The sequence below is a fragment of the Mesorhizobium sp. M4B.F.Ca.ET.058.02.1.1 genome, from assembly GCF_003952505.1.
Taxonomy (GTDB): Bacteria; Pseudomonadota; Alphaproteobacteria; order Rhizobiales; family Rhizobiaceae; genus Mesorhizobium.
On sequence record NZ_CP034450.1, the window covers coordinates 5,637,623 to 5,694,896 of the forward strand.

General features: G+C 65.0%; 50 protein-coding genes and 3 pseudogenes (1 of these 53 only partly in view). 23 read left to right on the forward strand and 30 right to left on the reverse strand.

What is annotated here, in order from left to right; genetic code table 11:
- Positions 1-81 precede the first annotated feature (81 nt).
- Positions 82-1,554, forward strand: a complete 1,473-nt coding sequence (gene coaBC, locus EJ073_RS27460; protein ID WP_210211263.1) for a bifunctional phosphopantothenoylcysteine decarboxylase/phosphopantothenate--cysteine ligase CoaBC — start codon at positions 82-84, stop codon at positions 1,552-1,554.
- A gap of 21 nt (positions 1,555-1,575) precedes the next feature.
- On the opposite strand, the gene EJ073_RS27465 is transcribed toward coaBC, so the two are convergent.
- Positions 1,576-2,901 carry an aspartate aminotransferase family protein gene (locus EJ073_RS27465; protein ID WP_126058362.1) on the reverse strand — a complete coding sequence of 442 codons (1,326 nt, stop codon included), beginning with the start codon at positions 2,899-2,901 and terminating at the stop codon, positions 1,576-1,578.
- 96 nt (positions 2,902-2,997) lie between these two features.
- On the opposite strand from EJ073_RS27465, the gene EJ073_RS27470 reads away from it, so the two are divergent.
- A complete protein-coding gene (locus EJ073_RS27470) occupies positions 2,998-3,840 on the forward strand; it encodes a LysR family transcriptional regulator (RefSeq protein ID WP_126058363.1) in 843 nt (280 codons plus the stop codon).
- Between the two features lie 30 nt (positions 3,841-3,870).
- On the opposite strand, the gene EJ073_RS27475 is transcribed toward EJ073_RS27470, so the two are convergent.
- The 7 genes and pseudogenes from EJ073_RS27475 to EJ073_RS27505 all read right to left on the reverse strand — a co-directional run bounded on the left by EJ073_RS27475 (position 3,871) and on the right by EJ073_RS27505 (position 9,550).
- Entirely contained in the window at positions 3,871-5,337 is a 1,467-nt protein-coding gene (locus tag EJ073_RS27475) for an MFS transporter (RefSeq protein ID WP_245455390.1), read from the reverse strand.
- Between the two features lie 173 nt (positions 5,338-5,510).
- A complete protein-coding gene (locus tag EJ073_RS27480; RefSeq protein ID WP_126058364.1) occupies positions 5,511-5,993 on the reverse strand; it encodes a DUF992 domain-containing protein in 483 nt (160 codons plus the stop codon).
- A gap of 73 nt (positions 5,994-6,066) precedes the next feature.
- Positions 6,067-6,543, reverse strand: coding sequence for a DUF992 domain-containing protein (locus tag EJ073_RS27485; RefSeq protein WP_126058365.1), 477 nt, complete (start codon positions 6,541-6,543; stop codon positions 6,067-6,069).
- A gap of 234 nt (positions 6,544-6,777) precedes the next feature.
- A complete protein-coding gene (locus EJ073_RS27490; RefSeq protein WP_126058366.1) occupies positions 6,778-7,632 on the reverse strand; it encodes a tetratricopeptide repeat protein in 855 nt (284 codons plus the stop codon).
- A gap of 135 nt (positions 7,633-7,767) precedes the next feature.
- Positions 7,768-8,031 carry a 30S ribosomal protein S21 gene (gene rpsU / locus EJ073_RS27495; RefSeq protein WP_126058367.1) on the reverse strand — a complete coding sequence of 88 codons (264 nt, stop codon included), beginning with the start codon at positions 8,029-8,031 and terminating at the stop codon, positions 7,768-7,770.
- 178 nt (positions 8,032-8,209) lie between these two features.
- On the reverse strand, positions 8,210-8,596 hold the full coding sequence (locus tag EJ073_RS27500; protein WP_126058368.1) for an SET domain-containing protein-lysine N-methyltransferase: 387 nt from the start codon (positions 8,594-8,596) through the stop codon (positions 8,210-8,212).
- 110 nt (positions 8,597-8,706) lie between these two features.
- Positions 8,707-9,550 (reverse strand): annotated as a pseudogene (locus EJ073_RS27505) (SDR family oxidoreductase).
- A 177-nt stretch (positions 9,551-9,727) separates the two neighbouring features.
- Between EJ073_RS27505 and EJ073_RS27510 the strand changes: the two are divergent.
- The 5 genes from EJ073_RS27510 (at position 9,728) to EJ073_RS27530 (ending at position 15,184) form a co-directional block, all read left to right on the forward strand.
- Positions 9,728-10,981: a sarcosine oxidase subunit beta gene (locus tag EJ073_RS27510; protein ID WP_126059363.1), complete on the forward strand. Its 1,254-nt coding sequence runs from the start codon at positions 9,728-9,730 to the stop codon at positions 10,979-10,981.
- 63 nt (positions 10,982-11,044) lie between these two features.
- Positions 11,045-11,341 carry a sarcosine oxidase subunit delta gene (locus EJ073_RS27515; protein WP_126058369.1) on the forward strand — a complete coding sequence of 99 codons (297 nt, stop codon included), beginning with the start codon at positions 11,045-11,047 and terminating at the stop codon, positions 11,339-11,341.
- Entirely contained in the window at positions 11,338-14,331 is a 2,994-nt protein-coding gene (locus EJ073_RS27520) for a sarcosine oxidase subunit alpha (RefSeq protein WP_126058370.1), read from the forward strand. The genes EJ073_RS27515 and EJ073_RS27520 overlap by 4 nt, the downstream gene beginning before the upstream one ends.
- A complete protein-coding gene (locus tag EJ073_RS27525) occupies positions 14,324-14,902 on the forward strand; it encodes a sarcosine oxidase subunit gamma (protein ID WP_126058371.1) in 579 nt (192 codons plus the stop codon). Before EJ073_RS27520 ends, EJ073_RS27525 begins: the two co-directional genes overlap by 8 nt.
- 60 nt (positions 14,903-14,962) lie before the next feature.
- Positions 14,963-15,184 (forward strand): hypothetical protein, encoded by a 222-nt coding sequence (locus tag EJ073_RS27530; RefSeq protein ID WP_126058372.1) that lies wholly within the window; start codon positions 14,963-14,965, stop codon positions 15,182-15,184.
- Positions 15,185-15,254: 70 nt separating this feature from the next.
- Here the strand turns inward: EJ073_RS27530 and EJ073_RS27535 are convergent, their stop codons facing one another.
- From EJ073_RS27535 to EJ073_RS27560, 6 genes and pseudogenes are all read right to left on the reverse strand, one after another.
- Positions 15,255-15,500, reverse strand: a complete 246-nt coding sequence (locus tag EJ073_RS27535; protein ID WP_126058373.1) for a DUF680 domain-containing protein — start codon at positions 15,498-15,500, stop codon at positions 15,255-15,257.
- A gap of 219 nt (positions 15,501-15,719) precedes the next feature.
- Positions 15,720-16,364, reverse strand: coding sequence for a TetR/AcrR family transcriptional regulator (locus EJ073_RS27540; protein ID WP_126058374.1), 645 nt, complete (start codon positions 16,362-16,364; stop codon positions 15,720-15,722).
- Between the two features lie 147 nt (positions 16,365-16,511).
- Complete coding sequence (locus EJ073_RS27545) at positions 16,512-17,288, reverse strand: SDR family oxidoreductase (RefSeq protein ID WP_126058375.1); 777 nt, start codon at positions 17,286-17,288, stop codon at positions 16,512-16,514.
- Between the two features lie 18 nt (positions 17,289-17,306).
- Positions 17,307-18,341, reverse strand: coding sequence for a phosphotransferase (locus EJ073_RS27550; protein WP_126058376.1), 1,035 nt, complete (start codon positions 18,339-18,341; stop codon positions 17,307-17,309).
- A complete protein-coding gene (locus EJ073_RS27555; RefSeq protein ID WP_281033026.1) occupies positions 18,338-18,862 on the reverse strand; it encodes a MaoC family dehydratase in 525 nt (174 codons plus the stop codon). Before EJ073_RS27555 ends, EJ073_RS27550 begins: the two co-directional genes overlap by 4 nt.
- Positions 18,863-19,677: pseudogene (locus tag EJ073_RS27560) on the reverse strand (SDR family oxidoreductase).
- 130 nt (positions 19,678-19,807) lie between these two features.
- On the opposite strand from EJ073_RS27560, the gene EJ073_RS27565 reads away from it, so the two are divergent.
- Together EJ073_RS27565 and EJ073_RS27570 are read left to right on the forward strand one after the other, a co-directional pair.
- Complete coding sequence (locus tag EJ073_RS27565) at positions 19,808-21,049, forward strand: acyl-CoA dehydrogenase family protein (RefSeq protein WP_126058377.1); 1,242 nt, start codon at positions 19,808-19,810, stop codon at positions 21,047-21,049.
- Positions 21,050-21,099: 50 nt separating this feature from the next.
- A complete protein-coding gene (locus tag EJ073_RS27570) occupies positions 21,100-22,137 on the forward strand; it encodes a zinc-binding dehydrogenase (RefSeq protein WP_126058378.1) in 1,038 nt (345 codons plus the stop codon).
- Positions 22,138-22,322: 185 nt separating this feature from the next.
- Here the strand turns inward: EJ073_RS27570 and EJ073_RS27575 are convergent, their stop codons facing one another.
- The 3 genes from EJ073_RS27575 to EJ073_RS27585 all read right to left on the reverse strand — a co-directional run bounded on the left by EJ073_RS27575 (position 22,323) and on the right by EJ073_RS27585 (position 27,612).
- On the reverse strand, positions 22,323-25,454 hold the full coding sequence (locus EJ073_RS27575) for an efflux RND transporter permease subunit (protein ID WP_126058379.1): 3,132 nt from the start codon (positions 25,452-25,454) through the stop codon (positions 22,323-22,325).
- The gene (locus EJ073_RS27580) at positions 25,451-26,614 is read right to left on the reverse strand and encodes an efflux RND transporter periplasmic adaptor subunit (RefSeq protein ID WP_126058380.1); all 1,164 of its coding nucleotides are present in this window, start codon (positions 26,612-26,614) and stop codon (positions 25,451-25,453) included. Before EJ073_RS27580 ends, EJ073_RS27575 begins: the two co-directional genes overlap by 4 nt.
- A gap of 170 nt (positions 26,615-26,784) precedes the next feature.
- A complete protein-coding gene (locus EJ073_RS27585) occupies positions 26,785-27,612 on the reverse strand; it encodes a MurR/RpiR family transcriptional regulator (protein ID WP_126058381.1) in 828 nt (275 codons plus the stop codon).
- 148 nt (positions 27,613-27,760) lie between these two features.
- Here EJ073_RS27585 and EJ073_RS27590 point away from each other — a divergent pair, with 148 nt between their 5' ends.
- From EJ073_RS27590 to EJ073_RS27655, 14 genes are all read left to right on the forward strand, one after another.
- The gene (locus EJ073_RS27590) at positions 27,761-28,579 is read left to right on the forward strand and encodes an N-formylglutamate amidohydrolase (protein WP_126058382.1); all 819 of its coding nucleotides are present in this window, start codon (positions 27,761-27,763) and stop codon (positions 28,577-28,579) included.
- Positions 28,580-28,598: 19 nt separating this feature from the next.
- Positions 28,599-30,155 carry an amino acid permease gene (locus tag EJ073_RS27595; protein WP_126058383.1) on the forward strand — a complete coding sequence of 519 codons (1,557 nt, stop codon included), beginning with the start codon at positions 28,599-28,601 and terminating at the stop codon, positions 30,153-30,155.
- 87 nt (positions 30,156-30,242) lie between these two features.
- Positions 30,243-31,613, forward strand: a complete 1,371-nt coding sequence (locus EJ073_RS27600; RefSeq protein ID WP_126058384.1) for a glutamine synthetase family protein — start codon at positions 30,243-30,245, stop codon at positions 31,611-31,613.
- A gap of 68 nt (positions 31,614-31,681) precedes the next feature.
- Positions 31,682-32,194, forward strand: coding sequence for a hypothetical protein (locus EJ073_RS27605; protein ID WP_126058385.1), 513 nt, complete (start codon positions 31,682-31,684; stop codon positions 32,192-32,194).
- Positions 32,184-32,603 carry a type II toxin-antitoxin system VapC family toxin gene (locus EJ073_RS27610; protein ID WP_126058386.1) on the forward strand — a complete coding sequence of 140 codons (420 nt, stop codon included), beginning with the start codon at positions 32,184-32,186 and terminating at the stop codon, positions 32,601-32,603. The genes EJ073_RS27605 and EJ073_RS27610 overlap by 11 nt, the downstream gene beginning before the upstream one ends.
- Positions 32,566-34,005 (forward strand): aldehyde dehydrogenase family protein, encoded by a 1,440-nt coding sequence (locus EJ073_RS27615; protein ID WP_126058387.1) that lies wholly within the window; start codon positions 32,566-32,568, stop codon positions 34,003-34,005. Before EJ073_RS27610 ends, EJ073_RS27615 begins: the two co-directional genes overlap by 38 nt.
- Before the next feature lie 20 nt (positions 34,006-34,025).
- Positions 34,026-35,198, forward strand: coding sequence for an iron-containing alcohol dehydrogenase (locus EJ073_RS27620; protein WP_126058388.1), 1,173 nt, complete (start codon positions 34,026-34,028; stop codon positions 35,196-35,198).
- Positions 35,199-35,442: 244 nt separating this feature from the next.
- On the forward strand, positions 35,443-36,549 hold the full coding sequence (locus EJ073_RS27625; RefSeq protein WP_126058389.1) for an ABC transporter substrate-binding protein: 1,107 nt from the start codon (positions 35,443-35,445) through the stop codon (positions 36,547-36,549).
- Positions 36,550-36,610: 61 nt separating this feature from the next.
- Complete coding sequence (locus EJ073_RS27630) at positions 36,611-37,525, forward strand: ABC transporter permease subunit (RefSeq protein WP_126058390.1); 915 nt, start codon at positions 36,611-36,613, stop codon at positions 37,523-37,525.
- Positions 37,522-38,313, forward strand: coding sequence for an ABC transporter permease (locus EJ073_RS27635; RefSeq protein WP_126058391.1), 792 nt, complete (start codon positions 37,522-37,524; stop codon positions 38,311-38,313). The genes EJ073_RS27630 and EJ073_RS27635 overlap by 4 nt, the downstream gene beginning before the upstream one ends.
- A gap of 25 nt (positions 38,314-38,338) precedes the next feature.
- Positions 38,339-39,403 carry an ABC transporter ATP-binding protein gene (locus EJ073_RS27640; protein ID WP_126058392.1) on the forward strand — a complete coding sequence of 355 codons (1,065 nt, stop codon included), beginning with the start codon at positions 38,339-38,341 and terminating at the stop codon, positions 39,401-39,403.
- 154 nt (positions 39,404-39,557) lie between these two features.
- Positions 39,558-41,108 (forward strand): sodium:proton antiporter, encoded by a 1,551-nt coding sequence (locus tag EJ073_RS27645; RefSeq protein ID WP_126058393.1) that lies wholly within the window; start codon positions 39,558-39,560, stop codon positions 41,106-41,108.
- A 98-nt stretch (positions 41,109-41,206) separates the two neighbouring features.
- Complete coding sequence (locus EJ073_RS27650; protein WP_126058394.1) at positions 41,207-42,124, forward strand: endonuclease/exonuclease/phosphatase family protein; 918 nt, start codon at positions 41,207-41,209, stop codon at positions 42,122-42,124.
- 7 nt (positions 42,125-42,131) lie between these two features.
- The gene (locus EJ073_RS27655; protein ID WP_126058395.1) at positions 42,132-42,977 is read left to right on the forward strand and encodes an EamA family transporter; all 846 of its coding nucleotides are present in this window, start codon (positions 42,132-42,134) and stop codon (positions 42,975-42,977) included.
- 12 nt (positions 42,978-42,989) lie between these two features.
- Here the strand turns inward: EJ073_RS27655 and EJ073_RS27660 are convergent, their stop codons facing one another.
- From EJ073_RS27660 to EJ073_RS27720, 13 genes and pseudogenes are all read right to left on the reverse strand, one after another.
- Complete coding sequence (locus EJ073_RS27660) at positions 42,990-43,304, reverse strand: Dabb family protein (RefSeq protein ID WP_126058396.1); 315 nt, start codon at positions 43,302-43,304, stop codon at positions 42,990-42,992.
- A gap of 10 nt (positions 43,305-43,314) precedes the next feature.
- Positions 43,315-44,942 (reverse strand): annotated as a pseudogene (locus EJ073_RS27665) (GMC family oxidoreductase N-terminal domain-containing protein).
- A gap of 12 nt (positions 44,943-44,954) precedes the next feature.
- Positions 44,955-45,716 carry a 3-ketoacyl-ACP reductase gene (locus EJ073_RS27670; protein WP_126058397.1) on the reverse strand — a complete coding sequence of 254 codons (762 nt, stop codon included), beginning with the start codon at positions 45,714-45,716 and terminating at the stop codon, positions 44,955-44,957.
- On the reverse strand, positions 45,713-47,215 hold the full coding sequence (locus EJ073_RS27675; protein WP_126058398.1) for a GMC family oxidoreductase: 1,503 nt from the start codon (positions 47,213-47,215) through the stop codon (positions 45,713-45,715). The genes EJ073_RS27670 and EJ073_RS27675 overlap by 4 nt, the downstream gene beginning before the upstream one ends.
- 68 nt (positions 47,216-47,283) lie before the next feature.
- Entirely contained in the window at positions 47,284-48,399 is a 1,116-nt protein-coding gene (locus EJ073_RS27680) for an ABC transporter ATP-binding protein (RefSeq protein ID WP_126058399.1), read from the reverse strand.
- A 4-nt stretch (positions 48,400-48,403) separates the two neighbouring features.
- Complete coding sequence (locus tag EJ073_RS27685) at positions 48,404-49,348, reverse strand: carbohydrate ABC transporter permease (protein WP_126058400.1); 945 nt, start codon at positions 49,346-49,348, stop codon at positions 48,404-48,406.
- Positions 49,345-50,304, reverse strand: a complete 960-nt coding sequence (locus EJ073_RS27690) for a sugar ABC transporter permease (RefSeq protein WP_126058401.1) — start codon at positions 50,302-50,304, stop codon at positions 49,345-49,347. The genes EJ073_RS27685 and EJ073_RS27690 overlap by 4 nt, the downstream gene beginning before the upstream one ends.
- A gap of 121 nt (positions 50,305-50,425) precedes the next feature.
- Positions 50,426-51,679, reverse strand: coding sequence for an ABC transporter substrate-binding protein (locus tag EJ073_RS27695; RefSeq protein WP_126058402.1), 1,254 nt, complete (start codon positions 51,677-51,679; stop codon positions 50,426-50,428).
- A gap of 60 nt (positions 51,680-51,739) precedes the next feature.
- Positions 51,740-53,251 (reverse strand): aldehyde dehydrogenase family protein, encoded by a 1,512-nt coding sequence (locus EJ073_RS27700; protein ID WP_126058403.1) that lies wholly within the window; start codon positions 53,249-53,251, stop codon positions 51,740-51,742.
- 9 nt (positions 53,252-53,260) lie between these two features.
- Positions 53,261-54,037 (reverse strand): enoyl-CoA hydratase/isomerase family protein, encoded by a 777-nt coding sequence (locus EJ073_RS27705; RefSeq protein WP_126058404.1) that lies wholly within the window; start codon positions 54,035-54,037, stop codon positions 53,261-53,263.
- Positions 54,030-55,631, reverse strand: coding sequence for an acyl CoA:acetate/3-ketoacid CoA transferase (locus tag EJ073_RS27710; protein WP_126058405.1), 1,602 nt, complete (start codon positions 55,629-55,631; stop codon positions 54,030-54,032). The genes EJ073_RS27705 and EJ073_RS27710 overlap by 8 nt, the downstream gene beginning before the upstream one ends.
- Complete coding sequence (locus EJ073_RS27715; RefSeq protein ID WP_126058406.1) at positions 55,628-56,644, reverse strand: Gfo/Idh/MocA family oxidoreductase; 1,017 nt, start codon at positions 56,642-56,644, stop codon at positions 55,628-55,630. Before EJ073_RS27715 ends, EJ073_RS27710 begins: the two co-directional genes overlap by 4 nt.
- Positions 56,641-57,274 carry the 3' portion of a LacI family DNA-binding transcriptional regulator gene (locus tag EJ073_RS27720; protein WP_126058407.1) on the reverse strand. The gene runs 407 nt beyond the window's last position, so the window shows 634 of its 1,041 coding nt (coding positions 408-1,041); its start codon lies off the right edge, out of view; the stop codon is at positions 56,641-56,643. The genes EJ073_RS27715 and EJ073_RS27720 overlap by 4 nt, the downstream gene beginning before the upstream one ends.

Sequence of the window (57,274 nt, forward strand, 5' to 3'; positions counted from 1 at the left end):
CCATCGTTTTGCGGTCACGCTTGCTCACAATTGATTGCATTGCTATCATTGCACTCGTGACGACGTGACGAGTGCAATCACATGGCCAGCATCACCATCCGCAACCTCGACGATGATGTGAAGGACCTGCTGCGGCAGCTCGCGGCGGAGAATGGCTGCTCGATGGAAGAGCAGGCGCGGCTGATGATCCGGGCGGCGGTCGAGGGTCGGGCAGGGCAGGCCGACCGCATCGAGCAGATCGAGAACACGCTGCGCACCCTGGCTGGTTCAAACCAGCAGGTGACTTCGGCTGTCGCTGTTTCCAGCAAGCCATCGCCGCGTGGCTCGTTGTCGGGCAAACGCATCCTGCTCATCATCGGCGGCGGCATCGCCGCCTACAAGGCGCTCGACCTGATCCGTCGGTTGCGCGAGCGCGGTGCGGCGGTGCGCGTAGTGATGACATCGGCCGCGCAGGAATTCGTCACCACGCTGTCGGTCGGGGCGCTTTCGGCTGACCATGTCTTTACCGAATTGTTCGACCGCAATGACGAGCACGATGTCGGCCATATCAGGCTGTCGCGCGAGGCCGACCTGCTGGTGGTGGCGCCGGCGACCGCCGATCTGATGGCGAAGCTTGCCAACGGCCATGCCAATGATCTCGCCTCGACGGTGCTTCTCGCCACCGACAAGAAGGTGCTGCTGGCGCCGGCGATGAACCCGAAAATGTGGTCGCACACTGCCACGCGCCGCAACCGGGCGACGCTCGCCAAGGACGGCATTGCCTTTGCCGGGCCGGCCAAGGGCGAGATGGCTGAAAGCAACGAGGCGGGCGAGGGCCGCATGGCCGAACCGCTGGAGATCGTGGCGGCCATCGAGGCGATGCTCGACAGCAGGCCGAAGCCGCTGGCCGGCCGCAGGATCATCGTCACGTCGGGGCCGACGCATGAGCCGATCGATCCGGTGCGCTATATCGCCAACCGCTCGTCGGGCAAGCAGGGCCATGCGATCGCGGCGGCGCTGGCGAGGCTGGGCGCCGACGTCCGGCTGGTCTCCGGCCCGGTCAGCATTGCCGATCCGACCGGTGTCGTGACGACGCATGTCGAGACCGCTGGCGAGATGAAAGCGGCGGTTGAAGCGCTTCTTCCTGCAGACGCTGGGGTGTTCGTCGCGGCCGTCGCCGACTGGCGCACCGCCAATTCGGCCGGCGAGAAAATCAAGAAGGTGGCGGGCGAGGGGCCGCCGGCGCTGCAGATGGTCGAAAACCCAGATATTCTGGCCGGCGTCGGCCATCATCAGAAACGCCCCGGGCTGGTCGTCGGTTTTGCCGCCGAGACACAGGATCTGATCCGCAATGCCGAGGCCAAGCTGAAGAAGAAAGGCGCCGATTTCATCGTCGCCAACGATGTCTCGCATGAAAGCGGTGTCGGCCCCACCGGCGTCATGGGCGGCGACCGCAACAAGGTGCGCATCGTCTCCAAGACCGGCGTCGAGGAATGGCCGGAACTGAGCAAGGACGAGGTGGCGGCGCGGCTCGCCACGCTGATTGCAGAGCGCCTGAAAACCATCGTGGTCTGAGCGGCCTCCTGGCCGCCAGCCCTACTCCGCAGCGATGCCGGGTGCACTCGCGGCGAGCGACGCTTCGATCGACTCCCCAATGATCCGCAGGCCGAGATCCAGTTCCTGTTCGGAGATGGTCAGCGGCGGGGCGATGCGGAAGACGCCGCCCATCCCGGGAAGCTTGACGATGTTCATGCTCAGACCGCGCCCGAACGCTTCCGCCGCGATCGTTGCGCCCAACTGGTGATCGGGAACCTTGCCGTCCTTGACGATCTCGACCCCGAGCAGCAGGCCGCGACCGCGCACGTCGCCGACGCATTCGTAGCGCTGCTTCAGCCGCGACAGCCCTTCGAACAGTTTCTCTCCGAGGCGCTGTGCCCGGTCGACGAGCTTTTCCTCTTCCACCACATCGAGCACCGCAACGCCGACAGCCGCCGGCAGCGGGTCGGAGACATGCGTGGTGTAGAACAGGAAGCCCTTGTCGTGCGCCGCTTCCTCGATTTCAGCCGTCGTCATCACCGCTGATAGGGGAAGCCCGGCGCCGATGGTCTTGGACAGCGTGAGGATGTCCGGGGTGACGCCATCCCTTTGGAAAGCGAACATGTCTCCCGTGCGGCCGATGCCGGTCTGCGCTTCATCGAGGATCAGCAGCATTCCGCGCTCGCGGCATTTCTGCTGGAGTGCCGCCAGATAGCCTTGCGGCAATTCCAGAATGCCGCCGCTCGACAGGATCGGTTCGGCGACAAAGGCCGCGAGGCTCCCCGTCGACTGGCTGTCGATCAGATCGAAGGCATCGTTCAGCTCGGTCAGCCAATCCAATGAACCGTCGGCATTCCTGAAGCGCGGCCGGAAGCTATTGGGCGCGGGAATTGCAAGAGATCCAACCGCCGCGGGCCCATAGCCCTTGCGGCCGGCGCTGTAGGTCGCCGACGCGGCAGCACCGGTCATCCCGTGCCAACTCTTCGAGAAGGCGACGATCTCGTGCTTGCCGGTCACCAGCTTGGCCATCCGGATGGCTGCTTCGTTGGACTCGGCGCCGGTCGAGAGCAGCAGCACCCTGTCGAGGCCGGGCGCCAGCGCGGCGAGACGTTCGGCAAGCTCGACCACCGGGCGGGACAGCATGCCGCTGAAAAGATGCGCGGCCCTTTCCACCTGGCGGCTGACCGTCGAGACGATCCTGGGGTGAGCATGCCCGAGCAGGGCGCTCATCTGCCCGGAGGTGAAGTCGAGGATGGGCCTGTCGTCGGCATCGTAGACGAAGGAGCCAGCGGCGCGCTCGATGATGGCGGGCTCGAAGCTGCCGCCATAGCGGATCAGGTGCTTGCGCGCCGAATCCCAAAACCCAGGCTCCAAGTTTTTCGACATCTCTCAACTCCAGCAAGCGTTGCGCCAACAATCTAGCGGCTGGCGCGGATGCAGTAAAATTGATAGTTCTCGGATTCTGATATCAATGGATTTGATATGCTCGATCTCAAGCTGCTGGCGACATTCGTTCGCGCGGCGCACTCGGGAACCCTCAGTGCGGTGGCGGTACAGGTCGGACGTACGCAGTCGGCCGTGACAATGCAGGTGCAGCGCCTCGAGGAAGCCCTCGGCCAGAGCCTGTTTCATCGCAGCGGCAGCGGGGTGCGGCTCACCGGCAGCGGCGAGCGCTTCCTGGCCTATGCCGAGCGCATCCTCAAAATCCATGACGAGGCGATCTCGGCGCTGTCCGACAAGGGCCTGCACGGTTCGATAATCTTCGGAAGTCCCGAAGATTATCTAAGCGCGTTCTTTCCAGCGCTCCTGAAGGGCTTCGGCACCGTTTACCCCGATGTCGAGATCAAGGTCGTTTCGGCGCCCACCGTCGAATTGCGGACGCTTCTCAACGCGCGCCAGATCGACCTGGCGCTTGTCTCCAGTCCGAACGCAAGCGACGCGCATGTGCGCACTGAAGCGCTCGTATGGGTGGGCAGCAAGCCGGCGCTGGACCTCTACGATTTTGGCGACATCGTGCCGCTGGCGTTGTCGGCGTCGAATGCCGTCGACCACAAGGCGGCTTGCGAGGCCATGGCGCGCGCCGGACTGCGCTACAAAATATCCTATGCCAGCAACAGCCTTGCTGGACTGATCGCCGTGGCGCGGTCGGGCCTGGCAATCAGCGTGATGACCGAGGATGCGGTGCCGTCGGACCTCCATATTCTGGGCGCACCGCTGCCTCGCTTGCCCCAGCTTGGCATTCTGGTCGCCTTTGCCGACACCGAGCGATCACCCGCGGTCGAGGCCTTCGCCCATCACATCCGAGCCGTTCTGCCGTCTCTGTGAGAACTTCTGCTCTCCGATTGTCTCCCCAGGTCAGCCCGTCGCTTCCTGTGGATGCGCGGCTGGCATAGCGATCCTGATGGCCGCCAGGCAGCCGAGAATGCCGAGCGGCACGAAAGCGAGGAACAGCCAGCCGGCGACGTTCGCCGCCGCGTCGCGGTTCAGGCCTTCGGAAAACCCGCTGGCATTGGCGATGATGCCGGCGAGCGCCGCCCCCACCGCATAGCCGATGCGCTGCATGGTCGGCACCGCGGCGGAGGCGATGGTCTGCTCGCTATTTTGGGCGGAGGCCACGATGACCCGTGTCAGGAACGGCCAGCAGACGCCAAAGCCGCCGCCTTGCAGCAGGGCGCAAAGCAGGATCAGCGGGATCGAGCCCGCCGGGATCGTGTAGGCGAAGCCGGCGAGGCCGGCCGCGATCATCAGCGCGCCCACCACGATAATGAGCCTTTCGCGCTCCAGCGGCGCATTGGCGACGAGGATCGCCAGGATCGACCAGGCAATCGATTCGGCGGCGATGATGTAGCCGCTGGTCGGGATCGGGATGCCGTGCAGCGTGGTCAAAAGCAGCGGCCCGTAGATGGCGAAGGAGACGGTTGCCACCGAGAAGGCGGCCACCATGGTCATGCCGCTGCCGACCGGCGAACGCCAGGAGAACAGCCGCGACGGGAACAGCCGCGAGCGCGGCTTCCGCGCATCGACGCGGAAGAACGCCACGAGGCCGAGCAGGCCAAAGCCCAGCAGCAGCGAGGAACGCAGCAGGGCGACATCGACGCCGGCGCTGGCGATCAGCACGACGCTGACGGCGAGGCAGCCGAGCGCGGCATAGGGGAAGGGCGGCGCCGTGCCCTTGTCCACCTGCGGTCTGGTCGCCTGCGGCGTGTCGAGCACGATGAAACTTGCCAGCGCCATGGCGGTGCCGCCAACCGTGAAGATGCCGAAGGCCCAACGCCACGATAGAAGCTCGGCCATGATGGCGCCAAGCATCGGGCCGCTGAAGGCGGCGACGCCCCAGATCGCCGACATGATGCCGAAAAGCTGCGGCCAGATGTTGCGCGGGAACAGCCGCTCGACCGAGACGAAGGCCAGCGACACCAGCGCGCCGCCGCCCAGCCCCTCGACCAGCCGCCCGGCAAGAAAGAGTGGCATCGAGGGTGCGGTGGCGCAGATCAGCGCGCCGGCAGCATAGAGCAAGGCGGCAACCATCATGTTGGAGCGCAGCGCCACATAACTCACCAGCCGTCCGGCGGCGGCGCCGGCGACGATGGCGCCAAGCTCGTAGATCGCCAGCGACCAGCCGACCAACTGCACGCCGGCCAGTTCGCCGACCATGGCCGGCATCACCGTCGCCACCATCGTCTCGTTGGTGGCGTGCAGCAGGATGCCGAGGCTGATGAAGCAAAAGCGCGCCAGGTCACCGCTCGCCCACAGCGCCCGCCAGTCCACCCTGCTATTGGCCACCTTGTTGCCGCCCGTCTTGTTGCCGCTTGCCGCCGTCACATCGATCTCCTGCTTGCCATTCGCACCCTCATCCGCAATCAAAAGGGCGCCAGATCCAGTTCGGCAGAGCTTGTAGAACCTCAAGCGCGGTTGAGCTCAAGAGGCGTTTTCAGGAATGTCGTGGCGAGCGTCGCGAAGCCAGGCAGAAGCCCAGCGGCCTTGATTGACAGGTCTCAATTCTCGGTGCTGCGCAGTTGGAACTGGGCGACGCCGATGGCGATGTTGATGCCGCTTTGTGTCTGCACGCTGAGCGGCTGCAAGGTGAAGGCCTGCGCGGAGCCGCCGACCAGGAGGTTGGCGCCGGCGCCGACCGCAGCCGTCAACTCGGCGCTGGCGCCGACATAATCTCCGGCGAGCGCGCCCGGCGCGTAGATGTTCTTCAACGGCGTCAGCACCAGCCACCGCATCACGCTCTGCTTTGTGGTGCCGATGTCGAGCCCGTATTTGTTGACGGCGCCGAAATAGGCTTCCGGCGCAAAGGTCTTATCCGCCGGAGTGAAGGTGCAACTCAGGTCCTTGCTCGAACCGAAGATGAAGCCGGTGCCGCCGCCAATGGCGCAATCGAGCACGCCGAGCTCCACGCCTTGGTCTTGGGCATGGGCTGTTCCCGCACAGCCGGCAGCGGCAATGACAGCGGCGATGATGGTCTTCTGCATGGCGGTCCCCCAGAAAGCGTGCGGCGCGAAACAGTACCCTGTTCCGCGCCGCACGTAAGGGAGCAACTGCGCCTTATTTGAAGGAGTGGACCAGCTCCAGCGAGGTCACCGCGACCGCCAGATTGACGCCGGTCTGCGCCTGGACGCTGAGCGGCTCCAGCATGAAGGCGCTGTTCAGCCCGCCAACCAGAAGATTGGCGCCGCCCCCGGTGACGACGCTGGCCTCGGCGTTGACGCCGTAGTAGTTGCCGGCAAGGTCGCCCTCGTCATGGCTGCGGGTGGCGGCCAGAACCGCCCAGGCAAGCTGGCCCTGATGCGTCTGGCCTACATCGACGCCGAGCTTGGAGATCATCCCGGTATACTGCTCGGACGGCCCATGATGATAGGGGCGGAAGGTGCAGGACACGCCCTTGTTCGACGTGATGACGTACCCGACGCCGCCGTCGATGGTGCAATCAAGCGTGCCGAGCCGCAGCGTCCCGGCGCTGACGGGGAACGCGAGGACCGTGGCGGCAAGCGCGGCGGCGGCACAGGCAAGGGTTCTGATCATTGGAAAGGTCCTTTCGCAAATTTGGCCCCGATTAACGGTCGAGGTGCGCGGAGCGTTCCGCTGAAAACTTGGCGCGAACATGGCAAGGGTTAACGCTTGCCCCGGCGGTCAGCATGGGTGGCCGCGGTTTTCATCGCCGACCACGGCTTGCAGGTTTTCAAGCGCCGGTAGCTGAAGGTCGTCGATCGAGCGGAGCGCTCAGTCGGCCGCGTCGCGCGGCGCGCCGGCTGGGTATCAGCTGGCGCTGGCGGTGTTGGTGCGCGACAGGCCGTCCTTGGCCGGCTGGTAGGTCGGATCGAGATGCACCGCCTCGCGGTAGGATTTCGCCGCCCGCGCCTTGTCGCCGCGCCGCTCGTAGATCAGCGCCTGGTTGGCCCAGGCCTCGGCGTTCTTGCCGTCGAGCTTGATGGCCATGTTGAAGTCGGAGAAGGCGTTGTCCTCGTCGTTCATGGCGAGGTAGGAGAGACCGCGGCCGTTGTAGGGCTCGGCCGCGTCCGGCGCCAGCGAGATGGCGGTCGAGAAATCCTCGATGGCGAATTTGTGCTGGCCCTGGCTTTGATAGATCAGGCCGCGATTGTGGTAGGCGCGCGCATCGGTCGTATCGAGCTGGATCGCCTTCTGGAAGTCGTTGAAGGCTTCCTGGGTCCGACCCGCCTTGCGGTAAAGATTGCCGCGGCCGATATAGGCGGCGTCGTAATTGGCGTTGATCTGGATCGATCGATTGTAGTCGGCCAGCGCCGCCGCCTGGTTGCCGAGGAAGCGCTGGATAAGCGCGCGATTCGAATAGGCCTGGTAGAAATTCGGATTAAGCTGGATGGCGGTGTCGAAGTCCTTCAGCGCCGCCTGGTACTGGCCGCCGCGGCCGTAGGCCGAACCGCGCACATTGTAGCCTTCGGGATCCTGCGGGTTGCGCTGGATCACGGCCGACAGCGAGGAGATGTTCTCGGTCGAGCCTTGCGCCTTATCGATGTTGTTGAATTCGCCGGTCGGGGCCGTCTGGCATGCGGCAAGCGCCAGGCCCGAGAGCAGGGCCGCCGTCAGGGCGAAGCCGCGAAAAGCGGTTTTGCGCTCCACGGAAATTGCGTTCATCACTGTCCTCACTGCCGCCGCGCCGTCAGGTCCGTTCCCTCTCCGAACCGGTCCAAAATCAAACAAAAAGGTGGCGGCGATTCCGCATCGCGCCACCCTTGGGTATCCTTCGAAAAGGACGAAAAATTGGCGGTATCAGCGCGGCGAACGCGCAGCACCTGCGGCGCCAGCCGGAGCCGGACGCGGGGTCATCGGCAGCAGGCCTTCGCGCTGGGCGCGCTTGCGGGCCAGCTTGCGGGCGCGGCGCACGGCTTCCGCCTTTTCGCGGGCGCGCTTCTCGGAAGGCTTCTCGTAGTGACCGCGCATCTTCATTTCGCGGAAAATGCCTTCGCGCTGCATCTTTTTCTTCAGCGCGCGGAGCGCCTGGTCAACATTGTTGTCGCGGACGAGTACCTGCACGGGCAATCCTGTCTTTCGGGTTTGATATCAACAGGCAAACGGCCATAGCCGCTATGCCTCCGCGGCGAGTTGCACCGCGAATTGTGGCGGCTGATAGCAGAATCAGGCCGTCCTGTCCACTGCCGAATGCAATCCGGCCGCCCCAAATTGCAACCGGCCGCCGCCGGCCGGCGCTTAGCTAGGCGGTTGCCAGGTGAAGGCGGGCGAAATCCTCGAAGAATTCGCCGTAGTCGCAGGTTATTTCCTCGCCGGCGGCGATGTCGCAGGTCGCGGTCGCGCCGCCATATTGCGAGAAGTCGGTGTTCGGCCGCTCGGCATGGTTCATGAAACGGCCATTGTCGACCTCATAGACCATGAAGCCAGGCCGGTCGGGGCTGGGATAGGCGTAGCGGTCGAGCAACTCTTTCAGATGCGGAGGGGCCGCCTCGTATTTCTCGATCGGGATCAGCCGGTCGAAATCGGGATCGAGGCGCCAGATCGAGGCCCCCTTGCGGATCGGCTCGGCGGCGAAAACGCCGACGCCTTCGATGGCGCTCTGGGCGACGTAGGTCCTGATCAGCAGCATCTTTTCCGATCCGTTTTCGACGGGAAAACGGAATCGTCAAATTGCGCCGAAATGCAAGGCTGCTTCGCGACTTTTTCGGCTGGCGGGCAGTGCTATGTCCGTCAATCCCTTCACGTCCGGTTGATCGAGACGCCGCCATCGGCAAACAGCGCGGTGCCGGTGGTGAAGCTCGACGCATCGGAAGCGAGGTAAAGCGCCGAGCGGGCGATCTCTTCAGGTTGGGCGACGCGCTTCAACGCATGCAGGTTTTCGACGAACGTCCGCGATTCAGGGGTCTTGAATGTTGCCGCCGGCGTATCGGTGCCGCCCGGCAGCAGCGCGTTCACCCGCACCCCTCGCGGTCCGTACTCGGCGGCCAGCACTTGCGTCAATCAAACCGGCCTTGCTTGCGGCGTAGCTGGTCATGCCGGGCATGCCGACGGTGTGACCGACAAAAGTGGACGTGAAAATCAGCGAACCGCCACCCCGCTCGACCATCGCCGGCACCTGGTATTTCGCGCCGAGAAACGCGCTGGTGAGGTTGGTGTCGAGCGTCTCGCGCCAGTCGTCGAGCGACAGGTCGGAAATCGCCCCCATCTGGCCGACAGCGCCGACATTGTTGAAGGTGATGTCGAGGCCGCCGAACCTGTCGACCGCGAGATTGACGAGGGCTTTTGCGAAGGCTTCGTCGCGCACGTCGCCGGCCAGCGCGACCGCCGTGCCGTCGGCGTCCTCGATCTCGCCGACAATCCTGTCGAGCTCCGCCTGTCGGCGGGCGGCGACGATCAGCCGGGCACCCTGTTCGGCGAAAAGTTTCGCAGTGGCGCGGCCGATGCCGGAACTGGCGCCGGTGACGATGGCGACCTTGTCTGTCAGTGCGAACATCTTCTGAGCATCCTTCTTTCGTGCCGGCCTTGCCAGCGATCGGACGCTTGGTCGCAAATGGCGGCGGTCCGAGCCACCCGAAAGCTGCATTGGGGTTTGTGCCGCGTGGCTTGGTGCTCGCCTGTGGATGTCACGGCGCAAAACGGCAAGCGCCGTCGCAAACAGCGCAAGGATGGCAGCGCGGTTTCGCTAGTGATACTCCTCGCGTGCCGAGGCGGGGATGCCCGGCCGCAAATCCGCGAAAGCTACTGGCGCGAGGCCTGGAACGTGAAGAAATATTCGGTATTCGCCATTGCCCGCGAGGCCATGCGCGGCCACAAGGGCTGGGAAGAGCAATGGTCTTCGCCGGAGCCGAAGAAGGAATACGACGTCATCATCGTCGGCGCCGGCGGCCATGGCCTGGCGACGGCCTACTACCTGGCCACCGTGCACGGCATCACCAATGTCGCGGTGCTGGAGAAGGGCTGGCTCGGCGGCGGCAACACCGGCCGCAACACCACCATTATCCGCTCCAACTATCTCTATGACGAGAGCGCCGGCATCTATGACCATGCGCTGAAGCTGTGGGATGGGCTCTCGCAGGAGCTCAACTACAACGTCATGTACTCAGCGCGCGGCGTGATGATGCTCGCGCACAATGTGCACGACATCCAGGTGCTGAAGCGCCATGTGCACGCCAACCGCCTCAACGGCATCGACAATGAATGGCTGACGCCGGAGCAGGCGAAGGAGTTCTGCCCGCCGCTCAACATCTCCAAGGATGCGCGCTATCCCGTGGTGGGTGCGGCCCTGCAGCGGCGCGGCGGCACCGCGCGTCACGACGCCGTCGCCTGGGGCTATGCCCGCGGCGCCTCGGCGCGCGGCGTCCACATCATCCAGAATTGCGAGGTCACCGGCGTCAAGCGGGCGCCGAACGGCGCGGTCATGGGCGTCGACACGACGCGCGGCTTCATCGGCGCCAAAAAGGTCGGCGTGGTCGCGGCCGGCCACTCCTCCGTCATCATGGATATGGCGGGCGTGCGCATGCCGCTGGAAAGCTATCCGCTGCAGGCGCTGGTCTCGGAGCCGGTCAAGCCGGTCGTGCCCTGCGTGATCATGTCGAACACGGTGCACGCCTATATCTCGCAGTCGGACAAGGGCGAGCTGGTGATCGGCGCCGGTACCGACCAATATGTCTCCTATTCGCAGACCGGCGGCCTGCACATATTGCAGCATACGCTCGACGCCATCTGCGAGATGTTCCCGATCTTCACGCGCATGAAGATGCTGCGCTCCTGGGGCGGCATCGTCGACGTAACGCCGGACCGCTCGCCGATCCTGGCCAAGACGCCGGTCAAGGGCCTCTATGTCAATTGCGGCTGGGGCACGGGCGGCTTCAAGGCGACGCCGGGCTCGGGCCATGTCTTTGCGCATACGATTGCCAAGGACGATCCGCACCCGATCAACGCGCCCTTCACCATCGAGCGCTTCCGCACCGGCCGTCTGATCGACGAGGCCGCGGCGGCGGCGGTGGCGCACTGATGGTTGCCGAAAGGCTTTGCGACCAACCGGCCACCGGCCTCGGCGAATTGTAGGAAACAACAGATGCTTCTCATCCGCTGCCCCTATTGCGAGGAAGAGCGCCCGGAACTCGAATTCCGCAACGCCGGCGAGGCGCATATCGCGCGCTCGACCAACATGGCCGGCGAAAGCGACGACGATTTCGAGAAGTTCTTCTTCATCCGTTCGAACCCCAAGGGCGTGATCTATGAGCGCTGGCGGCACATGCATGGCTGCGCGCGCTTCTTCAACGCCGTACGCGACACCGTCACCGACAAGTTCATCATGACCTACAAGGCCGGCGAGCCGAAGCCCGCGAAGCTGCCGGGAGCCTCGAAATGACCCCCTCCTTCCGAATTTCCGGCGCTGGCCGCCTCAAGCAGGCAAAGACTGCTCGCTTCAGCTTCGACGGCCAGGCCTATACCGGTGTCGAGGGCGATACGCTCGCTTCCGCGCTGCTCGCCAACGGCGTCCATCTCGTCGGTCGTTCGTTCAAGTATCACCGGCCGCGCGGCTTCCTTTCCGCCGGCGCCGAGGAGCCGAACGCCCTGGTGCAGATCGTGCGTGACGACGCGCGCAAGACGCCGAATGTGCGCGCGACCGTGCAGGAGCTCTATGACGGGCTCACCGCCAACTCGCAGAACCGCTGGCCGTCGCTCGCTTTCGACGTCGGCGCGGTCAACGACATCGCCTCGCCGCTGTTCTCGGCCGGTTTCTACTACAAGACCTTCATGTGGCCGAAGGCGGCCTGGAAGAGCCTCTACGAGCCGAAGATCCGCGCCGCGGCAGGTCTCGGCGTTTCGCCGGACAAGCCGGACCCCGACCACTATGGCGCGCGCTATGCCCATTGCGAGGTGCTGGTGCTGGGCGGCGGTGCGGCCGGCATCGCGGCGGCACTTGCCGCCGCCGAGACTGGCGTCAGGGTGATCCTCGCCGACGAGCAGGCCGAGTTCGGCGGCAGCCTGCGCTTCGAGGCCGGCGCCAGGATTGACGGCGAGGACGGCTTTGCCTGGGCTCAAGGCGCGATCGCGAAGCTCAAGGCGATGGACAATGTCCGTTTGCTGACGCGCACGACGGCTTTTGGCTATTATGCGCAGAATTTCGTCGGGCTGGTCGAGCGGGTCAGCGACCATTTGCAGAACCCCGGCCGCGAACTGGCGCGCGAGCGTCTCTGGCAGGTCCGCGCCAGCCGAGTCGTGCTGGCGACCGGCGCCATCGAACGCCACATGGTGTTCGCCGACAACGACCGTCCAGGCGTCATGCTGGCCTCGGCCGCGCGCACCTATCTCAACCATTACGGCGTCGCCGTCGGCAGGAATGTCGGCGTCTACACGGCAAACGATTCCGCCTACGCGGCGGCGATCGACCTGAAGAAGGCCGGCGTCAACATCGCCGCTATCGTCGATCTGCGCGACAACCCGACCGGGGCGGCGATCGACGAGGCGCGGGGGCTCGGCATCGAGATCAATTTCGGCCGTGCGGTGGTCCGCGCCGGCGGCAAGCTGCGCGTATCGTCGATGACCGTCCAGCCGAAGAATGGCGGCGGCGAACGCACCATCCCGGTCGACGCGATCCTGATGTCGGCCGGCTGGACGCCGTCGGTGCATCTGTTCTCGCAGTCGCGCGGCAAGGTCGCCTTCAACGAGGAGACACGGCGCTTCGTGCCGGGAACCTACGCGCAGGACTGCGTCTCGGTCGGCGCCTGCAACGGCACGGATGGCCTCGACGCGACGGTCGACGAGGCCTATGCGGCCGGCGCCAAGGCGGCGAAGGAGGCCGGCGGCAAGGCGGGTAAAGGCGCCAAGCCGAAGGTCGATGCCGGCGAGAGCTGGTCGCGCGGCATGCTGGGCGCCGCGCCCGGCGCCGGACAGGGCACGACGGTCAAGGCCTTCGTCGATTTCCAGAACGACGTCACCGCCAAGGACATCCGCCAGGCGGTGCATGAAGGCATGCACTCGATCGAGCACGTCAAGCGCTTCACCACCAACGGCATGGCGACCGACCAGGGCAAGACGTCCAACATGCACGGCCTGGCGATTGCCGCCGAGACGCTCGGCAAGCCGATCCCGCAGGTCGGCCTCACCACCTTCCGCGCACCCTATACGCCGGTCACCTTCGGCTCGATCGTCGGCCATGCGCGCGGCGCGCTGTTCGACCCGACGCGTCGGACGGCGATCCATCCCTGGGCCGCCGCGCAAGGGGCGGTGTTCGAGGATGTCGGCCAGTGGAAGCGCGCCTGGTACTTCCCCCGGGGAGCCGAGGACATGCACGCCGCCGTCGACCGCGAATGCGTGACGGTGCGCAAGACGGCCGGACTGTTCGACGCCTCGACGCTGGGCAAGATCGAGGTGGTCGGACCGGACGCGGCCAAGTTCATGGAGCTGCTCTACACCAATCCGTGGGAGAAGCTGGAGCCCGGCCGCTGCCGCTATGGCATCATGCTGCGCGAGGACGGCTTCATCTACGACGACGGCGTCGTCGGCAGGCTGGCGCCGGACCGCTTCCACGTGACGACGACGACGGGCGGCGCGCCGCGCGTCATGCACCATATGGAGGACTATCTCCAGACCGAGTTCCCGCATCTCAATGTCTGGCTGACCTCGATCACCGAGCAGTGGGCGGTCATCGCCGTGCAGGGACCGAAGTCGCGCGACATCATCGCGCCGCTGGTCGAAGGCATCGACATGTCGGACGAGGCGCTGCCGCATATGTCGGTGCGCGAAGGCAGGATCTGCGGCGTGCCGACGCGGCTGTTCCGCATGTCGTTCACCGGCGAGCGCGGCTTCGAGGTCAACGTGCCGGCCGACTACGGCCAGGCGGTCTGGGAGGCGCTGTGGGCCGAAGGCCAGAAACATGGCGCCTGCGCCTACGGCACCGAGTCCATGCACGTGCTGCGCGCCGAGAAGGGCTACATCATCGTCGGCCAGGATACCGACGGCACGGTGACGCCGAACGATGCAGCCCTCGACTGGGCGGTCGGCAAGAAGAAGGCTGACTTCGTCGGCATCCGTGGTCTGACGCGGCCGGACCTTGTCGCCAAGGGTCGCAAGCAGCTTGTCGGCCTCAAGACCAAGGACCCCAAGGTGGTGCTGGAGGAGGGCGCGCAGATCGTCGAGGATCCTGGCCAAGCAATCCCGATGAAGATGATCGGCCACGTCACCTCCAGCTACTGGTCGGAGAATTGCGGCCGTTCGATCGCGCTGGCGTTGGTCGCCGGCGGACGCGACCGCATGGGCAAGACGCTCTATGTGCCGATGCCAAACGGGACGATCGAGGTGGAAGTCACCGGCATGGTGTTCTTCGACGAGAAGGGGGAGCGCCTCAATGGCTAAGGCTGCCGCAAAGACAACCGCTGCCGGCTCGCCGGCCGAGCGCCGTCCGGCGCTGGCCGGGCGCACGATAGAGGCGAAGGGCGTCACGCTTGCAGTGCTGCCGCCGGCCGAGCGCATTTCGGTGCGCGCGCCGGAGGCTTCGCTGACCGCGCTTTCGAAGGCGCTCGGCGTGAGCTTGCCGGCAAAGCCGAAGACCTCGGCGGCCAAGGCAGGGCGCACGGCGCTCTGGCTCGGGCCGGACGAATGGCTGGTGATCGACGAGGCGGGCAAGGATCCGCTCGCCGACTGCGCCAAGGTGACGGCGCTGCATTCGGCGGTCGGCATCTCGCATCGCAACGTCGCCTTTTCCGTCACCGGCCCGGCTGCCGCCGTGACCGTCAACTCCGGCTGCCCGCAAGATCTCTCTCTTGACGCGTTCCCGGTCGGCGCGGCTTCGCGCACCATCCTCGGCAAGGCCGAGATCGTGCTGCTGCGCACGGCGGCGGACGCCTTCCGGGTCGAATGCTGGCGTTCGTTCTCGGACTATGTCTTTACTCTGCTGTCGGAAGCGGCGAGCGACGCGGCGAACTGAGCCATAGGAACCATCGACGCGCCGATCCGTTTTGCGGCAGCGTGTCGAGGGAGAATGCCGATGCCGTCGAAATCCGCGCCGAGGCCGCCCAGGAAGACGGCGGCAGTCCGCTCGCTCGAGCACGAACGAACACACGAGGTCGAGGAAGAGGAACTCGAGGAAGGTCTCGAGGACACGTTCCCGGCCAGCGATCCGGTGTCGATCACCTCGACCTCCATTCCGGGCGGCCCCGCAAGACCCGGCAAGGCCAAGACGGTGCCGGGGCGCAAGCCACGCAAGTAATCGATCCAGCAAAAAAGGGCGGTCAGGATATCCTGCCGCCCTTTGAGTATTTCGTGGCGTTCGAACCGCCTTAGAACGTGCTGGGAACGATCCACGGATCGATTTCGATGCCCAGACGCTGGCCCTTGGCGGCGTCGGTCTTGGTCGTCGCGCCGGTCTTTTCGACGGAGCCGGTCGTGCCGCAATCGAGCTTCACATTGGCGTTGGTCTGGATGCAAGCCGCGGCAGGAGCCTGCTTGGCCTGATGGCTGGTGCCGGCGAAAGCGGCGCCCGAGAAAGCCAGGACGGTAGCGATAGCGAGGATTGTCTTTTTCATCATCTTTCTCCGGTCAATCTTTTTCGTACATGTACGATACGGCGTACATATACGTCCGGCGGAGTGCGAGTTCAAGTGAGAAATCGTACATGTACGGTCAAATTTTCTGAAAATACGAAAATGTCGCACGGCGCGACGCCCGGCCAGATCGGACTGTAAAAACCGGGGGTTCGCTTCTGCGCAATTCCGGCCCAAAACCGCTGGGCGGAATTGCTCCAGTCAGCAGTTGACTGGCGTTTCGGTCAGCGGCGGCACGTTCTGCGTCGAAAGCGAGGCAAGCGTGAAATCGCACATCCGCTTCACGAAAGCCTGCGGGTCGCCGAACGGATAGAAGGGGAAGGTGATCAAGAGCGAGATCGTGCCGTGGCCGACCGCCCAGAGCATGGTGGCGATGGCGCGCGGGTCGCCCTTGAGCTTGCCGGCGGCGACACAGGCCTCGACCCTGCTGATCAGCACTTTCATCGCCGGATTACCCTCTTCCATGTCCTCGTAGCTGCGGCCTTCCGGCAGCCGCGTCTTCTCGGTCATGAAGACGGTGCGGTATTCGTTGGGATTGCCGAGGCCGAAGGCGGCGTACTCGGTCATCACCGCCTGCAGGGCCTCGATCGGATCGTCGGCGGGGTGCGCCTCGATGCGCCGCGCCAGCGTCTCGAAGGCGTCCTCGGCCAGCGCGAACAGGATGTCCTGCTTGTCGGCGAAGTAGGAATAGACCGACATCGGCGCGTAGCCGACCCGCTTGGCCAGCTTGCGGATGGTCAGGCCCTCATAGCCTTCTTCCTGAACGAGCTTGTGGGCCGCTTCGACGAGTTCGGAGCGCAGCTCTGCTTTCTGTTTTTCGCGGCGTGTCTGGACGCTCAACGGCAAGGTTTGCCTGCCTTCGTTGGTTGGTTGCCTTGTTAAATTATATACGCTGTACGGAAACGAACAAGTGCGTGGCAGGTTCCCCAACGTCCGCCCTAACCCTTTGTTCCAACGCAATTCCGGACGGAAAATCGCTTTGGGCGGCCTGCCCTAGATGGCGCCGATGCCGCCGTCGAGCGCCAGCGCATGGCCGGTCATGAAGGAGTTGGCGGGATCGGCAAGAAACAGGACCCCCGTTGTGATCTCGTCAACCTCGCCGACCCGCTTCATCGGCACGCCGCGCGTGAGTTCGGCAATCGCCTCGGCTTCCGGGGAGCTGCTGGCGCGGACGAAGCCGTCCACCATCGCGGTCCTGGTATGCGCGGGACAGACTGCGTTGATGCGCACGCCCTTGGTGGCATATTCGGCAGCGGCCGAGCGCGTCAGCCCGACAACGCCATGCTTGGCGGCGGCATAGACCGACAGCTTGGGCGCGCCGGACAGGCCGGCGACAGAGGCGACGTTGACGATGACGCCGCCCTTGCCGCTTGCCTTGAACTGCCGTTCCATCTGCGGGATCTGATGCTTCATGGCGTAGAAAACGCCGAGCAGGTCGACCTCCAGCACCCGGCGTGCTTCATCCGAGGCCACCTGCGGCAGGCGCACGAAAGCATGGACGATGCCGGCATTGTTGACGGCGATGTCCAGCCGGCCGAATTTTTGCACCGCCAGGTCGACGAGATCCTCGGAGAGTTTCTCGTCAGCGATGTTGCCGGCGAGGATGGTCGACTCGACATCAAGCGTCGCGGCGAAATCGCGTAGCGCAGCCTCGTCGAGATCCGATAGGACCAGCCGCGCACCTTCGGCGGCGAAGGCGTTTGCCGCGCCGCGGCCGAGGCCGCCGGTCGCACCGGTGATCAGCACCGTCGCTCCATCGAAACGGCCCATCGCTCAGCTCTCCCATTGTCAAATCTTGTTGTCGATCAGGTCCACGGCGAGCGCGGCAAGCAGCTTTACCGCCTCGCCATAGGTTTTTGCCTTTTCCGGGTTGGAGGCGTTGCCGTCCAGCGCGCGCCGATAGACGCCCTGGCAGATCGCCGCCAGCCGGAAGAAGGAGAAGGCGAGGAAGAAACTCCAGTTGTCGATGCCGGTAAGCCCGCGCCGCAGGCAATACGCCTCGACATAGGCTTCTTCGGACGGCAGGCCGAGGGCTGCGCGGTCGACGCCGCCGAGGCCGCGAAAGCCCGATGCATGCGGCAGCCGCCATTGCATGCATTGATAGGCGATGTCGGCGAAGGGGTGGCCGAGCGTCGACAGTTCCCAGTCGAGCACCGCGATCACTTTCGGCTCGCTGGCTGCGAAGATCATGTTGTCCAGCCGGTAGTCGCCATGCACCAGCGAGACGCGGCCGTCATCGGCCGGCATGTGCGTCTCCAGCCAGGCGATCAGCCGATCCATGTCCGGAATGGTTCCGGTTTCCGAGGCGCGGTACTGGCTGGTCCAGCGGGCGAACTGGCGCTCGAAATAGTTGCCGGGCTTGCCGAAATCGCCAAGGCCGACGGCTTCCACGGCGACATCGTGCAAGGCGGCTAGCGTTGCGTTCATGGCGTCGTAGATGGCGGCGCGATCCTCGTTCCCGGATGCCTCCGGCAGCGACGGGTCCCAAAAGATGCGGCCGTCGAGGAACTCCATGACGTAGAACATGCGGCCGATGGGCGAGTCCTCGTCGGACAGGTGCAGCATGCGCGGCACCGGCACGGCGGTGGCGGCAAGCGCCTTCATCACCCGGAACTCGCGGTCGACCTGATGCGCGGATTTCAGCAACTGGCCCGGCGGCTTGGCGCGCAGCACGTAGCGGCCGCTTGCCGCGGTCAAAAGATAGGTCGGGTTCGATTGTCCCGATTTGAACTTCTCGGTCGCGGAAAGCCCGCCAAAAGCCGGGATATGCGCCTCGAGATAGGGCGCAAGCGCCGTCTGATCGAGCGCGTTCAGGTCGTTCATGCGGTCTCGGGCTGGCGCTCGATCAATGTCAGGGTCAGCCAGCGCGCGGTTAGCGCGGGCTTCTTCGAGCCCTCAATCTCGATGGTCACGTCATGCGCCGTCTGCACCCAGCCCGAGGGCCTGACCTTGACGTCGGCGAGCACGAAACGGGTGCGGATGCGCGCGCCGGTCTTTACCGGCGCCAAAAAGCGCAGCGAATCGAAGCCGTGGTTCACGCCCATCTTGCTGTTTTCGAGCGGCGGCATGGTCTCGAAGGTCATCGCCGAGAGCAGCGACAGCGACAGGAAGCCATGCGCGATGGTGCCGCCGAACGGCGTCTCACGGCTGGCGCGTTCCGGATCGCAGTGGATGAACTGGTGGTCGTCGGTGGCGTCGGCGAACTGATCGATCATGCGCTGCGTGACCACGCGCCAGGGCGACACGCCGACTTCCTTGCCGACGCTGGCCAGAAGCACATCGAGACTGATCGGTTCCACGCTGATGTCCTCCACTTCACCCCCGCCGGCGTTCCGGTCGGACATTCATTCCTTGAACAGGGTCAGCCCATGCTGCACCGACTGGCCGCCGTCGATCGGCAGGATGGCGCCGGTGACATAGCTGCCCGCACGGCTGCACAAATAGAGCGTTGCGCCGGCAATGTCATCCGGCATGCCGATGCGGCCGATCGGAACATGGCCGCCGACATGTTTCGCCTGTTCCTCGGTTCCGGTGGCAAAGGCGGTCATCCGGCTCTGAAAGGGACCGGGGGCGAAGGCGTTGACGGTGATGCGGCGGGCGGCGAACTCGATCGCCAGCGTGCGCGTCAGGTGATGAACCGCGGCCTTGGAGGCGGTGTAGGAATAGGCATCGTCGGCCAGAGGCTGGGTGCCCATCACCGAGCCCAGATTGATCACCCGGGCTGGATCCGCCTCGCTGGCGGCGGCGTCGAGCAACGGCAGCAGTTCACGCGTCAGATGGAAGACACCGGTGACGTTGACGCCGAACACCTTGGCCCAGGCGTGGTAGGGGAACTCTTCCAGCGGCGCCCCCAGGAGATGCCGGCATTGTTGACCAGAATGTGCAGCTGCTCCGTCCGCGCCTTTACCTCGGCGACGAGCGCGGCGATGCCGGCCTCGCTGGAAATGTCGCCGGCAAAGCCCTCGGCATGCCCCGGGCCGCCGAGGGCGTTGATTTCGCTCGCGACCTTGATGCAGTCCTCCCCCTTGCGGGAGGCGATCATGACACTGGCGCCGGCGCTGACCAGGGCGGTCGCCGCCATGCGGCCGATGCCGGTCGCGGCACCCGTGACCAGCGCGATCTTGCCGGCGACCGAGAACAGCTCGTCCAGATAGCTCATGGCGCTCCCCCGCAATCTCGCCGCAGGCCGAGGCCAGGGGACTCGCCCATGGACTCGCGTTGACAAGGCTAGCCGAAGTACGGTCATCCTTGCCACGGGTAAAGATGCATCCCCGAAAGGACCGGAAGCGATGGCGGACATGAACCTCGGCATGACCGAGCGGCTGAAGCCGATCCACGCGCGCGTCGCGGCGATGGTGCGCGACGAGATCGCGCCGCTCGGCGAGGAATTCCTGGCCGAGATCGGCAAGGGCGGCGACCGCTGGATCTGCACGGGGCGGCAGACCGAAATCCTCGAAGGCCTGAAGAAGACCGCGCGTGAACGCGGGCTGTGGAACTTCTGGCTGACCGGCTCCGAGCGCGGTTATGGTCTCTCCACGGTCGAATACGCCTATCTGGCGGAGGAGATGGGCAAGGCGCATCTGGGAGCCGAGACCTTCAACTGCTCGGCGCCCGACACCGGCAATATGGAAGTGCTGGAGCGCTACGGCTCGGCGGAGCACAAGCAACAATGGCTGGAGCCGCTGCTCGACGGCAGGATCCGCTCGGCCTATCTGATGACCGAGCCGGACGTCGCCTCGTCCGACGCCACCAACATTTCGATGCGCTGCGAGCGGCAGGGCGGCGACTATGTGCTGAACGGCGAGAAATGGTGGGCGTCCGGCGCCGGCGATCCTCGCTGCGCCATCTATATCGTCATGGTCAGGACAGGTTCCGGCGATGACCCTCGGCATCGCCAACATTCGATGATCCTGGTGCCTTCCGATGCGAAGGGCGTGACCAAGCTGCGGGCCATGCAGGTCTATGGCGACGACGATGCGCCGCACGGCCACATGCATCTCAGGTTCGACAATGTGGTCGTGCCGGCGTCGAACCTGATCCTCGGCGAGGGCAGGGGTTTCGAGATCGCGCAGGGGCGGCTCGGACCCGGCCGCATCCATCACTGCATGCGCGCCATCGGCCAGGCCGAGATGGCGCTGGAGATGCTCTGCCAGCGCTCGGTGCGCCGCGAGGCCTTCGGCCAGCCCCTGGCGAAACTCGGCGCCAATTTCGACATCATCGCGGAATGCCGCATGGATATCGAGATGGCGAGACTGCTCTGCCTCAAGGCGGCATGGATGATCGACCAGGGCGACGCCCGCGCCGCCGCGCCCTGGATCAGCCAGATCAAGGTCGTGGCGCCGCGCGTCGCGCTCAAGGTCACCGACGAGGCGGTGCAGATGTTCGGCGCGCAAGGCATCAGCCAGGACACGCCGCTGGCGCGCTCATGGACGCATTTGCGCACGCTGCGCCTCGCCGACGGGCCCGACGCGGTGCATCGCCGGCAGGTGGCGCGAACCGAGCTGAAGAAATACACGCAGGAGAAGGTCTGAGCGCAAGGCTTGGCCAGTCACTGCTCTGCGACAAGCAAGGAGTATCCCCGATGACCCTCCCATCCGAAATGAAGGCGCTGCTGCTGACCGGCGACGGCTACACCAAGACGCCATCCGGCAGTGCGCTTGAGACGATGGACCCCTATCTCGAGCAAGGCACGATCGCGGTGCCGACGCCCGGACCGAGCCAGGTGCTGATCAAGGTCAGCCTGGCCTCGATCAACCCGTCCGACGTCGCCTTCATCAAGGGCCAGTACGGCCAGCCGCGGGTCAAGGGCCGGCCGGCTGGCTTCGAGGGCGTCGGCATCGTGGCCGCGACCGGCGGCGAGCCCTACGCAACGGGTCTGGCCGGCAAGCGCGTCGCCTTCGCCACCGGACTGTCGAACTGGGGCGCCTGGGCCGACTACGCGGTCGCGGAAGCATCGTCCTGCATCCCACTGCTCGACACGGTGCGCGACCAGGATGCGGCGGCGATGATCGTCAACCCGCTCACCGCGCTCGCCATGTTCGACATCGTCAAGCAGGACGGCGAGAAGGCCTTTATCATGACAGCCGGCGCCAGCCAGCTCTGCAAGCTGATAGCGGGCCTCGCCAAGGAAGAGGGCTACAGGCCGATCGTCACGGTGCGCCGCGACGAGCAGATCCCGCTTCTCAAGGAGGTCGGCGCGACCCATGTGCTCAATGAGAAGGCCGCGGATTTCGAGGCCACGCTCATCGAGGTGATCAAGGCCGAGCAGCCGCGCATCTTCCTCGACGCGGTCACCGGGCCGCTGGCCTCGGCCATCTTCAACGCCATGCCGAAGCGCTCGCGGTGGATCGTCTATGGCCGGCTCGACGCGGAGCCGACGGTCATCCGTGAGCCCGGCCAGCTGATCTTCCAGCACAAGCATATCGAAGGCTTCTGGCTCGCCGAATGGATGCGCCAGCACCGCGACAGCATGGGCGCGGCGGTCATGGAGGCGCAGAAGCGCTTTTCCGACGGCCGCTGGTCGACCGACGTGACGGCGGTGGTGCCGCTGGAAGAGGCGATGGCGAAGGTTCCGGCGGAACTGGCCAAGCCGAATGGCAAGGTGTTCATAAAGCCGTAGATTTTCCCTTCTCCCCGTTCACGGGGAGAAGGTGCCCGAAGGGCGGATGAGGGGCGGCGCCGACGGCTCGCGATTGGCCGTGCTGCCGCCGGTCTCTGTCGTCCGCAATTTCGCAAGCTTGGCGCCGCCCCTCACCTGCCTGCCGGCATTCTCTTCCCGTATAATGACGGGGCGAGGAGGGCTAATCACTCCGCCGGCTCGACGTTGGTGTAGGCGGCTTCCTCCAGCTCGCGCTTCAGCCGTGCTTCCTCATGCGTCTTCGGCGTAACGAAGCGGCCGAGCAGCAGATAGGCGACCGGGGTCAGGAACAGGGTCGAGACGGTGGCAAGGCCAAGCCCGCCGACGATCACCCAGCCGAGCGCGATGCGCGCCTCGGCGCCGGCGCCGACGGCCAGCACCAGCGGCACGCCGCCGAGCACGGTGCAGATCATTGTCATCATCACCGGGCGCAGGCGGATGATGGAGGCCTGCTCGATCGCCTCGCGCACGCCGAGCCCGCGATCGCGCAGCTGGTTGGCGAACTCGACGATCAGGATGCCGTTCTTGGCCATGACGCCGACCAGCAGCACCAGGCCGATCTGGCTGTAGGCATTGAGGCTGGTTCCCGAGAGCAGGAGGGCGAAGATCGCGCAGGCGAGGCCCAGCGGCACCGTCGCCATGATAATGATGGCGCTGACGAAGCTTTCGAACTGGGCGGCAAGCACCAGCAGGATGATGACCAGCGCGAAGCCGAAGATGGTGATCATGGCGCTGTTGGTCTCGCCCAGCGTCGCCGCCTCGGCGAGCGGCAGGATGCGGCTGCCCGGCGGCAAGAGCGGCGTGGCAATCTCCTCGGCGCGGCTCAGCGCGTCGCCGAGCGCGAAGTCGCCTGACAGGTTCGAGGTGATAGCGACCGACGGCTGCTGCTGCTCGCGCGTCAGCGATGGCGGCACGGCGCGTTCGGTCAGCGTCGCGATGGTCGACATCGGCAGGAAGCGACCGTCGCCGGTCTTAACGAAGATGTTCTCGAGGTCGGTCGGGTCGTTGATCGGGTTGGTCGTCGACACCAGCTTCACGCCATAGCTGCGGTCGGCGATATAGACGTCGACGACGTCGTTGCCGTCGAGCATGGCCTGCAATGTGTCGGCCAGCCCGGTGATGTCGATGCCGAGGTCGGAGGCGCGCTCGCGGTCGATGGCCACGGCCAGCTGGGGCTGGGTCGGGTCGACGGAGAGCCGTGGCGACTGGAAGCGCTGGTCCTTCTGCATCTCGGCGACGACCTTGCCCGCCGCCTCGCCGAGCGCCTTGCGGTCGTTGCCGACCAGCGCGAACTGCAGGCCGTTGCCGGCGCCGCGGATACCAAGGCTGTTGGGCTGCACCGGGAACACCCGCACGCTCGGCACCTGCCTTGTCAATCGGCTGATCTCGGCCACGATCTCCCGCTGGCTGCGCGCGCGTTCGTCCCACGGAGCCAGCGTCATCACCATGAAACCTGAGTTGTAGGCGCCGTTCTGGCCTGCGTTTTCGAAGGTGCTGCGGATCTCGCCGGATTCGCGCAGCAGCTGGATCAGCCTCTCGATCTTCTGCATCTGCTCGGTCGTGTAGTCGAGGCTGACGCCTTGCGGGGCGCTGATGCGCAACAAGACGACGGCGCGGTCCTCGCTCGGCGTCAGCTCCTGGCGGATGGTGCCGAAGAGGGTGAAGGCGATGCCGGCGAAGAGCAGCGCCACCAGCACCACCAGCCACGGCGCGCCGAGGCAGGCATGCAGGCAGCGCCGGTAGGTCGCGTTCAGCGCGCCGCCGATGCGGGCGCCGATGCCCTTGCCGCCTTCATGGTGGAGCGAGGCGCTGGACAGCATGCGCGAGGCGAGCATCGGGCAAAGGGTGAGTGCGACCACGCAGGACAGCAGCACCGACATCGCCAGCACAAAGCCGAATTCGCGAAACAGGCCGCCGGTCTGGCCGGGCAGGAAAGAGATCGGCACGAAGACGGCGACCAGCGTCAGCGTGGTGGCGATGACGGCGAAGAAGACCTCCTGCGCGCCAAGCACGGCCGCCGCGCGCGGCCCCATGCCCTGGTTGCGCCGGCGCACGATGTTTTCGAGCACGACGATGGCGTCATCGACGACGAGTCCGGTGGCCAGCACCAGCGCCAGCAGCGTCAGGATGTTGACCGAAAAGCCGGCGAGATAGATCGCGGCGATGGTGCCGATCATGGCGACCGGCATCGACAGGCCGGGGATCAGCGTTGCGCGCCAGTCGAGCAGGAAGGCGTAAATGACGATCAGCACAATCGAGACAGAGAGCGCCAGCGCGATCTCGACCTCGTGCACGGCGCCGTTGACAAAGACCGCGTCGTCGCTGGTGACCTTGATCGACATTCCCTGTGGCAAGTTCTCCTGCAGCTTGGCGACGGCCGCCCTGACGCCGGTCGAGATGTCCAGCGTGTTCGATTCCGCCTGACGGATGATGCCGAGGCCGATGCCGGTCTTGCCGTCCGAACGCAGCGCCGTCTGGCCGACATCGGGACCGAGCGTGACGGTTGCGACGTCGCGGATGCGCGTCTTGCCGGCGATGATGATGTTCTCGAACTCCTCCGGCGTCGTCACGTCGGCCGTGGTGCGCACGATCAGATCCTGGTTGGTGGTGGTGATCGAGCCAGCCGGCGAATCGAAGGCGACCGAGGCGAGCGCGGCCCGGAGATCGGCGACGGTGAAGCCGTGGCTGGCGAGCTTGTTCTGGTCGACGTCGATGCGGAAGATCTTGTCGCGCTCACCGGAAACCTGGACGTCGGCGACGCCCGGGACGGCGGCGAGCTCGTCCTCGATCTGATCCTGGACGATCACCGTCATGTCCTGCACCGACATGGTGTCGGAGGTGACCGCCAGCCGCATCACCGGCTCGGAATTGGCGTCGGCCTTGACGATGCGCGGCGTGTCGGCCGTGTCCGGTATCTGGTTGGAGATGCGGCTGACGGCGTCGCGCACATCGGAGGCGGCGACGTCGAGATCGACGCCGTCGTTGAACTCGATGGTGACACGGCTGTTGCCGAAGGAGGAAGTCGACGAGATAGACTTGACGCCGGAGACGCGCGCGACCGCGCCCTCGATCGTGTCGGTCAGCTCGCGGTCGACGGTCTCGGCTGCGGCGCCCTCGAAGGTGGTGCTGACGGTGATGACGGGACGGTCGACATCCGGCAGTTCACGGATCTCGACGCCATAGAAGGCGGCAAGGCCGGCGACCGCGATCAGTGTGTTCAGCACCAGGGCCATGACCGGCCGGCGAATGAACAGCGCGGTGAAGCCGCTCTCGCTGGCGGTGTTGGCGCCGCCGCTCATGGGCTGTCAGCTTCGGCGGCGCGCTGCTGCTCGCCGGCGATGCGGACCTCGCCGCCCTCGCTGACGCTCTGGGTGCCTTCGGTCACCACCATGTCGCCGCTGACGATCGGCGCGTCGATTAGCACTGTCTCGGTGTTGCGCTGGATGATGCGCACGGGAACGCGTTTGGCCTTGCCGTCCGCGACCGCCCAGACATAGGCGCCGTCGGAACCCCACAGGATGGCCAGCGGGCTAACCGCCGGATAGGAGTCGCCCGGAAATTTCATGCTGATCTGGAACGACATGCCGGCGCGCAGCGAATCCGCCGGGTTGGCGATTGTCGCCTTGACCAGCAGCGTGCGGCTGGCCTCGTCGATATGGTTGTCGATGGCCGAGACGGTGCCGGTGTAGGCCTGGCTCGGATTGGCGATCGGCGTCGCCGACAATTGCGCGCCGACCTTGACGGCGGCGGCGAAGCGCTCGGGCACCAGGAAGTCGACCAGGATCGAGGAGCGATCGTCGAGCGTGGCGATGGCCGACTGGCTGGTCACGTAATTGCCGGCGGAGATCGGCAGGATGCCGACCGTGCCCGCAATTGGGGCCACGATCGAGCGGCGCTGCAGGGCGAGCTCGGCGTCGCGCAGCGCCAGCTTGGCGTTGGCCAGCGCCACTTCCGCATCGGCGACGGCGACCGGCGTCGCGGCATTCGAGGCGCGCAGCGACTTCACCCGGTCGAGCTTGTCCTGAGCGTCCTGCAGGCCGACCTTGGCGCGGTCCTCGGCAATCACCTCGGTGTCGGAATCGAGGGTGGCGATGACCTGGCCCTTGTCGACATGGGTTCCGGAGGCGACCAGAAATTCGACGAGACGGCCGGAACTGTAAGGGTTGACCGTGACCGAGGCGTTGGCTCGGCCGGTGCCGATCGCCTGCAGGCGGTCGTTGATGGCGGCCGTGCTCGCCGGCAACGCGACGACATTCGCCGGTTGTCGGTTGCTGTCGCGGCTGCTTGCCTGCTTCGCCGCGTCGACGGCGCCGGTCGTCTGTGCCGATGTCGCGGCGTCGGCCCATTCGATACCCCAGCGTGCCAGCACCTCATGCGCGCCGGGGAAAAAACTTATCCAGGCGGCCGCGGCGGCCACCAGGATCACAAGCGCAAAAACGATCTGTTTCCAGGCGGCCATCGGCACTCCGGTCGGCAAAACGTCTACAGGTTTCCCCAAGCAAAAAACGCAGCAACGCACCCCGGCAATGTGCGAAGCCACGCGATATCATGGCTTTATGGCAATTCTGCCGCTGCCATGCACATTAAATCTGCGTAACGTTGGCGGCCGCCGGCACGGATACCGGGAGGTCAGCGCAAGCCTTCCAACTCGCGGATGCGCTTGGCGCCGTCAGCCTCAAGCTGTCTTGTGACGGCGCCGATCAGCGTCTCGGCGACGACGAAGAGGGCGGCCGAGGAATCCCAGGCCGAGGGCACAGCGGTGCGTCCGGCGATGACATGGCGGGCGAAGCGGGCGATCGGCGACAGCCATTGATCGGTGAACAGCACGATCTGAACGCCGCGCTGATGCGCGGTCTCGGCAAAGCGCACCAGACTGTCCTGGTAGCGCCTGATGTCGAAGATCACCAGCACGTCGCGCTTGCCCATGTCGATCAGCCGGTCGCGCCAGATGCTTTCCTGTCCGGCGAGGTGGTAGACGTCCGGCTGGACGATGGCGAGGTGCGCGGCCATGTAGCGCGCCAACGGATCGGTGAAACGGCCGCCGATCAGGAAGGTCTTGCCGCGCCTGGCGGCGAGCAGTGCCCCGATGTCGGCAAGCTGCTTCTCAGACAGGTGCCTGAAGGTCTCGCGCATGTTCTCGAGCGTCGCCTCCAGCATCGGCGACACCGCGCCGCCGCCGGGCGAGGCCGGGTTGAGCGTGCGCGACGCCGGCGACTGCAATTGCGCCGCCAGTTCGTCCTGCAGCGCCGACTGGAATTCCGGATAGTTCTGGAAGCCGAGGCGGGCGACGAAACGCAGGATCGTCGGCGAGGACACGCCGGCTGCGGCCGAAAATTCGGCAACCGTCTTCAGCCCGATCAACGGATAGTTGGCGATCAGCGTCTGCGCCGCGCGCCGCTCGCCGGCCGGCATGGCGCCAATGCGGTCGGAAATCAGTTCGGCGATGCTGGAGATCATGGTTTTCCCCCACCTATTTGCCCGGTCGACGCTATTCCCCGAAATCGCGTTTGACAAAGCCGGACAAACTGTATGAAATCATCCGCAAGGGCGCAATGAGACAAAATACGTAACATACGGTACATCGCTCTCCAGGGGACGACGGACTATGGAGACAGCACGGCCCTCCAGCCATGCAGAGCCTGACACCGTGAGGGTGACCAACCCCGGCGGATCGAGCCCGTTTGTTCTGACTTGCGACCACGCCTCCAACTTCCTGCCGGCCGAATTCGGCACGCTCGGCCTGCCGGCGGAGGATCTTTCCCGGCACATCGCCTGGGATCCCGGCGCGCTGCCGGTCGCCCACCGCATGGCCGCCGCGCTCGACGCCACGCTGGTCGAGACCGGCATCTCGCGCCTCGTCATCGACTGCAACCGGCCGCTCGATGCGCCGGACCTCGTGCCGCCGATAAGCGAGACCACGGTCATTCCCGGCAATGCCGGTCTGTCGGACAAGCAGCGCGCCCGGCGCATCGACCTGTCGTGGCGGCCGTTCCACGACACGATCGCGCGCATCATCGACGAGCGGCTGGCGCGCGGACGGGAAACGCGGCTGGTGTCGGTGCATTCCTTCACGCCGGTCTACAAGGGCAAAAGCCGGCCCTGGCATATCGGCATCATCCATGACGAGGACCGCCGGCTGGCGGTGCCCCTGATCGCGGCGCTCAAGCGGCTCGCCGGCGTCACCGTCGGCATCAACGAACCCTATTCGCCGGCCGACCGCGTCTATTTCACGCTGGAACGGCATGCGCGCTCGCGCGGCCTTGCCTGCGCGATGATCGAAATCCGCAACGACGAAATCTCCGGCGAGGCCGGGCAGCGGAAATGGGCGGATCTGCTCACCGGCATTTTTTCTGATCTGGAGCCCGAGGAGGCCAGCGGCTCCCGACAACGCGCAGTGGGAAAGTCAGTACAATCGGCCAGCTAAGAACTAAAGGGGACTTCAAATGACAGCACCGGGTTATACCGAAGTTGATAAGGCGGAGGACGTAAAGCACCTCCACAGCATGGGCTACGCCCAGGAACTGGAGCGGCGCCTCAGCCGCTTTTCGAATTTCGCGGTTTCGTTCTCGATCATCTGCATCCTGTCCGGCGGCATCAATTCGCTGGCGCAGGCCACCTCCGGCGCCGGCGGCATCGGCATCGGCATCGGCTGGCTGGTCGGCTGCTTCGTGTCGCTGACCTTCGCTGTCGCCATGTCGCAGATCAGCTCGGCCTATCCGACGGCCGGCGGCCTCTACCACTGGGGTTCGATCCTCGGCAATCGCGGCACCGGCTGGGTGACGGCCTGGCTCAACCTGCTCGGCCTGATCACTGTGCTCGGCGCCATCAATGTTGGCACCTGGACCTTCTTCGTCGGCGCCTTCGGACCGGCGCTGGGAATTGAAGGCAATCTGACCAACCAGATGATCTTCCTGATCATCATCACCGGCGCCCAGGCACTGATTAACCATCTCGGCATCAAGCTGACGGCGAAGCTCACCGACTTCTCCGGCTATCTCATCTTCTTTGGCTCGATCCTGATCGCGATCGTCTGCCTTGCCGCCGCCGAGACCTGGGACGTCAGCCGTCTCTTCACCTTCCACAACTACTCGGGCGATGCCGGCGCCGGCGTCTGGCCGTCGGTGTCGAACGCCTGGGTGTTCGCGCTCGGCCTGCTGCTGCCGATCTACACCATCACCGGCTACGACGCCTCGGCGCACACCTCCGAGGAAACCATCAAGGCGGCCAGTTCCGTGCCGCGCGCGATGGTCATGTCGGTCATCTGGTCGGCCGTCTTCGGCTACCTGTTCCTGGCCGCCTTCATCCTGATGATCCCGAACATGGACGATGCCGCCAAGCAGGGCTGGAACGTGTTCTTCTGGGCCTTCGACCAGCGTGTCAGCCCCGGCATCAAGGAGTTCGTCTACCTTGTGGTGTTTGTTGCCCAGCTGCTTTGCGGCCTGGCCACGGTGACCTCGGCTTCGCGCATGATCTTCGCCTTCTCGCGTGACGGCGGCCTGCCGGGTTCGGCGGCACTCGCCAAGGTCAGCCCGACCTATCGCACGCCGGTGGCGGCGATCTGGACGGCGTCGATCCTGTCGGTGCTGTTCGTCTGGGGCTCGACCCTGGTTTCGGTCGCCGGCACCTCGGCCTACACCATCGTGGTGTCCTGCACGGTCATCTTCCTGTTCCTCTCCTTCACCGTGCCGATCGTGCTCGGCATGCTGGCCTGGGGCACGCCGAAGTGGGACAAGATGGGCCCGTGGAACATGGGGCGTGCGATCTTCATGCTGTTCGGCGTCCTCTCCATTCTGTCGATGATCCTGATCTTCGTCATCGGCATCCAGCCGCCGAACGACTGGGCGCTCTACATCACCGTCGGCTTCTTCATCCTGACGGCGATCGTGTGGTTCGCGTTCGAGCGCAACCGCTTCCAGGGCCCGCCGCTTGGCGACATCATCGCGGCGCGCCAGGCAGCGATCAAGGCAGCCGAACAGGCGGTCGGCGAGACCGGCCACTGACGTCTATTTCCATGGCCATGGCCGGCCTGGCGCCGGCCATGGTTTCGTTCCCCCTCTCAAAAGACCAAGCGCTGGAGTGCCAAAGGAATGGCCGGAAATTTCTCGTTCGATCAATTGAAGAAAGCGGTCTCCAATGGCGAGATCGACACGGTGCTGGCCTGCATCGTCGACATGCAGGGCCGGCTCGCGGGAAAGCGCTTCCTGGCCCAGTATTTCGTCGATTCCGCGCATGGCGAGACGCATGGCTGCAACTATCTGCTGGCCTGCGACATCGATATGGAGCCGGTGCCGGGCTACAAGGCGGCAAGCTGGTCGAAGGGCTATGGCGACTTCGTCATGAAGCCGGACCTGGCGACGCTGCGGCGGCTGCCGTGGCTGGAAAAGACGGCGCTGGTGATCTGCGACGTGCTCGATCACCACGACCATGAAGATCTGGCGCATTCGCCGCGCGCCATCCTGAAGAAGCAGGTCAAGCGGCTGAAGGATCGCGGCTATATCGGCTACTTCGCCTCCGAGCTCGAATTCTACCTGTTCAACGAGACCTACGATTCCGCCCGCAAGAAGCACTGGCAGGGCCTCGACTCGGCCTCGCCCTACATCGGCGACTACCAGATCGGCATCACCACCAAGGAAGAAGGCGTGATGCGCCGGCTGCGCAACGAGATGGAAGCCGCCGGCATTCCGATCGAGAACTCCAAGGGCGAATGGGGCCCGGGCCAGGAAGAGATCAACGTGCGCTACGCGGAAGCGCTCGATATGGCCGACCGCCATGTCATCCTGAAGAACGGCGCCAAGGAGATCGCCGATTCCGAGGGCAAGTCGATCTCCTTCATGGCCAAGTACAATTACGGGCTCGCCGGCAACTCCAGCCACATCCACAATTCGCTGTGGAGCGCCGACGGCAAGACGCCCCTATTCTTCGACAAAAGCGCCGAATGGACGTTGTCGACGCTCGGCCAGCACTGGGCGGCCGGCCAGATCAAATACGCCAAGGAGTTCACCTGGTTCCTGGCGCCCTACATCAATTCCTACAAGCGCTTCCAGGCCGGCACCTTCGCGCCGACCAAGATCATGTGGAGCGAGGACAACCGCACCGCCGGCTTCCGCCTGTGCGGCGAGGGCACCAAGGGCATCCGCATGGAATGCCGGATAGGAGGCGCCGACCTCAACCCCTATCTCGCCTTCGCGGCGCTGATCGCATCCGGCCTTGCCGGCATCGACGAGAAGCTGGAACTGCAGAAGCCGTTCGTCGGTGACGCCTACCAGGCCTCGCGCCTGCCGGAGATTCCGAAGACGCTGCGCGACGCCACCGAGACGCTGTCGAAGTCGAAGATGCTGAAGCAGGCCTTCGGCGAGGATGTTGTCGAACACTATGTGCATACGGCCCGCTGGGAGCAGTTCGAATACGACCGCCGCATCACGGATTGGGAACTGCACAGGGGGTTCGAGCGATACTAAAGCTGTAATCCGCGTTGACTGAACCTAACTAAAGCTGTAATTTCTCAGTTAGGCTCAAGGAGCGCGAAATGGGAAAATATTCGCCTTTGCGTACGTATCTCATGGCTCAGACCCGTGAACGGATTCCGATGTCGTTCAAGGACATCGAGAGGCTGCTTGGCGAGAAGTTGCCGGCGTCCAAGCAATATCCGGCCTGGTGGAGCAACAATCCCAGCAACAATCCAATGACAAAGGAATGGCTGGCTGCGGGATTCCAGACGGAGTCGGTCAACATCGCAGGCGAGAATCTGATCTTTCGACGCTCTAAGGCAGATGCTTGGCAAGGAAGTGGTCAAGCATATGGCAAGTCTGCAGGCGGGCTAACCGAGGCAAGGAGTTCGGGGCGTCGTCCCGGCTTCATCGAGGACAAGGTGGATTTCAATAATGCTCCGCACATGAGCGGCGAGAACGAGGAATATATCGTGCCGCCACGCGGCGCCGATCCGTTGTTTGGATGCATGGCCGGGACGCTCACGCTTCTTCCGGACGTCGACTACACAGCTCCCGCGGATACGGACTGGGGCAAAGTGTATGACGATTGACGGAGTGTTGCTGGACACGTGCTTCATGCTGTGGCTGTCGACCGAGCAGCCGGTTGCGAGAACGGCTGTTGATAGAGTGACCAGTGCGCGAAAAAATGGCGACGTGATCGCCGTTTCGATCATGTCGGCTTGGGAAATCGGCATGCTTGTGTCGAAGGGCCGGCTTCCATTCATCAAGTCGCCGCTCGGTTGGTTCGAAGGGTTCGTGCAAGCCGGTGCGACGAGCGTCGAGGGGATCGACAGCGAGCTTCTGGTGGAGTCCTCGTTTCTGCCCGGCGTCGTTCACAACGATCCGACGGACCGGATCATCATAGCCACTGCCCGCTCGAAGAACCTCGCAATCATTACCCGCGATCGCGCCATCCTTGCTTATGGCGCGGCCGGCTTTGTCAAAACAGTCCCTTGTTGATTTTGGAGACGCCTTCTTGGAAACGGTCAAACTCAAATCCCCCATCGACGGCTCGATCTATGCGGAGCGGCCGATCGCCACCGACCAGGCGATCAATGCCGCGGTCGAGCGCGCCAAGGCGGCGCAGGAGAAGTGGGCCGAAACACCGGTCGTCGAGCGCGGCAAGTACATGCTGGCGATGCTCGAAGCGCTGGTCGCCATGACTGACGAGATCGTGCCGGAGATCGCCTGGCAGATGGGCCGCCCGGTGCGCTATGGCGGCGAGTTCGGCGGCGTCAAGGAACGCGTCAACTACATGGTCGAGATCGCCGAGCAGGCGTTGAAGCCGGTCCTGGCCTCCAACCCGAAGGACGGCTTCCGCCGCTATGTGAAGAAGGTGCCGCTCGGCGTGGTCATGGTCATCGCGCCGTGGAACTACCCTTATCTCACCGCCGTCAACACCATCGTGCCGGCGCTGATGGCCGGCAGCGCCGTCATCCTCAAGCACGCGGCGCAGACGCTTTTGGTCGGCGAGCGTTTTCAGCAGGCCTTCGACAGAGCTGGCCTGCCCAAGGGCCTGTTCCAGAACCTGGTCATGAACCACGGCCAGACCGAGAAGCTGCTCGGCTCCGGCAAGATCGACCATGTCAACTTCACCGGCTCGGTCGCAGGCGGTCGCGCCATCGAGAAAGCCGCGGCCGGTACTTTCATGAGCCTCGGCCTCGAGCTCGGCGGCAAGGATCCGGCCTATGTGCTGCCCGACGCCAAGATGGATCATGCGGTCGCCAATCTGGTCGACGGCGCCTTTTTCAATTCCGGCCAGTGCTGCTGTGGCATCGAGCGCGTCTATGTTCACGAGAAGGTCTATGACGAGTTTGTCGAGGGCTTCATTGCCGAGACCAGGAACTATGTCGTCGGCAATCCGCTGGAGCAGGCGACGACGCTGGGGCCGATGGCGCAGGCACGCTTCGCCGACCTGATCCGCGAGCAGAAGGCCGAGGCGCTGCGCAAAGGCGCAACGGCGCATGTCAACATGAAGGTCGCCGAGGACAAGGCAGGCTCGCCCTATCTGGCGCCGGAAGTGCTGACCAATGTCGACCACCAGATGGGCGTCATGCGCGAGGAGAGCTTCGGGCCGATCGTCGGCATCATGAAGGTGCGCAACGACGAGGAGGCCATCGCGCTGATGAACGACAGTCCCTACGGGCTGACGGCATCTATCTGGACGCGCGACACCGAACGCGCTGTCGCGATCGGCGACCGCGTCGAGACCGGAACCGTATTCATGAACCGCTGCGACTATCTCGATCCGGCGCTGGTCTGGACCGGCGTCAAGGACACCGGCAAGGGCGCGGCGCTCTCGGCCATAGGGTACGACAATCTGACCCGGCCGAAATCATTCCACCTGCGTGAAGCGATCTGATTTTTTTCGAAAGACAAGCAATGTCCAAGCTCATCTCCAAATGGAACTACCCGACCACCGTCCGCTTCGGCGCCGGCCGCATCAAGGAACTGCCAGACGTGTTGGCAGCCACAGGCATCAAGCAGCCGCTCTTCGTCACCGATCCTGGGCTGGCGAAATTGCCGGTCGTCGCCTCGACGCTGAAGATTCTCGACGACGCCAAAGTTCCGTATGGCGTGTTTTCCGAGGTGAAGCCGAACCCGGTCGATTCCAACCTGACCGCCGGGATCGCGGTGTTCAAGAAGGGCAAGCATGACGGCGTCATCGCCTTCGGCGGCGGCTCGGCGCTCGACCTCGGCAAGCTGATCGCCTTCCAGGCCGGGCAGACGCGGCCGGTGTGGGACTTCGAGGATGTCGGCGACTGGTGGACGAGAGCCGATTCCGACGCGATCGCGCCGATCATCGCGGTGCCGACCACCGCCGGCACCGGTTCGGAAGTCGGCCGCGCCGGCGTCATCACCAACGAGGCGACGCACACCAAGAAGGTCATCTTCCATCCGAAGCTCCTGCCGGCGATCGTGATCGCCGATCCGGAGCTGTCGGTCGGCATGCCGGGCTTCATCACCGCCGGCACCGGCATGGACGCGCTGGCGCACTGCCTCGAAGCCTATTGCGCGCCGGGCTATCATCCGATGGCTGACGGCATCGCGGTGGAAGGCATTCGGCTGGTGTTCGAGAACCTGCCCAGGGCCTTCGCCAACGGCAAGGACCTGGTCGCCCGCGCCCATATGATGAGCGCCGCGGCGATGGGCGCGGCGGCCTTCCAGAAGGGGCTGGGCGCCATCCACTCGCTGTCGCACCCGATCGGCGCGCTCTACGACACCCATCACGGCATGACCAACGCCGTGTTCATGCCCTACGTGCTGGCCTTCAACCGCGACGCCATCGACGAGCGCATCGCCCGGCTCGCCGCCTATTGCGGCATCAAGGGCGGCTTCGACGGTTTCGCCAAGGCGATCATCAAGCTGCGCAAGGAGCTCAAGGTGCCGCATGCGCTGCCCGGCCTGATCAAGGGCCTCGACATGGACAAGAAGCGCAAGGGGCTGATCGCCGACATGGCGGTGGTCGATCCGACCGCCAGCGGCAACCCGGTCAAGCTGACCAAGAAAGGGGCACTCACGCTGCTTGAAAACGCCATCGCCGGCGCGGTGTGAGCGGCGATCGCGGCGCCGGAAATTGATCTTGAAACGAGGGGAAAGGGAAGGGGATAGGGCAAAAGGCAAGGAGCGGAATGCTTAGCCGGAAAAATAATCGCGGAGCGATTGCTACAACCGGTTAAAAAGAGTTTACTTTTTCGTACTGCGGCGTGCCGGTTTCACAAAGCTTTCATCTGGCTGTCACACGAAAACGATACCGCATCGCAGGCGTCCAACGGCGTCAGTTCAACGGAGAGAACACATGTTCAAATTCACGGGGAAAGTGCTTTCCCTTTCGGCCGCGACCCTGATGGTGTCGTCGGTGATTTCGTCCGCGGCTTCGCTGGATGAACTCGTCAAGGCGGCCAAGGCGGAGGGCGAGCTCACCACGATCGCGCTGCCGCATGACTGGTGCGGTTACGGCGCCGTCATCGATGGCTTCAAGGCGAAGTATCCGGAGATCAAGATCAACGAACTCAACCCGGATGCCGGCTCGGGCGACGAGATCGAGGCGATCAAGGCCAACAAGGACAACAAGGGCCCGCAGGCGCCTGACGTCATCGACGTCGGCCTGTCCTTCGGCCCGTCGGCAAAGGCTGATGGCCTGATCCAGGCCTACAAGGTGTCGACCTGGGACTCGATCCCGGACAGCGCCAAGGATGCGGATGGCTTCTGGACCGGCGACTATTACGGCGTGCTGTCCTTCCTGGTGAACAAGGATCTGGTCAAGGAAGCGCCGGCTGACTGGGCCGACCTCTTGAAGGCAGACTATGCCAACACGGTTGCCCTCGCCGGTGACCCGCGCGCCTCGAACCAGGCCATCCAGGCCGTCTACGCCGCCGGCCTTTCCGGTGGCGCGGCCGCTGGTGAAGCCGCCGGCACCGCCGGTCTCGACTTCTTCAAGAAGCTCAACGCCGCCGGCAATTTCGTGCCGGTCATCGGCAAGCCGGCGACGCTCGCCCAGGGCCAGACGCCGATCCTGGTCACCTGGGATTACAACGCGCTTGCCGGCCGCGACACGCTGAAGGGCAACCCGCCGGTCGATGTCGTCGTGCCGAAGACCGGCGTCGTCGCCGGCGTCTACGTGCAGGCGATCAGCGCCTACGCGCCGCACCCGAATGCTGCCAAGCTATGGCTCGAGTATCTCTACTCCGACGAAGGCCAGATCGGCTGGCTGAAGGGCTATTGCCACCCGATCCGCTTCAACGACCTCGCCAAGAACGGCAAACTCCCGGCCGACGTGATGGCCAAGCTGCCGCCGGCCGAGGCCTATGCATCGGCTGTCTTCCCGACCCTCGACGAACAGGGCAAGGCCAAGGAAGCCATCACCAAGAACTGGGATGCCGTTGTCGGCGCCAACGTGAAGTAACACAATGTAAGGGCCGGGCGGCCTTGGCCGCCCGGCTCCTCTCCAAGACGGTAGCCGGCGCATGACCGATCTCTCGCTCTCCAACCAGGCCATTGCGGGGAAGACCGCGCCGCCCGCCGAGGGGCGAAGGCTGCGGCTGCCGACGCAGTGGCTCGGCGTCACGCCGTTCTTCGTCTTCGCGATCATGTTCCTGATCCTGCCCACGCTGTACCTGATGCTGGGCGCCTTCCAGAACGACGCAGGCGAGTTCACGCTCGAAAACATCGCGGCCCTGGCGCAGCCGTCGATCGTTGCCGCCTACTGGATTTCCATCAAGGTCAGCCTTGCCTCGGCTCTGATTGGCGCCTTCGCCGGGCTCGCCATCGCCATTGCCATCGTGCGTGGCGGCCTGCCGGACTGGATACGCTCGGCGACGCTGACATTTTCCGGTGTCGCTTCCAATTTCGCCGGCGTGCCGCTGGCCTTCGCCTTCCTTGCCACGCTGGGCCGGCTCGGGCTCGCCACCGTCATCCTGAACACCGTGTTCGGCCTGAACATCTACGCGCACGGCTTCAACATCCTGTCCTTCTGGGGCCTGACGCTGACTTATGTCTACTTCCAGATCCCACTGATGGTGGTCATCATCACGCCGGCTATCGACGGGCTGAAGAAGGAATGGGGTGAAGCTGCCGCGACGCTCGGCGCGACCACGGCGCAGTATTGGCGCATGGTGGTCATTCCGGTGATCTGGCCGAGCTTCCTCGGCACCGTGATCCTGCTCTTCGCCAACGCCTTCGGGGCGATCGCCACCGCCTATGCGCTGACTGGTTCCTCGCTCAACATCGTGCCGATCCTGCTCTACGCGCAGATCCGTGGCGACGTATTGCACAACGCGCATCTCGGCTATGCGATCGCCTTCGGCATGATCGTCATCACCGGTCTCGCCAATGTCTTCTACATCTGGTTCCGGACCCGCTCGGAGAGGTGGCTCAAATGAAGTCCGGCAGATTCTGGGCCTGGGTCGTCTTTGCGCTGGGCGCGGCCTATTTCTTCATTCCGCTGATCGCGACCGTCGAATTCTCGATGCGCATGCGGCGCGGCGCCTATTCGTTCGACGCCTATCAGATCGTGCTGGGGGACGAACGCTTCCAGGCCACCTTCATGTATTCGGTGGTCGCGGCGATCTTCACCATCATCCTCGGCGTGCTGATCGTGGTGCCCGCGGCCTACTGGATCCGGCTGCGTCTGCCGCAGATCAGGCCGGTGGTCGAGTTCATCACGCTGTTGCCGCTGGTCATTCCGGCCATCGTCATCGTCTTCGGCTACATCCGGATGTACGGCTCCAACTCGCCGCTGCCGTTCCTCGCCAGCGACACCGGCACCAACGCCCTGCTGGTCATCGGCTATGCGACGCTGGCGCTGCCCTACATGTACCGGGCGGTTGATACCGGGCTGCGCACCATCGATGTCAGGACGCTGACGGAAGCGGCGCAGATCCTCGGCGCCGGCTGGGGGACGATCATCACCCGTGTCATCCTGCCCAATGTGCTGATCGCGGTCTTGTCGGGCGCCTTCTTGACCTTCGCCATCGTCATCGGCGAATTCACCATGGCGAGCCTGCTCAATCGGCCGGCCTTCGGACCGTATCTGCAGAATATCGGCGCCAACCGCGCCTATGAGCCGGCGGCGCTTGCCATCATCGCCTTCGCCATTACCTGGGGCTGCATGTCGCTGATCCAGATCCTGTCCCGCTTCGCGCCGAAATCGGCGAACCGCCCCAATTGAACGACAAGCACTGAAAGTCAAAGCCATGGCCGAGCCGTTCCTCTCCATCCAGCATGTGCGAAAGTCCTTCGGCGCCACGACTGTGGTCGAGGATTTCAACCTCGACGTTGCGCCGGGCGAGTTCGTCTCCTTCCTTGGCCCATCGGGCTGCGGCAAGACGACTGTGCTGCGCATGGTCGCCGGTTTCGAGGAGCCGAGCGCCGGCAAGATCGTCGTGGCTGGCAAGGACATCACGCGGCTGAAGCCCAACCAGCGCAATGTCGGCATGGTGTTCCAGGCCTACGCGCTGTTCCCCAACCTGACGGTGGCGCAGAATATCGGCTTCGGGCTGAAGGTGGCGGGGATGCAGAAGGCCGCCATCGATTCCCGCGTTGCCGAGATGCTCGACATCATAAAGCTGCCGCAGATGGCCGACCGCTATCCCTACCAGCTTTCGGGTGGCCAGCAGCAGCGCATCGCGCTGGCGCGCGCGATCGCGCCGAAGCCGAAGCTCTTGCTGCTCGACGAGCCGCTGTCGGCGCTCGATGCAAAGGTGCGCGTGTCGCTGCGCGAGGAGATCCGCTCGATCCAGAAGAAGCTCGGCATCACCACCATTTTCGTCACCCACGACCAGGAAGAAGCGCTGTCGATCTCCGACCGCATCGCGGTCATGTATGGCGGCAAGGCCGAGCAAGTCGGCACGCCGTTCGAGATCTACAACCGGCCGGCGACCAAGTTCGTCGCCAATTTCGTCGGCACACTCAACGTGCTGGAAGGCAAGGTCACCGACCCGGCATCTGGCAAAGTGCAGGTCAACACGCAGGAAGTCTCGCTCAAGGGCAAGCTCAACGGTTCGAAATCCGGCGACACGCTGTCGCTGGCGCTCAGGCCCGAGGCGATTTCGCTGGGGCGGCAACCCGGCCATGACACCAGCCTTTCCGGCGAGATCGCCGAAGTGCACTTCCTCGGCTCGGTCATCCGGGTGCGCGTCGGCATTGGCGGCAACACGGTGTCGCTCGACACGTTCAACAACTCGACGACGCCACCGCCCGTGGTCGGCGAGAAGGCGGACATCTCGTTCTCGTCCGGCGACATGCTGGTGCTGCACTAGCAAAGCGGCAGGAGCGCAATTTCGAGCCGGTGCATCACCTCCCATAGCGATCAGCGTGGGACGATCCGACCCTCATCGCTAACGCGCCAGACAATCAACAGCATCCCGACACGGGGGTACTGCCAACCGTCGCGCTTCATCGCTACGATGAGGTATGGCCCTGTTCGAACTGACCCTCGTCCTGCTTTTGATTGCCGTCGCGCTGGCGGCGCTGTCGCGGCGGCTGGAGGTCCCTTATCCTTCGCTGCTGGCCCTGGCCGGGGTTGGGATTGCCTTTGTGCCCGGCGCGCCAACGATCGAGATCGATCCGGAACTGGCGCTTGCGCTGTTCATAGCGCCGGTGCTTCTCGATGCTGCCTATGACACCTCGCTGCGCGACCTGAAGCGCTACCGGCTGTCGCTGGCGATGCTGGCGCTCGGCGCGGTTGTTTTCACCACCGTGGTTGTTGCCTTCGTCGGCTGGAAGATGGCCGGCCTGCCGATCGCGGCGGCGATCGCGCTCGGCGCCATCGTCGCGCCGCCCGATGCCGTGGCCGCGAGCGCCGTGCTCGGCCAGTTCAAGGTGCCGCACCGCATCACGGCCATCCTGCAGGGCGAGAGCCTGCTCAACGATGCGACAGCGCTGCTGATCTACAGGATTGCGGTTTCGGCCGCGATCGGTTCGGTCATGCTGAAGGACGCGGTGCCGGTGATCCTGCTGTCGACGGTCGGCAGCGTTGTCGCCGGCTATCTGTTCGGCCGCTTCTCTCTGCTGACGCTCACGCGGATCGAGGATGCGGCAAGCAGTACAGTGGTGCAGTTCGCCGGTACATTCGGTGTCTGGATACTTGCCGACAGGCTCGGGCTGTCGGCCATCATCACCATCGTCGTCTATGCCATGACCATCGCGCGCACCGCGCCGCGCCTGATGTCGGCGCGGAGGCGCGTCAGCACCTATTCGGTCTGGGAGTCGGCGGTGTTCGTCCTCAACGTGCTGGCTTTCGTTCTGATGGGCCTGCAGGCACGCTCGATCGTCGGCCGGCTCTCCGGCGACGGGCAAGGCGATGCGTTTCTCTTCGCCGCGACGGTGCTGGCCGTGGTCATCGTGGCTCGCCTCGTCTGGGTCGCGAGCTACGTTGCGGTCATGCGATGGCTTGCCCGCTTCGACAGCGAAGACAAAAGGCGGGATGCACCGACGTTCCGCGGTGCCGTGCTCGTCGGCTGGTGCGGCATGCGGGGACTGGTGACGCTGGTGGTGGCGATTGCGCTGCCGGCCGGCTTCCCGGGCCGTGACCCCATCGTGCTTGCCGCCTTCGCGGTCGTTCTCGGCACGCTGGTGCTGCAAGGCATGAGTCTGAAGCCGCTGCTGCGGATACTCAATTTCGAACGGGACACGACGATCGACCGCGAGGTGGCGGAGGCGCGCGTTGCCGTCATGCAGGCCGCGCTCGACGTCCTGAACCACAAGACGTCGGCCGCGGCGGCGGTGGTGCGCGAGCAGTATGAGGCGCAGCGCCGGATCGCCGAGGACCCTGAGGACGCCCAGGCGGCGACCGAATACGATCGCCTGCGCCTCTATGCCATCAAGCGCCAGCGCGACGCGCTGGAGGAACTGCGCCGCAACGGCACGATCGGCGACGAGGCCTATCACCGGCTGGAGGAGGAGATCGACTGGTCGGAACTGGCGGCGTCGCCGGCGGGGCGGTTCCAGCCGCTGACGACGTAGGAAGACGGTCCTCTGGCCCAGCCCCGTTGCTGTTGCGGTCCATTGCCACGCTATCGGTGAAACGCTACTGCCATCACCGGAACTGAGCCGGATAACCAATGAAGCTCGTCAGCTACAACATCCAGTACGGGTTCGGCGGCGACGGCCGCTACGATCTCGCGCGCGCCGCGCGCGTCGTCGAAGGCGCCGACATCATCGCCTTACAGGAGGTGGAGCGGCACTGGCAGCGGACAAACGAGGACGACCAGCCGGAAATCCTGTCGCGGCTGCTGCCTGACTACCACTGGGTTTACGGGCCGGCCTTCGACATGGACGCCAGCGAGCGGCGCGACGGCCGCGTCGTCAACCGCCGCAGGCAGTTCGGCACCATGGTGCTGTCGAGGCTGCCGATCGTCTGGTCGCGCTTGCACTCCCTGCCGCTGCGCCGCACGGTGCGCCCGCTCAACACGCGCAACGCCGCGCTTGAATGCATGATCCGCACGCCAGCCGGTCCAGTGCGGGTGTTCTCCCTGCATCTCGCGCACATCGCCGTCGAGGAGCGGCTGGAGCAGATCGACTATCTCCTCAACGAACATCGCCGGGCGCCGTCCGACGGCGGCCCCTGGAGCGGCGCCGACGACGAACCGCAGCGCAACTGGAGCAATGGCGGGCCGGAGCCGGAGAACCCACTGGCGGCGATCTGGCTGGGCGACTTCAACATGGAGCCGGGGAGCGCCGAATACCGGCGCATCGTCGGCAGCACGCCCTACCATCGGGGTGCGGTCTATCGCGACGGCTTCATCGATGCCGCCGCCGCTGCAAGCGAGCCGGTGGCCGATTTCCACACCCATGAAAAAATCATCGACGGCGGGCTGTCAAAGCGTCGGCTCGACCATTGCTTCGTCGGCGGCATGCTCGCCACGCGCGTGCGCTCGGTCGGCGCCGACATTGGCGAGATCGCGTCCGACCATTTTCCGCTGAGGGTCGATATTGACCTCGAAACGCCCTGCCTTGCCGCAGTCTCCGGAGGCGGATGAAGCGGGCATGACGCTTTTCGTCTTCTTCGCGGTTCTTAGCGCGGCCGCCATGCACGCGATCTGGAACGCACTGGTCAAGGTGCATCTCGACCGTTTCCTGTCGATCACGCTGATGACATTGGGCATGGGATTTGCCGCGCTGTTCGTGCTGCCCTTCGTCGAGTTCCCGAAGGCCGAAGTGTGGCCATTCATTCTCGCCTCGGTCTTCTTTCACATGGGCTACCGGACCTTCCTGATCGGCGCCTACAAGGCCGGCGATTTCGCCCAGACCTATCCGCTGGCGCGCGGTACTGCACCGCTGCTCTCCGCCCTTGGCGGTATGGTGGTGGTGCGGGAGGTTCCCGCGTCGCTCGCCATTCTCGGTATCCTGCTGTTGTCGGCCGGCACGCTGGTAATGTCGTTTCGCGGCGGCGTCCATCTGGAGCGGTTCAACCTGCGCGCGGTCAGCTTCGCGCTGGGCACGTCGATCTTCATCGCCAGCTATACGCTGTCCGACGGTAGCGGCGCGCGGCTGGCGGCGAACGCGCTGAGCTATGCCGCCTGGCTGTTCGTCTGCGACGCCGCGTGGGCGCTGGTGCTGTGTCTCATCTTCCGGGGGCCACAATCGCTGCCAGTGTTGGCGCGCGACTGGAAGGCCGGGCTGTTCACCGGCGTGCTCAGCGGCGCCGCCTACTGGATCGTCATGTGGGCGATGACCAAGGCGCCGATCGCCTCGGTGGCATCGCTGCGCGAGACCTCGATCCTGTTCGCCATGCTGATCTCGGTCGTCGCGCTGGGCGAGAAGATGACGCGCTGGCGCGGCGCCGCGGCGCTCAGCATCGTCGCCGGCGTCGTCGCATTGCGTCTGGGGTAATTTCTCGGCCGGTCAGTCGAGAATTTCCAGATCGACCACCATCAGCCCGTCGGTGCCGCCTTCGAGGGCGGCGACCAGCCGGGCGCCGGCACGCTGATGCGCCTCGTGCACCAGATAGGCGTCGCGGGCGGCGGCGTCGCGGAAGTCGATGGTGAAGCCATGGCTGAAGCCGCGCGCGAACGGTTCCGGACTGACATTGGCGCTGAACTGGACCTTGTCCATCCCTTCGATCGCCCAGCGCAAGGCTTCCAGATCGGCATGGATCGCCGCGCGTTCGGAGGCGTCGACGTCGTGGCGGAATCTGACAAAGACGCAGTGCCGGATCATGGCTCTCTCCTCAAGCGGCGCGGTTGCCGGAGAAAACGGCCGGCGGCAGAGGTTCGCGGCCAAGGATCAGGTCGGCGCCCTTTTCGCCGACCATGATGGTCGGCGCATTGGTGTTGGAGGAGGGAACGCGCGGCATCACCGAGGCGTCGCAGATGCGCAAGCCCTCGATGCCGCGCAGTCTCAGATCCGGCGTCACCACGGCCATTTCGTCATGCCCCATGCGGCAGGTGCCGACCGGATGATGGTCGGTCTTGGAACTGCGGCAGGCGTAGTCGAACAGGTCGCCGTCGCTCTGCAGGGCAGGGCCCGGAAGCACCTCGCGCAGCACGTAGGGGGCAAGCGCCTTCTGGCGCATGATCTCGCGCGCCAGCCGCAGCCCTTTGATCGACATGTCGCGATCGTAGGGATCGGACCAATAGTTCGGATCGATCAGCGGATGGTCGGCCGGGTCGGCGCTCTTCAACCGCACCGTGCCGCGCGAGCGCGGGCGCAGGAAGGCGGAATTCAAGGTGAGGCCCGGATTCTTCAGCTTCTCGACACCGGCCTCGATGCCGGAGCCGAGGCCGAGATGGAACTGGATGTCGGGCGAAGCGGCGGTCGGGTCGGCGTACCAGAAGCCGCCGGTCTCGAACAGGCTGGAGGCCACCGGCCCCTTCTTCAGCAGCAGATATTGCAGGCCGGCCCACATCGTGCGGTGCAGCTTGGCATAGTTGTCATAGGTGTGGTCGCCGGTGCATTCGGCGATGACGAACAGGTCGAGATGGTCCTGCATGTTGGAGCCAACGCCGGGCAGGTCATGGATAGGCGTCACGCCGACCGACTTCAGATGATCGGCCGGTCCGATGCCCGACTGCATGAGAAGCTTGGGCGAGCCGATGGCGCCGGAGGAGACGACCACCTCGCGCTCGGCGCGCAGGATCGCAGGCTGACCGCCCGGTTTGTCGACGACCTCGACACCAACGGCGCGGCCCTTCTCGACGACGATGCGGGTGACCAGCACGTCTGTCCTGACGCTCAGGTTCCTGCGGGCGCGGATCGGCTTCAGATAGGCGACCGATGCGGACGAGCGCCGCGCATCCTTCTGGGTCAGCTGGTAGTAGCCGACGCCCTCCTGGCTGGCGCCATTGAAGTCCGGGTTGAAGGGGATGCCCATCTCCTGGCCGGCGCGGAAATAGGCCTCGCAGATCGGCAGCGGCGAGATCGGGTTGGAGACGCCGAGGGCCCCTGGTCGCCATGGAAGTCGTTGGCGTAGCGCTGGTTGTTCTCGGCGCGCTTGAAATAGGGCAGCACGTCGCGATAGGCCCATCCAGCGAGGCCCTCTTCCTTCTCCCACGCGTCGTAGTCGCGGGCATTGCCGCGCGTGTAGATCTGGGCGTTGATCGAGGAGCCGCCGCCGACCACCTTGGCCTGCGTGTACCAGAAGACGCGGTCCTTCATGTGCTTCTGCGGCACGGTCGACCAGCCCCAGGAGGCGATGCCCTTGGTCATCTTGGCGAAGCCGGCCGGCATGTGGATCAGCGGATGCCAGTCCTTGCCGCCGGCTTCCAGCAGCAGCACCGAATTCGAGGGATCCTCGCTGAGCCGGTTGGCGAGAACGCAGCCGGCGGGACCGGCCCCAACGATGATGTAATCGGTCATTGTCTCATCCGTTCAGAGCCGCGGTATGGAGAGCGCACCGTCGACATTGATGATCGAGCCGGTCGAAAAGCCGAACTTGCCGCTGGCAAGCGCGGCCACCACGGCGCCGATATCCGATGCCTCGCCCCAGCGTCTGGCTGGCACCAGACCGCCTTCGATCAGCGCCTCATATTTGGCGGCAACGCCTGATGTCATGTCGGTGCGGATGATGCCAGGCCGCACCTCGAACACGCTGATCCCTTCGGCAGCGAGTCGCAGCGCCAGGGTTTTCACCCACATCGACAGGCCGGCTTTCGAGACGCAGTAGTCGGCGCGTTCCGGCGAGGCCGCTTCGGCGCTGACGGAAGTGATTGTGACGATCGATTTCGGGTGCTCGCCGAGTGTGCCAAGCATGGCCTTGGCGACGGCCTGGCTGAGGAACACCGTACCGCGCAGATTGATGCCGAGGGCGCGATCGAAGTTCTCCGGTTTCAGGTCCAGCAGATCACCGCGCACGACGGCGCCGACGCCGGCGTTGTTGACCAGGCAATCGATGCGGCCGAAGGCGCTCTTCGCGGTTTTGATCAACGCCGCGTGGCCCGCGAGACCGGCGATATCACAGCTTGCGTAGGCGAACTTCGAACCGCGCGCGGTGATATTCTTGGCAAGGCCATCGGCAGGCTTGTCGGCCAAGTCGGCGACGAGGATGTCGAAGCCGGCATCGGCCAATGCCTCGGCGCAGGCCAGTCCGATGCCCCGCGCGCCGCCCGTGATGATGGCCGCCGGGCGGGTCATGCGGCAAGCTCCGTCTTGCGGATGTGCTCGGCCACGCGCAGCGCCTGCGCCGCGATCGACAGCGCCGGGTTGACCGCGGCCGAGGTCGGCAGGAAGCCGCCATCGACGACGAACAGGTTCTGGTGGTCGTAAGCGCGGCAGAAGGGGTCGAGCGGCGAGGTTGCTGGGTCGTTGCCCATCTTCACCGTGCCGCACTGGTGCGAGGGCGTGCGCTTGTCGAAGGGACGCGACAGCACGATCGGATAGCCGCAGGCGCGGAAATTCTCGCGCATCACCCTGGTCAGGCCTTCCAGCGACTGCATGTTGGAGCGCCGCCACTGCATGACGATGTCCTTGCCGTCGACCATGATGCGGCTCTCGGGGTCGGGCAGGTCCTCGCACATCAGATACCAGTCGACGGCATGGCCGGCCATGAAGTCGAGCGCGAATTTCGGCACCGTCTTCACATTGGCCCTCAGCATGTTGCCGTCGATCTTGCCGAGCAGTTGCACATTGCCGAGCGGTTTGCCACCCCTGCCGTCCGACAGGTAGTAGTCGTTGAGAATCAGAGTCTTCTGGTAGACGGCGTCGTTGCGGCGGCGCGGATCGATCGCCAGCATGGCGCTCGAATTGTGGTTCATGAAGTTGCGGCCGACCTGGTCGGAACTGTTGGCAAGGCCCTTGCCCTTCGCGGAGGGCGAGCGCAGCAGAATGACGGCGGAATTGACCGCTCCGGCCGAAAGAATGACCAGCTTCGGCGACAGCTTCTTTTGCGAGCCGCTCTGGGTGTAGTGGATGGTGGCGATCGACTTGCCGTCCGGCGCTGCCTCCAGATAGTCGACATGGGCGCCGGTCTCGAGACGGATGTTCTGGTCCGCAAGGGCCGCCGCCAGCGGTCCGGTCTGGGCATCGACCTTGCCCTGGCCGGTGTTGGGGAAGGCGTCCCACCCCGTCCTGCCGTCCTTCAGCCAGGCGTCGATGTCGACGCCGAGCGGCAGCGACGCCGGATGCAGGCCGAGTCCCTTCAACTCGGCACGGGCGCGCGCGATGGGCGCCTCGTCGGCGACCGGCTTGAAGGCATAGGGGATCGAATGGAACGGCTCGGTCGGGTCTTCACCCAGCGTCCCACGCACGCGAAAGAGCTGCTCGGCCTCCGAATACCACGGTTCGAACTCGTCATAGGAGAAGGGCCATGCCGGCGAGACGCCGCCGAAATGCTCCATGGCGGAAAAGTCCTCCTTGCGGTAGCGGATCAGCACCGCGCCATAGAATTTCGAATTGCCGCCAACATAGTAGTAGTTGCCTGGGTTGAAGGCGGCGCCGCCCGCTTCGCGCCACATCTCCTTCGGCCGGTAGTGGCCATTGACGAAAATGGCGCGGGTGTCGCGCGTCTCGGGCGTCGCAGGCAGAGGTTCGCCGCGCTCCAGGATCAGGATCGAGGCGCCACTGCCAGCCAGACCGGAGGCGATCGTGGCGCCGCCGATGCCGGAGCCGATGATGACGATATCCGGGTTTGCCATGGCCTAAAGATCTTCGTTTGGATGCATGTCGTTGGCCCAAAACCGGAGCCACTTTTGGGCGACATGCATCAGAGAATGCGCTTCTCGGTCGCCGGGTCGAAGAACACAGCCTTGGTCAGGTTGAAGGCGAGCGGCGTCACGGTGCCAGGCTGGATCTTGGCATCGGCGCGCAACCGTGCCACCACCGCCTTGCCGCCGAGATTGGTGACGGCGAAGGTGTCGGAGCCGGCCGGCTCGATCACCTCGATATGGCAGTCCGCTGTGGCGATGTTGGAGGCATTGCGTTCGGCGCCTTCCGGATCGGTCAGCGACTCCGGGCGGACGCCGAAGATGACTGGCTTGCCCTGGAAGGCCGAAAGGCCCGTCGGCGCGTTGCTGAGCGGCAGCAAGATCGGCTCGCGCCCGTCGCGCTGCAGCACCACGGACAACCCACTGCCATTGCCGCCGATCGTCGCCGGCACCAGGTTCATCGCCGGCGAGCCCATGAAATCGGCGACGAAGATGTTGGTCGGGTTGTTGTAGATTTCGGCCGGCGTGCCGAACTGCTGCACCTCTCCGTCGCGCATCACGGCGATCTTGGTGGCCAGCGTCATCGCCTCGATCTGGTCATGGGTGACGTAGACGATCGTCGTCCCGGTGTTGGCGTGCAGGCGCTTGATCTCGATACGCATGTCGACGCGCAGCTTGGCGTCGAGGTTGGAGAGCGGCTCGTCGAACAGGAACAGTTTCGGGTCGCGCACCAGCGCCCGGCCCATGGCGACGCGCTGGCGCTGGCCGCCGGAGAGCTGGCTTGGCTTGCGCTGCAGGAGGTGGCCGATCTGCAGCACCTTGGCCACCTTGTCGATTGCCTTCTGGCGCTCGTCGGCCGGCACGCCGCGCATCTCCATGCCGAAAGAGATGTTTCCGGCCACCGTCATGTTCGGATAGAGCGCGTAGCTCTGGAACACCATGGCGATGTCGCGCTTGGACGGATGGAGATCGTTGATAGCGCGTCCATCGACGCGGATCTCGCCCTCGGTGATGTTCTCCAGCCCGGCGATGGTGTTGAGCAGCGTGGACTTGCCGCAGCCGGACGGACCGACCAGCACGAGGAAGCCGCCCTTCTCCAACTCGACATTGATGCCCTTCAGGATCTCGACATTCCCGAAGCGCTTCTTCAGCCCATCAATTTCAAGAAAAGCCATCAGATTATCCTTTGACCGCACCGGCCATCAGCCCGCGCACAAAATAGCGGCCGGCGACGACATAGACGAGAAGGGTGGGAAGGGCGGCGATCATCGCCGCCGCCATGTTGACGTTGTACTCGACCACGCCGGTCGAGGTGTTGACGACATTGTTCAGCGCCACCGTCATCGGCATGACGTCGCCGGTGCCGGCATAGGCGGAAGCGAACAGGAAGTCGTTCCAGATGTTGGTGAACTGGTAGATCACGGTGACGACGAAGATCGGCATCGAGTTCGGCAGCATGATGCGGCGGAAGATCTGGAAGAAGGAGGCGCCGTCGACCTGCGCCGCCTTGATCAGTTCGGTCGGAAAGGCCTCGTAGTAATTGCGGAAGAACAGCGTGGTGAAGCCGAGGCCGTAGACGACATGGACGAAGACCAGGTTCACCGTCGAATTGCCGAGGCCGAAATTGAACCCGGTCGCGTTCTGCAATGTGACGCCGAAGCGGCCGATGCTGCCGAGGATCGTCGCCATCGGCAGCAGCACCGACTGGAACGGGATGAAGCAGGCGAACAGCATCATCGCGAAGACCAGCGTGTGGCCGCGGAAGCGCCATTTGGTCAGCACGTAGCCGTTGAGGGCGCCGAGCAGCGTCGAGATCAGCACTGCCGGAACCACCATCTTGATGGAGTTCCAGAAGTAGCCCTTGATGCCGGCGCAGGTGAGACCGACGCAGGCCTCGCCCCAGGCTTTCCACCACGGGTCGAACGTCGGCGCTTGCGGCAGTGCCAGCATGTTGCCGTTCTGAATCTCGTCCATGGTCTTGAACGAGGTGACAAGCATGACGAAGAGCGGCATCAGGTAGAAGATCGCGAAGAGCGCGAGCAGCCCGTAGATGACGATCCGGTTGATCGTCCTGGCGCTGATGCCGCCGGTGGCCGGGCGGGTCGGTGAGGCAACGGCGCTCATCGCGGCTTCTCCCTGAGCTCGGAATAGAGATAAGGCACAATGATCGCGGTCAGCGTCATCAGCATGATCACGGCGCTCGCCGAGCCGACGGCCATCTCGTTGCGCTTGAAGGTGAACTCGTACATGAAGTTGGACGGCAGCCAGGCCGAACCGCCCGGTCCGCCGCTGGTCAGCGCCACCACCAGGTCATAGGACTTGATGGCGAGGTGGGCGAGCACGATGAAGGCCGACAGGAACACTGGCCGCAGCAGCGGAATGACGATGCGGCGGTAGAGCTGGAAGGTGGTGGCGCCGTCGATCTGCGCCGCCTTCATGATCTCACCGTCGATGCCGCGCAAGCCGGCCAGGAACATCGCCATGATGAAGCCGGAGGCCTGCCAGACTCCAGCGATGACCACGGTGTAGATGACGAAATCCTTGTTCTTGATCCAGTCGAAATGGAAGCTCGTCCAGCCCCACTGGTGCAGCGTCTGCTCGAGGCCGAGGCCGGGATCGAGGAACCATTTCCAGGCGACGCCGGTGACGATGAAGGAGAGCGCCATCGGGTAGAGGTAGATCGGCCTGAGCATGCCTTCGCCGCGGATCTTCTGGTCGAGCAGGATGGCCAGGAACAGGCCGAGCGCCAGGCAGATGAAGATATAGAGGAAGCCGAAAATGCCCATGTTGGTGATCGAGGTGTACCAGCTCGAGGGCGGATCGCTCTCGAAGGTCCAGCGCCACAGCCGCTGATAGGCGCGAGCACCGGTGATGGCATAGGACGGGAAGGTCTTGGAGTTGGTAAAGGACAGATAGATCGTCCACAGGATGAAGCCATAGACGAAGACGATCGTCGCAGCGAAGCTCGGCGCCAGCACGATCTTCGGCAACAGATCCTGCAGTCGCGAGCGAACGGACGCTCCTGGGCGGGCGTCGTGCTCCGGTGTCAGCTTCGCGGTGGTTTCGGCTACTGTGCTCATCGGCTCATCCAGTACCGGTTCGTCGGGGGCCGGCCGGCGCAAAGCGCCAGCCCGGGCAATCCCGGACCTTGCCTCGTTAGAAACCTCCCCGCCAGGGCGGGGAGGTCGTTTCAAGCATCGCTTACTTGGCGTCGTCGATCGCCTTGACCAGCTCGGTCACGGCCTCGTCCGAGGTCTTGATCTGGCCATGGACGAACTTCGAGACGACGTCCTTGTAGGCGTTGGCGACGGCGGGCGGGGCGCCATAGCCCTGGGCCAGCGAACCGAACAGCGTGCCGCCCTCGTTGGCCGCCTTCAGGTCGGCGATACCCTTCTTGCCGCAAGCGTCGAAGTCGGTGTCAGGCACGTCGGTGCGGGCCGGAACCGAACCCTTGACGACGTTGAAGGCCGACTGGAAGCTCTTCGACAGCGTGGCGGTGGCAAGCGCTGCCTGGGCGGCCTTACGGTCGTCCGGAACGTTGAACATGCCGAACATGTCGGAGTTGTAGATCACCGAGCCGTCGGTGCCCGGGAAGCGATAGCAGAGGAAGTCGGTGCCCGGGGTCTTCTTGGCGGCGTGGAACTCGCCCTTGGCCCAGTCGCCCATGACCTGAACCAGCGCGTCACCCTTGATGACCATGGCGGTAGCGAGGTTCCAGTCGCGGCCCGAGAAGTTCGGGTCGACATAGGTGACCAGCTTGGCGAGGTTGTCGAACGACTTCTTCATCGTGTCGGACTTCAGCGATTCCTCGTCGAGGTCGTTGAAGGCTTTCTTGTAGAACTCCGGCCCGCCAGTCGACAGCACGACGGAGTCGAACATCGTAGCTTCCTGCCAGTTCTGACCGCCGAGCGCGAGCGGGATGACGCCCGCGGCCTTGGCCTTGTCGAGCAAGGCGACGAAGTCATCGAAGGTCTTCGGCTCGGCGCCGCCGATCTTGTCCATCACCGCCTTGTTGATCCACAGCCAGTTGACCGAGTGGACGTTGACCGGAGCCGCGACCCACTTGCCGTCGTAGACCGAGAATTTCTGCAGGGCTGCCGGAACCGACTTGTCCCAGCCTTCCTTCTTGGCGGTCTCGGTCAGATCGCCCATGACGCCGGCAGCGGCATAGTCGAGCACGGTATAGCCGAGCATCTGCGAGGCGGTCGGATAGTTGCCGGCCGCGACCATGGCTTTCAGCGCCGTCATGGCGGCGTCGCCGCCGCCGCCGGCCACCGGCACGTCCTTCCAGGCATAGCCTTCCTTGGACAGATCCTCCTTGAGGACGTTCAGAGCAGCCGCTTCGCCGCCCGACGTCCACCAATGCAGCATCTGCACTTCCTTGACGTCGGCGGCATGCGCCGAAAACGCAAAGGTCGACGCAAGAGCCGTTCCGATAAGCAGTTTGCGCAACATGTGGTTCCTCCCTTGTTGCAATGCACACAACCGACGGATGTCCGCCGGGGTCTTCCCAACTCAGCCGACCCACCAACCGGTGCGCTGGCCGCGATGAAACTGGATTGTCTTTTCCTCTGTATAGTCCTCGACAGCGCGCTTGCCGAGTTCACGTCCGAGACCGGACTGTTTGTAGCCCCCGAACGGCAGCTCGGGGTAACCTTCCATGAACGTGTTCACCCAAACAGTCCCCGAACGCACACTCCGCGCCACCGACATGCAGGTGTCGATGCTGGCGCTCCACACACCCGCCGACAAACCATAGGGCGTGTTGTTGGCGATGTGCAACGCCCTTTCAATCGAGTCAAAGGTTAGCGCGGAGAGCACGGGCCCGAACACTTCCTCGCGTGCGATCGCCATGTCCTCGGTCACGCCGCGAATGATGGTCGGATCGAGATATTGGCCGGCATTTGAGGCGAGCTGGCTGCCGCCCGCATAAACAGAGCCGCCGTCTCCGGCCGCCGCCGTTACATAGCCGGCTACCTTGGTCAGATGGTCGGTGGAAATCATTGCGCCGACCTTGGTGCGGTCGTCGAGCGGATCGCCAACCGTCACCCTGGCGGTCAACGCCTTGACGGTCGCGAGGAAGTCGTCGGCGATCGCCTCATGTACGATCAGCCGGCTGCCGGCGTTGCAGCATTCGCCGGCGTTAAAGAAGCCGCCGAACACCGCGGCATCCGCCGCCGCTTCCAGATCGGCGTCGGGGAAGACGATCTGGCCGTTCTTGCCACCGAGCTCCATCGACACCTTCTTCAGGGAGTTCGAGGCGGCAGCCATCGTCATCTTGCCGACGCGGGTGGAGCCCGTGAAAGACACCATCTCGACCAGCGGATGGTTGACCATCGGCGCGCCGACATCGCTGCCCAGGCCGGCCAGGATGTTGACGGCACCGGCGGGGAGGCCTGCTTCGAGCAGGATGTCGCCGAGCACGAACGTCGAGGCCGAGGTCATCTCGCTTGGCTTCACCACCGCCGTGCAGCCGGCGGCGAGCGCGAAGGGCAGTTTCTGGCTGACGATCAGGAAGGGGAAATTCCACGGCGTGATGATCGAGACGACACCGATCGGCTCGCGCAGCACGACGCCGAGCATCGCGTCGCCGAGATTGGCATAGCTCTCGCCGTGCAGCGTGCGGGCGAGCGAGGCGGCATAGCGCCAGATGTCGACGGCGCCGCCGATCTCGCCGCGCGCCTGGGCGATCGGCTTGCCGGATTCCAGCGCGTCGAGCCTGGCGATCTCTTCCAGCCGGACCTCGATCAGGTCGGCCGCCTTGAGCAGGATGGCGGCGCGCTCGGATGCCTTCATGCGCGGCCAGGGGCCGGCCTCGAAGGCCCTGTGCGCGGCGGTCACCGCGGTCTCGACTTCCGCTTCGCCGGCCTGAGCATAGTGCGAGACGGTAAAGCCGTGGCCGGGGCTTCTGCGCTCCAGCACGCGGCCGTCGCGGGCCCCGACATGCTTGCCGTCGATCAGCAGCTTGTAGGTCTTCGGCGCCGCGGACGCCTCGGCCGGCATGGAAATCTTGAGGGGTGCGTTCATCGGATTCCTCTAGGACCTCGAAAAGGCCGGCTTCTGCTTGGCCTTGAAGGCATCGACGCCGGCCTTGAGGTCGCCGGTCAGCGCGATGAAGCCGCTGGCCAGCGCTTCCGTGGCTGCAGCACTCTCCTCGCCTTCGGCGACCGCGATCATCAGCTTTGCAGCTTCGATCGCCAGCGGTCCGCGCTCGGCGATCTTTTCTCCCCATATCTTGGCGTCGGCGAGCGCTTTGCCGGTCTCGACGACGCGGTCGACAACGCCGAGCGCAAGCGCTTCGCTCGCCAGCAGGACTTCGCCTCCGATGGCCATGCGCCGCACCGTCTGCGCGCCGAAGCGGCGCACGGCGCGCTGCGTGCCAGACCAACCGGGAACGACGCCGATCGAGGTTTCGGGAAAGCCGAGCTTCACCTGTGTCTCCGCGACGCGGAAATCGCAGGCCACCGCCAGCTCCAGCCCGCCGCCCAGCGCATGGCCGGACAGCACGGCGATGGTCGGCTGCCTGAGCCGCGCCAGCCGGTCGAAGACACGGTGGCCATAGCGGACCCATTGCACCTGGAAATCGGCGGCGCTCAATTGTGCCCAGGCCTCGACGTCGCCGCCGGCGCAAAAGCCCTTGCCTTCGCCACGGACGAGCACGACACGCACGCCCTCAGCCAGCTCCGCCTCGTCAAGCGCCGCTTCGAGCGCGCGCAGCATCGGAATGTCCAGCGCGTTGAACTTTTCCGGCCGGCGCAGCGTGACGAAGCCGATGGCGCCGTCCTGTTCGAAGCTGACGAGACGTTCAGCCATGCGCGCCTCCGAGCGAAGCGCCGCCATTCAGCGATAGGCCGATCGGCCGATCCTGGTAGAGCGACGCCGGCGTCACCTTGAGGTCATTGGCAATACCGAGCGGAATATCGGCCTGCGCCAGCACATCGCGTTCCAGATCGATGCCGGGCGCCAACTCGGTCACCTTCAACCCGTCGGGCGTCAGCTTCATCACGCAGCGCTCGGTGACATAGGTGATGTCCTGCCCTTGCGCGACCGCGCGCTTGCCGGAGAAGGAGATGTGCTCGACCTCTTCGACGACCTTCTTGACCTTGCCTTCCTGGTCGATGCGGATGCCGCCGTCAGCCAGCGACAGCCTGGCGCCGGCGTTGAAGAAGCCGGAGAAGACGATCTTCTTCGCCCGCGAGGTGATGTCGACGAAACCGCCGGCACCGGCGGTGACATGCGGCCGCGCCGAAAGCTTCGAGACATTGACCGAGCCATGGCGGTCGATCTGCAGGAAGGACAAGAGCGAGGCGTCGAAGCCGCCGGCCTGGAAGTAGATGAACTGGTGCGGGGAGGGCATGATCGCCTCGGCATTGGAGGCGCAGCCGAACTTGAAGTCGAGCAGCGGCACGCCGCCTACGGCGCCCTGCTCGATCACCCAGGTGACCTTGCCGTGCTGGCCTTCCTCCAGAAGGATGCGCGGCACGTTGGCGGAGATGCCGAAGCCGATGTTGACGGCCATGCCGTCGCGCAACTCCATGGCGACGCGGCGCGCGATCACCTTCTGGACGTTCATCTCCGCGTTGCGGAAGGTCGACAGCGGCCGGAAGATCTCGCCGGAGATCGCCGGATCGTAAGGGGTCAGCGTCGTCTGCAACTGGTCGGGCGCGACGACGATGTGGTCGACGAGCACGCCAGGCACACGGACGTCGTGCGGCTTCAGCGTGCCGTTCTCGACGACGCGCTTGACCTGCGCGATGACGACACCGCCATTGTTGCGGGCGGCGAGAGCCTGCTCCAGCCCGCCGAGATAGGCGCCTTCGTGCTCATAGGTGAGGTTGCCGCGCTCGTCGGCGGTGGTGGCGCGGATGATCGAGACGTTGGGAACGATGGCGCGGAAATAGAGCCATTCCTCGCCATCGAACTGCTGCACCGATACGATCGGCTCGCTGGCCGCCGCGTTCATGGCGCAGCCTTGGTGGCGGGGGTCGGCGAAGGTGTCGAGACCGACCTTGGTCAGCACCCCCGGCCGCTTGGCGGCGGCCTCGCGGTGCATGTCGAACAGGATGCCGGACGGCACATTGTAGGCCTCGACCGAATTGTCGCCGATCATCTTCCAGATCTGCGGCGGCTCGGCGGATGACGGGCCGGAAGGGTAGGAGCCGCAAAGCGTGCGCTTCAACAGGCCGGGTTTCGCCAGATGATCGATGCCCTTGATGCCGTACATGTCGCCGGCGGCGATGGGGTGCAACGTGGTGATGGCCTTCGGGTGGCCTTCGGCGTCGAAGCGCTCGCCGATCGCGGCAAGCACTGCGTCCGGGCAGCCGAGGCCGCTCGACGACGACACCGATACGACCATACGGTCCTTGATCAGGCTTGCAGCCTGCGCCGCGGAAATGACCTTGCTCACGCCGCGCTCCCGAGTTTCGGATCGATGGTGACGGCCTTGCCCGATTTGGCCGATTGCAGCGCGGCTTCAGCCGCGGCCAGCGACCAAACACCGTCCTCGCCGGTGGCGGAAGGCCGGCCTTCGCCGCGGATCGCGGCATGGAACTGGCGCAGCGAGCGCGTGTAGAGGTCCTCGCGGTCGAAGCTTAAATCTTCCTCGCCGCTTGCCGTGCGCAGCAGCACCGAGCCGACCGGCTTCTGCGTCATCACATTGGTGGCGAACAGCGAGCCTTCCGAGCCGTGCACCTCGAAGCCGGTGCCGGCGAATTTCGTCGTGAAGCCCTCATGCGACTGGGCAATGACACCTGATTTGAAGCGCCAGATGCACATGGCGCCGTCCTCCAGCCCGCTGCCGGCCATGCCTGCGGCTTGCGTGAAGGCGGAAATCTCGACCGGATCGTCGCCGAGCACGAAGCGCAGCGTGTCGGCATCGTGCACGGTGATGTCGAGCACCACGCCGCCGCCGGCCTCGGGCTTGCTGATGCGCCAGCCCTGCAGGTTTTCCGGCAGAAAGACGGAATGGAAGACGCGCGCGGCGATTGGCTTGCCGATCCTGCCGGCGGCGATCGCCTCGCGCATGGCGCGATGCGCGCCAGCATTGCGCAGATGATGGTTGGTGCCGAGCACGACGCCGGCAGCGTTGGCGGCCGCCACCATCTTCCTCGCATCGGAGCTGGTCAGCGCCAGCGGCTTTTCGCACAGCACATGCTTGCCCGCCTCGATCGCGGCAAGCGCCTGTTCGAGATGCAGCTCGTTGGTGGTCGAGATGTAGACGGCGTCGACGCCGGCGCTGAGCAGATCGGCGAGCGTTGAGACGGCGCGCGGAATGCCGTTCTCGCCGGCATAGGTGTTGGCGCGCTCGGGGCTGGAGCTCATCACCGCAACCACCTCGCCCTCGCGTTGCGCGCGGATGGCGTTGATCATGAACTGTTTGGCGATCGTGCTGGCGCCGATCAGTCCCCATCGGACGGTCATGCCGCGTCTCCCATTCCCGAGCGATCCGGCCCGCAGCTTTCCCTGACCACCAGGTTGACCGCGCCGATGTGGTCCTCGGCGCGGGTGGTGCGCGACTGGATCATCTTCAGCATGGCATGGGCGGCGCGCTCGCCGAGACCGGCCGCATCGACCGCGACGCTGGTCAGCGCGGGCATGTAGTGTTCGGCCTCGGTCACGTCGTCGAAGCCGACAACGGCAAAATCCGCGCCGGGCTCCAGTCCGTGCTTGCGCAGCGCCAGCATGGCGCCAAAGGCGACCGCGTCGTTGAAGCAAAGTGCGGCCGTCGGCGGCTCGGCCATGGCGATAGCGGTATCCAGGCAGGCGATGCCGCCCTTGCGGCTGGTCTCGCCTTCGAAGACCAAGATGTCGCCAGCGGCAATGCCAAGCGTCGCGCAGGCCTCGCGGAAACCGCCCAGCCGCTCGTGACAGACCACGAGGTCGGAAGAACCGCCGAAGAAGGCCAGCCGGCGATGGCCCTTGCCGATCAGATGGGCGGTGGCGAGAAAGGCGCCGCGATGATTGTCGGGCGCGATCACCGGGATGCGGCTCTCTGGCAAACGGCGCATGGCAAAGACAACCGGAACGCCGGCTGTCTCGATGCGGCGGAAG

Coding starts and splice junctions, on each gene's coding strand:
- coaBC (WP_210211263.1), top strand. CDS start 82: ATGGCCAGCATCACCATCCGCAACCTCGACGATGATGTGAAGGACCTG.
- EJ073_RS27465 (WP_126058362.1), bottom strand. CDS start 2,901: ATGTCGAAAAACTTGGAGCCTGGGTTTTGGGATTCGGCGCGCAAGCAC.
- EJ073_RS27470 (WP_126058363.1), top strand. CDS start 2,998: ATGCTCGATCTCAAGCTGCTGGCGACATTCGTTCGCGCGGCGCACTCG.
- EJ073_RS27480 (WP_126058364.1), bottom strand. CDS start 5,993: ATGCAGAAGACCATCATCGCCGCTGTCATTGCCGCTGCCGGCTGTGCG.
- EJ073_RS27485 (WP_126058365.1), bottom strand. CDS start 6,543: ATGATCAGAACCCTTGCCTGTGCCGCCGCCGCGCTTGCCGCCACGGTC.
- EJ073_RS27490 (WP_126058366.1), bottom strand. CDS start 7,632: ATGAACGCAATTTCCGTGGAGCGCAAAACCGCTTTTCGCGGCTTCGCC.
- EJ073_RS27500 (WP_126058368.1), bottom strand. CDS start 8,596: ATGCTGCTGATCAGGACCTACGTCGCCCAGAGCGCCATCGAAGGCGTC.
- EJ073_RS27515 (WP_126058369.1), top strand. CDS start 11,045: ATGCTTCTCATCCGCTGCCCCTATTGCGAGGAAGAGCGCCCGGAACTC.
- EJ073_RS27520 (WP_126058370.1), top strand. CDS start 11,338: ATGACCCCCTCCTTCCGAATTTCCGGCGCTGGCCGCCTCAAGCAGGCA.
- EJ073_RS27525 (WP_126058371.1), top strand. CDS start 14,324: ATGGCTAAGGCTGCCGCAAAGACAACCGCTGCCGGCTCGCCGGCCGAG.
- EJ073_RS27530 (WP_126058372.1), top strand. CDS start 14,963: ATGCCGTCGAAATCCGCGCCGAGGCCGCCCAGGAAGACGGCGGCAGTC.
- EJ073_RS27535 (WP_126058373.1), bottom strand. CDS start 15,500: ATGAAAAAGACAATCCTCGCTATCGCTACCGTCCTGGCTTTCTCGGGC.
- EJ073_RS27545 (WP_126058375.1), bottom strand. CDS start 17,288: ATGGGCCGTTTCGATGGAGCGACGGTGCTGATCACCGGTGCGACCGGC.
- EJ073_RS27550 (WP_126058376.1), bottom strand. CDS start 18,341: ATGAACGACCTGAACGCGCTCGATCAGACGGCGCTTGCGCCCTATCTC.
- EJ073_RS27555 (WP_281033026.1), bottom strand. CDS start 18,862: ATGTCCGACCGGAACGCCGGCGGGGGTGAAGTGGAGGACATCAGCGTG.
- EJ073_RS27565 (WP_126058377.1), top strand. CDS start 19,808: ATGGCGGACATGAACCTCGGCATGACCGAGCGGCTGAAGCCGATCCAC.
- EJ073_RS27570 (WP_126058378.1), top strand. CDS start 21,100: ATGACCCTCCCATCCGAAATGAAGGCGCTGCTGCTGACCGGCGACGGC.
- EJ073_RS27575 (WP_126058379.1), bottom strand. CDS start 25,454: ATGAGCGGCGGCGCCAACACCGCCAGCGAGAGCGGCTTCACCGCGCTG.
- EJ073_RS27580 (WP_126058380.1), bottom strand. CDS start 26,614: ATGGCCGCCTGGAAACAGATCGTTTTTGCGCTTGTGATCCTGGTGGCC.
- EJ073_RS27585 (WP_126058381.1), bottom strand. CDS start 27,612: ATGATCTCCAGCATCGCCGAACTGATTTCCGACCGCATTGGCGCCATG.
- EJ073_RS27590 (WP_126058382.1), top strand. CDS start 27,761: ATGGAGACAGCACGGCCCTCCAGCCATGCAGAGCCTGACACCGTGAGG.
- EJ073_RS27595 (WP_126058383.1), top strand. CDS start 28,599: ATGACAGCACCGGGTTATACCGAAGTTGATAAGGCGGAGGACGTAAAG.
- EJ073_RS27600 (WP_126058384.1), top strand. CDS start 30,243: ATGGCCGGAAATTTCTCGTTCGATCAATTGAAGAAAGCGGTCTCCAAT.
- EJ073_RS27605 (WP_126058385.1), top strand. CDS start 31,682: ATGGGAAAATATTCGCCTTTGCGTACGTATCTCATGGCTCAGACCCGT.
- EJ073_RS27610 (WP_126058386.1), top strand. CDS start 32,184: ATGACGATTGACGGAGTGTTGCTGGACACGTGCTTCATGCTGTGGCTG.
- EJ073_RS27615 (WP_126058387.1), top strand. CDS start 32,566: ATGGCGCGGCCGGCTTTGTCAAAACAGTCCCTTGTTGATTTTGGAGAC.
- EJ073_RS27620 (WP_126058388.1), top strand. CDS start 34,026: ATGTCCAAGCTCATCTCCAAATGGAACTACCCGACCACCGTCCGCTTC.
- EJ073_RS27625 (WP_126058389.1), top strand. CDS start 35,443: ATGTTCAAATTCACGGGGAAAGTGCTTTCCCTTTCGGCCGCGACCCTG.
- EJ073_RS27630 (WP_126058390.1), top strand. CDS start 36,611: ATGACCGATCTCTCGCTCTCCAACCAGGCCATTGCGGGGAAGACCGCG.
- EJ073_RS27635 (WP_126058391.1), top strand. CDS start 37,522: ATGAAGTCCGGCAGATTCTGGGCCTGGGTCGTCTTTGCGCTGGGCGCG.
- EJ073_RS27640 (WP_126058392.1), top strand. CDS start 38,339: ATGGCCGAGCCGTTCCTCTCCATCCAGCATGTGCGAAAGTCCTTCGGC.
- EJ073_RS27645 (WP_126058393.1), top strand. CDS start 39,558: ATGGCCCTGTTCGAACTGACCCTCGTCCTGCTTTTGATTGCCGTCGCG.
- EJ073_RS27650 (WP_126058394.1), top strand. CDS start 41,207: ATGAAGCTCGTCAGCTACAACATCCAGTACGGGTTCGGCGGCGACGGC.
- EJ073_RS27655 (WP_126058395.1), top strand. CDS start 42,132: ATGACGCTTTTCGTCTTCTTCGCGGTTCTTAGCGCGGCCGCCATGCAC.
- EJ073_RS27660 (WP_126058396.1), bottom strand. CDS start 43,304: ATGATCCGGCACTGCGTCTTTGTCAGATTCCGCCACGACGTCGACGCC.
- EJ073_RS27670 (WP_126058397.1), bottom strand. CDS start 45,716: ATGACCCGCCCGGCGGCCATCATCACGGGCGGCGCGCGGGGCATCGGA.
- EJ073_RS27675 (WP_126058398.1), bottom strand. CDS start 47,215: ATGGCAAACCCGGATATCGTCATCATCGGCTCCGGCATCGGCGGCGCC.
- EJ073_RS27680 (WP_126058399.1), bottom strand. CDS start 48,399: ATGGCTTTTCTTGAAATTGATGGGCTGAAGAAGCGCTTCGGGAATGTC.
- EJ073_RS27685 (WP_126058400.1), bottom strand. CDS start 49,348: ATGAGCGCCGTTGCCTCACCGACCCGCCCGGCCACCGGCGGCATCAGC.
- EJ073_RS27690 (WP_126058401.1), bottom strand. CDS start 50,304: ATGAGCACAGTAGCCGAAACCACCGCGAAGCTGACACCGGAGCACGAC.
- EJ073_RS27695 (WP_126058402.1), bottom strand. CDS start 51,679: ATGTTGCGCAAACTGCTTATCGGAACGGCTCTTGCGTCGACCTTTGCG.
- EJ073_RS27700 (WP_126058403.1), bottom strand. CDS start 53,251: ATGAACGCACCCCTCAAGATTTCCATGCCGGCCGAGGCGTCCGCGGCG.
- EJ073_RS27705 (WP_126058404.1), bottom strand. CDS start 54,037: ATGGCTGAACGTCTCGTCAGCTTCGAACAGGACGGCGCCATCGGCTTC.
- EJ073_RS27715 (WP_126058406.1), bottom strand. CDS start 56,644: ATGACCGTCCGATGGGGACTGATCGGCGCCAGCACGATCGCCAAACAG.